Here is a 47,359-nt window from a genome sequence, read left to right on the forward strand (position 1 = left end):
ATGCGTATATGAGAAAGTTGCGTCAACCCCTTTTTTATCGGAAAAGGGCATCTGAGGCACGTTTGCGCGGGGATTATACAGCTCGGTGAGAAAATCAACAAAATTCAGGCTTATTAATAGGGTAAAACGGCGTTATCGATAAAAAAACGGCGAACATTAAAAGTTCGCCGTTTAGTGGATAGATGAATTTTTAAATCATTACTTTTGATAAGCCGATTGATGCACGCCTACAGCACGGCCTGACGGGTCATCCATTTTTTTGAAAGATTCATCCCATTCAATCGCTTTTGCCGAAGAACAGGCGACGGAAGGGCCGCCCGGAACACACTCTGCGGCGCTAGGCACAGGGAATAACTCTTCAAAAATTTCACGATACAAATAGCCTTCTTTTGAGTTTGGCGTGTTGTATGGGAAACGGAAGTGCGCATTTGCTAACATTTGATCGCTAATCTGCTGATTCGCGGTTTCTTTTAAAGTATCGATCCAGCTATAACCCACGCCGTCGGAGAACTGTTCTTTCTGGCGCCAAGCTACGCTGGCTGGCAGATAGGATTCAAAACATTCACGTAAGATGTATTTCTCCATTTTGCCGTTGCCGCACATTTTATCTTGTGGGTTTAGGCGCATAGCGACGTCGAGGAATTTTTTATCCAAGAAAGGAACACGCGCCTCAACGCCCCACGCTGACATGGCTTTGTTCGCGCGGGCGCAATCATACATATGCAGAGCCAGAAGTTTACGTACGGTTTCTTCGTGGAATTCTTTGGCGTTCGGGGCTTTATGGAAATACAGATATCCGCCAAAGACCTCATCGGCGCCTTCGCCGGAAAGCACCATCTTGATGCCCATGGCTTTTATCTTACGTGCCATCAGATACATTGGCGTTGAAGCACGGATGGTCGTCACGTCATAGGTTTCGATGTGATAAATCACGTCGCGAATTGCGTCTAAGCCTTCTTGCACCGTGAAATGAATTTCGTGATGCACCGTGCCAAGATGGTTAGCGACTTCCTGCGCGGCTTTTAAATCCGGAGATCCTTCCAAACCCACGGCGAAAGAGTGCAGCTGTGGCCACCATGCTTCGCTGCGTTCACCGTCTTCAACACGGCGAGCGGCAAATTTTTTGGTAATGGCGGAGATCACTGAGGAGTCGAGCCCACCAGACAGCAACACGCCGTAAGGGACGTCAGACATCAGATGGCTTTTGACCGATTCTTCCAAGGCTTCTTTCAATTGAGCGGCGTCAGTGTGGTTCTCTTTGACGTTATCGAACTCAAACCAGTCGCGCTGGTAGTAGCTATGAATTTCTCCATCGTCGCTCGACATATAGCTGCCTGCTGGGAATTCTTTGATGGTGCGGCAAACCGGTACCAGAGCTTTCATCTCTGAGGCTACGTAGAAGTTGCCGTACTCGTCATAACCCATGTACAGCGGAATAATTCCGAGATGATCGCGGCCAATCAAATAGCTGTTTTTTTCTGCGTCATACAAAACAAACGCAAACATGCCCTGCAGTTCGTCTAAGAACGCAGAACCTTGCTCTTCGTATAGCGCCAAAATGACTTCACAGTCAGAGGCCGTTTGGAATTCATAACGACCTTCGAAACGTTGGCGCAGAGCCTGATGGTTATAAATTTCACCATTCACGGCAAGAATATGGGTGCGCGCGGCATTGTACAAAGGCTGGGCGCCGTTGTTGACGTCAACGATAGACAGGCGCTCATGCGCCAGAATCGCGTTGTCAGAAGCGTAAATGCCAGACCAATCTGGGCCACGATGGCGCATCAGGCGTGATAGCTCGAGCGCTTTTTTGCGCAGCTCAACAGGATCGGTTTTTAAATCAAGCACACCAAAGATAGAACACATAGATTTCTCCCATACTGCATTGTCTAGTTGTGACGTTGTGAGTCAGTTTAAGGCGGTAAAAAATTATTGATTTACGACTCAGTGAGGCGTTTACCGCTGCTATAAATAATAAATTGCGTCAAAACCTGAATAGAATGCAAGCGCTTTAGCTTAATGGTGAGAAATAGTCTGTTGGTGTACTCTAAATCTTAATGATTATTCATTTTTTAAAGTGAATTATTGAGGAATCGATAATTTTTTAGCGTTCGGTGTAGAAACGATAAAAAAGCAGCGCAGAAAAAATGAAGTAAAAGCGGAGATAAAAAAGACGGAAGTTGCGTCTGACCAAGCTGACCAGACGCAAAGGGATAACGTTAGATGATATCGATATCGGCAACGGAGGGGTAAATGTAGTTAGGGCGGAATGGCATGTTATCGACGTCGTTTAACGTTGAGACACCGGACAGCACTAATATCGTTTCTAGCCCCGCTTGGAAGCCTGCCAGAATATCGGTATTCAGATTATCACCGATGATTACGGTGCTTTCTGAATGGGCCTGCATCTTGTTAAGCGCGGCACGAATAATCCACGGGCTCGGTTTGCCAACGTAGAATGGCTTGCGGCCTGAAATGAGTTCAATCGGCGCGCACAATGCGCCACAGGCAGGATAAAAACCACGGCCATGTGTATCTGGATTCGTCGCGATAAACCGTGCGCCGTTGACCACGAAGTAAGAGGCCTTGTGGATCATTTCCCAGTTATACGAACGGGTTTCACCAACGATAACAAAATCAGGGTTGATATCGGTAATGGTAAAGCCTGCTTTATATAATTCGTGAATTAACGCACCTTCACCAATCACATAGGCTTTTTTCCCTTCCTGACGCTTGAGAAAATCGGCGGTGGCCATGGCTGAGGTGTAAAACACGCTTTCAGGAACATCAAGTCCGGCGGCTGCGAAGCGGTTTGCCAGATCCTGCGCGGTTTGAGAAGGGTAGTTGGTCAGAATGACGAGAGGAATGTCTTTTTCTTGAATGCGTGCCAGAAATTTATCTGCACCCGGAACCGGAGTGTTGTCGTGCATCAAAACGCCGTCGATGTCACAAATAATACTTTTGATTGTCATAGGTTTATTACTCGTTAAGTTGACAAGCACAAATCATATCATGCTTGTCAGCTAACGCAGCAGCTTCAAATAGGCAGAGAATTAGTGCGGATGTTGCCCTTCCAGCAGGCGCTGAAGCAATACGCCGTTGAGCATGGCGCGTTTCACTAGCGCAAATGCCCCAATGGCTGAACGATGGTCTAATTCAGAGGTGACCACCGGTAGATTGATGCGGAAATTCTTCAACGCCTGAGTATTGATGCAGCTTTGAATCGCAGGCAGCAGCGTTTTTTCTGCTTCAATAATTTCGCCTGCGATGACCACTTTCTGCGGGTTAAACATGTTTATCGCAATCGCAATGGCGCGACCCAGATAGCGGCCAACCAACTCAATCACTTCTGTTGCTAGCGCGTCGCCTTTGTTTGCCGCTTTACAGATTGCGCTGATGCTGCAATCGTCCAGCGTGAGTTTGCTTGGATAGCCTTGTTCGAGCAGATGACGAACGCGTTGCTCGATGGCGGCGTTGGCGGCCACGGTTTCCAAACAGCCGAAATTCCCGCAGTGGCAACGTTCGCCCAATGGATCGATTTGGATGTGACCAATCTCACCGACGTTGCCCTTACTGCCGAGAAATATTTTCTCATTCACGATGATGCCAGCACCGGTTCCTCGGTGTAGGCGTACCAGCATTGAATCTTCACAGTCGCGGGTGGCGCCGAAATAATGTTCAGCTAAGGCGAGGCTACGAATATCGTGACCAACAAAGCTGGTAACGTTAAATCGATCTTCCAGCGCATTAACCAATGGCCAATCATTAACGGTAATATGTGGCATATAGCGCACGATCCCATGTTGCGGATCGACTAATCCGGGCAGGATCACCGCAATGGCAATCAGCTCGCGGATTTTACGCTGGTAGGTGAGCATGAACTGCTCAATGTTATTCAGCAGTGCATTTTCCACTGTTTCCTGAGTACGTTCAGGCAACGGATAGTGCTCTTCGGCCAGTGATTTTCCGCTCATATCGTACAGCGTGATGGTGGCGTCGTGACGCCCTAAGCGAATGGCAATGGTGTTGAAGAGGCGGGTTTCCGTCACAATGGAAATGGCACGGCGGCCACCGGTAGACGCTTGCTGATCGACTTCTTTGATCAGCCCGCGCTCCAGTAGCTGACGGGTAATTTTGGTGACGCTGGCGGGGGCAAGCTGGCTTAGTTCGGCAATTTGAATGCGCGAAATAGGGCCTTGCAGATCGATTAAACGATAAACAGCGGCGCTGTTAAGTTGTTTAACCAGATCTACGTTACCAATTTGTCCTTGTCCGCCTGTGGTCATCAATTTATTACCCGCTTAGAAAAATAGAGCTCAAGTTAATAAAGAAAGCACGCAGACTGATGTACGTTCTCTCTTATTTATTTTCGTAAACCGTTTCGCCGTTCACGATGGTTTTGATCACGCGATAGTCTGAAGTGAAAGCGGTCAGGTTCGCCACTTTACCAGGCTCGATGCTTCCCAGACGGCTATCAACACCCACCGCGCGCGATGGATAGAGCGTTGCCATACGCAATGCTTCATCCAGAGCAATACCGATGTGCTCAACGCTGTTTTTGACGGCGTCGATCATGGTCAGCGCAGAACCGCTCAGCGTACCGTTTTCATCAACGACTAAACCGTTGCGGTAATATACTGTTTTTCCGGCGAAAATGAAGTGATCTATGTTAGCGCCTGCCGGAGCAGTTGCATCGGTGACCAGCACCAGATGCTCACCTTTCAAACGTTTAGCCAGACGAATACTTGGCCAAGCGACGTGGTGACCATCGGCGATGATGCCGGTGTACACTTCAGGGGTATCAAAGATAGCGCCCATCAGACCCGGAGCACGGCCAGAAATGGCTGGCATCGCGTTATAAAGGTGAGTCGCAAAGCTCATGCCTGCGGCAAAGCCTTTACGCGCTTCTTCATAGGTGGCGTTGGAGTGACCTGCGGAAACCACAATACCGGCAGCTTTCAGCTGTTGGATAGATGCCTGAGTCGCGACTTCTGGAGCCATCGTCACTTTGGTGATGGCGTCCGCGTGCTCGCACATGAAATCGATCATTTCATGATCCGGTTTACGGATATATTTCGGATTGTGCGTGCCTTTCTTTTCTAAGCTGATGTATGGGCCTTCAATATGCAGACCTAGCGCCTGATTCTGGTGCTTGGTCAGATAGCTGCGCATAACATCGATACCGTGCTTCATTAAATCGTCAGCACTGGTGATAAGCGTAGGTAAATAGCTGGTACAGCCTGATTTCTCGTTGGCGTGCTGCATGATTTCAAGCGTTTCTTCCGAAACAGCTTCGACAGAATCATTAAACTGAACGCCGCCACAGCCATTAAGTTGCAGATCGATGAAACCAGGAGCAAGGATTGCCCCGCCTAGATCGTGAGTTTCAATGCCTGACGGAAGTTCAGCGACAGGACAGATCTTTTCAATTAAGCCATTGGCGATCATTACTGCATGGTCGTCGAGAATATCGTGGCCGGTATAAATCCGACAATGGGTCAAAGCGTACATCACATACCCCTGGTTACAGGTTGAAAATTACAGATTCTTCATGTTTTCCGCTTCTAACTCGCGGAAGTACTTAACTGTTTTGACTTTCAGCTCCATCGTAGAAGGCTCATCGCATACGATGACGGACTTCGGATGAAGTTGCAGAGCGCTGATCGTCCACATGTGGTTGACGCTGCCTTCAACGGCGGCCTGCAGGGACAGCGCTTTCGCGTGGCCAGTGACCAGAATCATCACTTCTTCAGCGTCCAATAATGTGCCAACGCCTACGGTGAGCGCGTATTTTGGCACTTTTGTCATGTCGCCATCAAAGAAACGAGAGTTTGCGATGCGGGTTTCTTCAGTCAACGTTTTGATGCGAGTGCGCGACGCTAAAGATGAAGCTGGCTCGTTAAAAGCAATATGCCCATCGTTACCTACACCACCCATAAACAGATTGATTCTGCCGTAGGATTTAATTTTTTCTTCGTAGCGACGGCATTCGGTATCAACGTCAGGCGCATTGCCGTTCAGCAAGTTAATGTTTTCGCGTGGGATATCCACGTGATTGAAGAAATTATTATACATGAAGCTATGGTAGCTTTCTGGATGCTCTTCCGGCAGCCCGATGTATTCGTCCATGTTGAACGTAACAACGTTTTTAAAGCTGATTTCGCCAGCCTTGTGCAGCTCGATCAAACGTTTGTAGGTTTGCAGCGGGGTGCCGCCGGTTGGCAGACCAAGAACAAATGGGCGCTCAGCCGTTGGTTTGAAGGCATTGATACGGTTAACAATATGACGGGCAGACCATAAGCCAACGTCTGCAGCATTACTTAGAGGGATAAGTCTCATAGGGCACCTTTAGTGAATATAAATCTATATTATAAACGGGGGTCCACATTGCTCTTTGCTCAGAGTATAAGGCGTAATGCTTGCTAACGACTAATGTGTGACCTAACGCCGCTTTGATTTTTCGAATGATAAAATAAGTTTTGTATGATGGCTAGCAATTAGGCATGTTTAGAGCCTCCTTTGGTGATATTTATCACAAAACTGGAGGTTTTAATTTGCGGAGAAAAATAATTTTTTTACACTCCTGATTGTAGTCCATACTGTCAACTTAATAATTAAGTCAGTTATGACGTGACCATGAGCAGTGCCAATTCGAGCAATGACGGGTCCACAAGGGGGAAATGGTGAGTATTTTAGGTTATCTGCAAAAAGTCGGCCGTGCGCTGATGGTACCGGTGGCGACGCTACCGGCTGCCGCGATATTAATGGGTGTCGGTTACTGGATCGACCCGGTAGGTTGGGGTGGCGCTAATGCGTTAGCGGCCTTCTTCATCAAGTCGGGCTCTGCCATTATCGACAACATGTCTGTACTGTTTGCGATCGGTGTCGCTTACGGTATGTCAAAAGATAAAGACGGCGCTGCCGCATTAACTGGCTTTGTTGGCTTCTTGGTATTGACTACGCTGTGCTCTCCGGCCGCGGTAGCCATGATCCAGAAAATCCCTGCGGATCAGGTTCCAGCTGCATTCGGTAAGATTAACAACCAGTTCGTGGGTATCTTGGTTGGTATTATCTCTGCCGAACTGTACAACCGCTTCAGCGGCGTTGAGCTGCCGAAGGCGCTGTCCTTCTTCAGCGGCCGTCGTCTGGTGCCAATCCTGACCTCCTTCGTTATGATTCTGGTCGCGTTCATCCTGATGTACATCTGGCCGTTAATCTTTGACGGACTGGTTAACTTCGGTGAACACATTCAGAAAATGGGCTCTGTCGGCGCAGGTATCTACGCGTTCTTCAACCGCTTGCTGATCCCAGTGGGTCTGCATCATGCTTTGAACTCCGTATTCTGGTTTGACGTTGCAGGTATCAACGACATTCCTAACTTCCTGGGTGGCGCACAGTCTATCGAAGCGGGTAAAGCCGTTGTTGGTATCACGGGTCGTTATCAGGCTGGTTTCTTCCCAATCATGATGTTTGGTTTACCAGGTGCTGCGCTGGCGATTTACCACTGCGCACGTCCAGAAAACAAAGCCAAAGTGGCTGGTATCATGATGGCCGCTGCGTTTGCAGCCTTCTTCACCGGCATCACCGAACCGTTGGAATTCTCCTTCATGTTCGTGGCGCCAGTACTGTATGTTCTGCATGCATTCCTGACCGGTATTTCCGTATTCATCGCTGCTTCTATGCACTGGATCGCGGGCTTCGGCTTCAGCGCCGGTCTGGTGGATATGGTGCTGTCTTCACGTAACCCGCTGGCAACTCACTGGTACATGCTGATCCCTCAGGGTCTGGTGTTCTTCGTGATTTACTACGTGGTGTTCCGTTTCACTATCACCAAATTCAACCTGCTGACTCCTGGCCGTGAACTGGCTACCGACGCTGACGAAAGCGCTGATGGCTACGATCTGGATCTGGACAATGCGAAAGGTGGTAACGAAACGGCAAATCTGGCACGCAATTACATTGCCGCTGTCGGTGGCTCTGCCAATATCACTGGTATCGATGCATGTATCACGCGTCTGCGTCTGAGCGTTAAAGATTCTGCTATCGTCAACGATAGCTTGGCTAAACGTCTGGGTGCGTCTGGTGTGATTCGCCTGAACAAACAAAGCGTGCAGGTCATCGTGGGTACTCGTGCCGAAGCAATCGCAACCGCAATGCGTGGCGTGATGGCATCGGGCCCAATTGAAGCTGCCACTGCCCATGCTGCTCCAGCAGCCGCTGCAGCAAAAGCGCAGGCAACGCCAAACGCCGCTACGGTAGTTAAAGCGACGCTGGTTTCTCCAATCACCGGTGAAGTGGTTGCATTGGATCAGGTTCCTGATGAAGCGTTTGCCAGCAAAGCAGTGGGTGACGGTGTGGCGGTTCGCCCAACGGATAAAACCGTGGTTTCCCCAGCTCGTGGCACTATTGTTAAGATCTTCAACACCAACCATGCGTTCTGTTTAGAAACGGATGAAGGTGCGGAAGTCGTTGTTCATATGGGCATCGACACCGTGGCGTTGAATGGTCAAGGCTTCAAACGCCTCGTTGAAGAGGGTGCAGAAGTGAAAGCGGGTCAGCCAATCCTAGAAATGGATTTGGAATATCTGAACGCCAATGCACGCTCAATGATTAGCCCAGTTGTTGTCAGCAACATCGATGATTTCGGTGGTCTGAAAGCGCTGGCTGCGGGTCATGTTGTGGCGGGTGAAACCAAGCTGTATGACATCACTGCAAAATAAGAGCTTTGCAAAATAACTTGTCTGCGAACGGTTAGCTGATTTATCAGAAACTGTTTTAAGCAAGCAGAACGGAGAAGGGGTGACCTTTCTCCGTTTTTTTGTTTTTAGCGCCCGCTGATATACAGTGTCACTTAGCAGATCTTTCATCTTTTGACATAACCACAGAAAAAACGCCGTGATAATGGCAACAAACGGTTGTTTCCCGCCACAGGTTGTAAGATCATTACTGGTTATGAGTCGCGTTTTTAGGCATAGAGGAATAGAAAATGAGTGAGGCTGAAGCCCGCCCAAGTAACTTTATCCGTCAGATCATCGATGAAGATCTGGCATCCGGTAAACATAATTCAGTTCATACCCGTTTTCCGCCGGAGCCAAATGGCTACCTGCACATTGGCCACGCCAAATCCATTTGCCTGAACTTTGGCATTGCCAAAGATTATCAAGGCCAGTGCAATCTGCGCTTTGATGACACCAACCCGGTGAAAGAAGACATTGAATACGTTGAGTCCATTAAACGCGACGTACAGTGGCTAGGTTTTGAGTGGAGCGGCGCGGTGCGTTACTCTTCTGATTACTTCGATCAGCTGCACCAGTACGCCGTAGAGCTGATTAGCAAGGGCCTTGCTTACGTTGATGAGCTCACTCCAGAACAGATCCGTGAATATCGCGGCACCCTGACGTCTCCGGGCAAAAATAGCCCGTATCGCGACCGTAGCGTCGAAGAGAATCTGGCACTGTTCGAGAAAATGCGTAACGGCGAATTTGCCGAAGGCACTGCGTGCCTGCGCGCCAAAATTGATATGGCTTCTCCGTTCATCGTGATGCGCGATCCGGTTCTGTATCGTATTAAGTTTGCTGAACATCACCAGACCGGCAACAAATGGTGCATCTACCCGATGTACGATTTCACCCACTGCATTTCCGATGCGCTGGAAGGGATCACTCATTCACTGTGTACGCTGGAATTCCAAGACAACCGCCGTCTATACGACTGGGTTTTGGATAACATCACCATTTCTACGCATCCGCGTCAGTACGAGTTCTCTCGTCTGAATCTCGAATACGCCATCATGTCTAAGCGCAAGCTGAACCAGCTGGTGACCGAGAAAATTGTGGAAGGTTGGGATGACCCACGTATGCCAACGATTTCTGGCCTGCGTCGTCGCGGCTACACGGCAGCTTCTATTCGTGAATTCTGCCTGCGTATTGGCGTGACCAAGCAAGATAACAACGTTGAAATGGCGGCGTTAGAGTCTTGCGTGCGTGATGACCTGAATGAAATCGCACCGCGTGCGATGGCGGTTCTGGATCCGGTTAAAGTGGTTATTGAAAACATGTCTGCGGATAGCGTAGAAATGCTGGCGATGCCAAACCATCCAAACAAGCCTGAAATGGGCAAACGCGAAGTGCCGTTTAGCAACGAGATCTATATCGATCGTGCTGATTTCCGCGAAGAAGCCAACAAACAATACAAGCGTTTGGTATTGGGTAAAGAAGTTCGCCTGCGTAATGCCTATGTGATTAAAGCCGAGCGCGTTGAGAAAGACGCTGATGGTGAAATCACTACCATTTACTGCACCTATGATGCGGATACTTTGAGCAAAGATCCTGCTGATGGTCGCAAAGTGAAAGGCGTTATTCACTGGGTATCTGCAAACCACGCAGTGCCTGCTGAATTCCATCTGTACGATCGCTTGTTCAGCGTTGCCAACCCAGGCGCGGCGGAAGACTTCCTGTCTACCATCAACCCTGAGTCGTTGGTTATCCGTAAAGGTTTTGTTGAGCCAAGCCTTGCTGTAGCGACTTCAGAAGTCACCTATCAGTTCGAACGTGAAGGCTATTTCTGCGCTGATTGCCGCTATTCCGCGCCAGACCATTTAGTGTTTAACCGCACTGTGGGTCTGCGTGATACGTGGGCAAAAGTGGGTGCATAACCCAAGATAGTCCTCGCTAGATTGCAATCATAAAAAGCCGCTTACCTATGCTGTAAGTGGCTTTTTTTATGCCTGTCTTCAACATACCCCATCATTTTTTAAATCCTAATTGTAAATAGTTTAGTAATTCGATGTTATTTCTCGAAGTGCATAAACGCCCTCTGAATATTCGTTTCACGAATTAATTAATTGCCACCGATTTACCTCGATATAAAAATAGTTATCCCACCAGCGTTTGTTTTCTAAGCATTTTTCTCTGAAATTACAATGCAATTATAAATATAATACTGTTTTTAAAGAGTATTTTAAGTCGCTCTCAGTGAAAGTGTGTCACATGTAACAAAACATTAAAATATGTGCACTCGGTCAAGAATTGACACAATTGTTTTACTTTTCATTTGATAATTCGCGTCGCGAAAAATAGTCTAAGACGGTAGATGAGCAATTGAGTTATTCACTCTACTACGAATTAACTTTTCCCCATTTTAGGGGTTTTGCGTCCTAGACCGGTGAACGTCGAGGGTCGCGTTTTTCAAAGTCAAAGAGGATCGATTTTATGGTTACGCATCGTTTGAAGCGCAACGCGCTAACGCTCGCCATAACTGGGGTGTTGTTGGGTAGTGGTTTTTATGCAATGCCAGAAGCTAAGGCTGAAGGCTTTGTTGATGATTCAACGCTGACGGGTGGTGTTTACTACTGGCAACGTGAGCGTGACCGTAAAGATGTCACCACTGGAAACTACGAAACCAACCTTAATCATTCCACGTGGAACGCCAACCTAGATTTCTCATCCGGCTATGCAGCCGACATGTTTGGTATTGATGTTGCCGCATTTACCGCAATCGAAATGGCAGAGAACCATGATAGCGGGCATCCAAACGAAATTGCCTTCTCCTCGAAAAATAAAGGCTACGACGAAGACTACTCGGGCGATAAGAGTGGCATAAGCCTTTACAAAGCTGCTGCGAAATTTAAGTACGGCCCAGTCTGGGCGCGTGCGGGCTACATTCAGCCAACAGGCCAAACTTTACTGGCGCCACACTGGAGCTTTATGCCTGGTACCTATCAAGGTGCTGAGGCGGGTGCAAACTTTGACTACGGTGATGCAGGAGCGCTGAGCTTCTCCTACATGTGGACCGACAAATATAAAGCGCCATGGCATACCGAAGTTGATGGCTTCTATCAAAATGACAAAAAAACCGGCGTTTCTTATCTGCACTCATTGGGTGCCAAGTATGACTTTAAAAACGATTTCATACTGGAAGCGGCCTTTGGTCAGGCTGAAGGTTATGTCGATCAATACTTTGCTAAAGGTTCCTACAAGTTTAATGTCGCGGGTAATCCGATGACAACCAGCTACCAATTCTATGGCACGCGTGACCGCGTACATGACGGCGGCGTGAACGATCTTTACGACGGTACCGCATGGTTACAAGCGCTGACTCTGGGCTACAAAGTTGGGCAGTTCGACTTCCGCTTGGAAGGTACTTACGTCAAAGCTGAAGGTAATCAGGGTTACTTCTTACAGCGTATGACTCCAACCTACGCATCTTCAAACGGACGTTTGGATATTTGGTGGGATAACCGTTCCGACTTTAACGCCAACGGCGAAAAAGCTATTTTCGGCGGCGTGATGTATGACCTGAGCAAGTGGGATATGCCGGGCTTCGCCATCGGCGGCTCTTATGTTTACGCATGGGATGCTAAACCAAGCACCGATCCTCAGTACGATCAAAGCCTGCGCGTGAAAGAAAGCGCCTACAGTCTGGATGCGATGTACACCATTCAGGACGGTCGTGCGAAAGGCACGCTGTTCAAACTGCACTTCACTCAGTACGACAACCATTCAGACAACCCAAGCTGGGGCGGCGGTTACGGCAACATGTTCCAAGACGAACGTGATGTTAAGTTCATCGTTATCGCACCGTTCACCATTTTCTAAGCCAAAGACTCGGCATGTTGAGCTAAACATGCCGAGTCACTTTGACGAGATAAAAACATGAAAAAAATTCTATTGGTTGTCGCCGCTGTTGTTGGGTTAAGTGCCTGTGTACAGCAATCTACCGCACCTCAAGAAGATGCAAAGTTAAAACAAGCCTACAGCAACTGCATTAATACCGCTGAAGGTAACCCAGATAAAATTTCGGCCTGTCAGTCGGTGTTGGACGTGTTGAAGCAAAGTAAGACGCATCAGGCCTTTGCCGAAAAGGAAAGCGTGCGCGTATTTGATTACCAAAATTGTATTCAGGCGGCTAAAACCGGTGCTGGAGATAACTACCAGCAGGCCTGTGGCAAAGTTTGGCAGGAAATTCGCAGCAACAATAACTGATTAAGGACGAGGCTTTAGGATGAGCAAATTTAAATTGAATACGTTGGCCGTTGCCGTTTCTGCACTGGGCATGCTTGGATTTTCCGCAGCAAGTCAGGCAGATCAGCAAATCGTTGACCAACTGAGTCAGTTAAAAGTTAACGTGAAAGTTACTGACAACCGCGCGGCAGAGAACGGCGTAGATTGTGCCGCGCTGGGCGCTGATTGGGCGTCGTGTAATCAATCCGTTATTACGTTAACCAGCGATAGCGATATTAAAGGCAACGACTGGGCGATCTATTTCCATAACCCACGTCAGGTTCTGGACGTGAAAAGCGATCAGTTCAAAATTACGTTTGTGACGGGTGACCTGCACAAAATTGAACCCACCGATAAATTTAAAGGGTTTACCGCCGGTCAGTCGGTGGAAATTCCTCTGATTGGTGAATACTGGCAGTTGTTTGAAAGTGACATTATGCCGCGTTGGTACGTCACTTCTCAGGATGCTAAACCTAAGGTGATTGCTAGCACCGATACGGAAGATCTACGTCAGTTTGTGACGCCGTTTGCGGGCGATCTGTGGAAGCGTACCAAAGACGATAAAAACGTTCTGATGGTGCCTGAAACTCGCTTCGACAAAAACGCTGATGTGAAAGAGCTGCCAGCGCAGAGCCTGCGTGGCCAAATTATGCCAACGCCGATGGAAGTGAAAATCCATCAGCAGGACGTTGACCTCAGCAAAGGCGTAGCGCTGGATCTTACCGTTCTGAACAGCGCCACGGCAGAAGCCGCGCAGCAACGTTTCGCGCTGTTAGGTGTGAAAAGCGATGCCAAAGGTTATCCAATCAAAACGGCGATTGCGGTTAATAACTTCAAAGGCGACTTAGCGGTTCCGGGTGCTTACGAGTTGAAGATTGGGCCGAAGGGTGCAGAAGTTATTGGTTACGATCAGGCTGGCGTGTTCTACGGCTTACAGTCCATTCTTTCCCTGGTGCCAAGCGATGGCAGCATGAAGATTGCAACTTTGGATGCGAAAGATGCACCGCGTTTCCAATACCGTGGCATCTTCTTGGACATCGGGCGTAACTTCCATTCCAAAGAAGCAGTACACCGTCTTCTAGACCAGATGGCGGCGTACAAGATGAACAAATTCCACTTCCATCTGACCGATGATGAAGGCTGGCGCATTGAGATCCCAGGTCTGCCAGAGCTTATCGATGTGGGCTCAAAACGCTGCCACGATCTGAGCGAAAAAGAGTGCCTGCTGCCACAGCTAGGTTCAGGGCCTGATGCCAACAACAATGGCACTGGCCATCTGACTCGCGCTGAATATATCGATATCGTGAAATATGCTCAGGCGCGTCAGATCGAAGTGATCCCTGAAATCGATATGCCTGCACATGCCCGTGCGGCGGTGGTTTCGATGGAAGCGCGTTATGACAAACTGAAAGCCGCCGGTGACGAGAAGGGCGCTAACGAATTCCGTTTGGTTGATCCAACGGATACGTCAAACACTACGTCTGTGCAGTTCTACGATCGTAAGAGCTATTTGAACCCATGCTTAGATTCCTCTAAGCGCTTTGTCGATAAAGTGATTGGCGAAGTGGCGCAGATGCACAAAGAAGCGGGGCAGCCGTTAACCACGTGGCACTTCGGCGGTGATGAAGCTAAAAATATTCGCTTAGGGCCGGGTTATCAGGATAAGAATGGCAAGATTGAGCCGGGTAAAGGCATTATCGATCAAAGCAAAGAAGATAAACCATGGGCGCAGTCTAAGGTTTGTCAGACCCTAATCAAGAGCGGCAAAGTGGAAGATATGGAACATCTCCCAAGCCACTTTGCGATTGAAGTCAGCCAGATCGTCAATAAGCACGGCATTGAAAAAATGCAGGCGTGGCAGGATGGTCTGAAAGATGCCAAAGACGCGAAGGCATTTGCTACCAAGCGCGTGGGCGTCAACTTCTGGGATACGCTCTATTGGGGCGGTTTTGATACCGTCAACGACTGGGCGAACAAAGGCTACGAAGTGACGGTTTCTAACCCAGACTACGTCTACATGGATTTCCCGTATGAGGTGAATCCACAGGAAAATGGTTACTACTGGGGAACTCGCTTTAACGATGAGCGTAAAATCTTCAGCTTCGCGCCAGACAATATGCCACAGAATGCGGAAACTTCCGTAGACCGTGACGGCAATTTCTTTACCGCGAAAAGCGATAAGCCATGGCCGGGCGTTTATGGACTTTCAGCTCAGCTATGGAGTGAAACCACGCGCACTGACGAAATGATGGAGTATAAAATCTATCCTCGCGTTATGACGGTGGCGGAGCGCGGATGGCATCGTGCGGGCTGGGAGCAGGACTACAAAGCGGGTCGCGAATATAAAGGCGGAGAAACCAATCTGGTAGACAAAAAATCTCTGCTGAGTGATTGGCAGCGCTTTGCAAACCTGATGGGGCAGCGTGAGCTGGCGAAAATGGATAAAGCCGGTGTGGAATATCGCCTACCGGTACCTGGGGCAAAAGTCGTTGGCGGGAAACTGGAAGCCAACATTGCGCTGCCAGGGCTGGGCATTGAATACTCCGTAGACGGCGGCAAGCAGTGGCAGCGTTATGATGCTAAAGCGCAACCGACCGTTTCTGGCGACGTTCAAATTCGTTCAGTGAGCCCAGATGGTAAACGCTATAGCCGTGTAGAACCGGTGCAGGCGTGATATCGAGATAGGGATGCAAGGTATTCTCTGCTCCGGTGGGGTAGGGAATACCGCAATAAAGTATTAACGCAGTGATTTTTAATACCGTTTCATCATCATTATTGTTGCTATGGTATCTGCCGAAGCCATATGAGTGATTTAGTTGTGAGTTGCTTAGCCCCCTGCCTGAGGGGCTTTTTTTTGTCTGTTTTTCGACGAGAAAACGAAGATGGTGGGTTTCAGGCAATAAAAAAGCGACCCTCAGGTCGCCTCATGACACTTTCGTGTTTTTTACTCTCTGCCATCGTGCAGACTTTCGTCTTCGCGGCAATCACCTTCAGCACAGTGACCGTACAGGTACAGGCTGTGGTTGGTCAGTTGGATACCATATTTTTTAGCAATTTCGTGCTGACGCTTTTCGATAGAGTCGTCGCTAAATTCGATCACTTTGCCGCAGTCTAAGCAGATCAGATGATCATGGTGATGCTGTTGAGTCAGTTCAAATACGGATTTTCCGCCTTCAAAATTGTGACGCGTCACAATTCCAGCGTCGTCGAACTGGTTCAGTACACGGTAAACGGTGGCTAAGCCGATTTCTTCACCCATATCGATCAGCTTCTTATACAGATCTTCTGCGCTGACGTGGTGGCAAGTTGGATCTTGCAGAACTTCCAGAATCTTAAGACGCGGAAGCGTGACTTTAAGTCCAGCCTTCTTTAAAGCAGTGTTGTTATCTGTCATTCGGATTCTGTCCCGTTACTTAGCTCGAAGACGTTTAGGATAGCCTGCATTTGCTGCCAGCGTTGCCCTAATTGTCACCGAACTGAAAATATAATTGAGATTCATTATAAAGCTGATGGCGGTAAATGGAAACCGCAGTGTGTTAACAACTTGGACGGAACTACAGGGTGGAAATAAAACGTAACACACTGACAAATATGTAACTCTGCTGGTGGCGGGCGCTAGAGCGAGAAAAATGAGTTACATAGATGTTGCAAATTGCTTTCGCCAATCGCTGAAATACCCGCTGGCTTATGCAGTCAGCGGGTTCAATTTCATGTTAGCCAGCCAGTTCAGCCAAGCTCATCTCTTCGGAGATTTGTTTCACCCACGCATCAACACGCGTTGCGGTGAGTTCAGGCTGGCGATCTTCGTCAATAGCTAAACCGACGAAGGTTTTGTCATCAACCAGCGCTTTAGACGCTTCAAAATGGTAACCCGCCGTTGGCCAGTGGCCGACGATGGTCGCGCCGCGTGGCTCGATCAAATCACGGATGGTGCCCATTGCGTCGCAGAAGTACTCTGCATAGTCTTCTTGGTCGCCGCAGCCAAACAGAGCAACCAGTTTACCGTTGAAGTCGATCTCTTCCAGAGAAGGGAAGAAATCATCCCAGTCACACTGAGCTTCGCCGTAATACCACGTTGGGATGCCAAGCAGAAGAATATCGAATGCTTCGATGTCTTCTTTGCTGCTTTTGGCAATGTCATGAACTTCAGCAACGTCTTTTCCGAGTTGCTTTTGGATCATCTTAGCGATGTTTTCCGTGTTGCCCGTGTCGCTGCCAAAGAAAATGCCTACGATTGCCATGTCGCGTTTATACCTTTTATATCAAATAATTAAACTAGAATCTTGAGAAAGACCAGTACGTACTTTACGCACTATAGCACTTTAAACCGTATCGATTTGTCGTCATTGTGTGCTGGTGGCGTTAAGATTTTAAAATCTGATTGAGTAAAATTTGTTCAATCAATTCACTGCGGCTAATGTTTTGTTCCTGAGCCAAACGATTCAGCATTTCAACCGCTTCTTCGTTAATCTTTAGCTCGACGCGACGCAGTCCTTTCACTTTATCGCGGCGCAGTTGGTTGCGTTTGTTAATTCTTAGCTGTTCATCCCGAGATAACGGGTTAGTTTTCGGGCGACCCGGACGACGTTCATCTGCGAACAGATCCAGAGTCGTGCGGTCCGTTTGTTCTTTGGCCATATCAGGTAGCGGTACTACAAGGAGAATTTTGAATCTGCGTAACGAATCAGATCATGATTAACATACTAGGGCCATTCACCCTTTACCGGCACTATCCTTGAACAGCAAAACTGCCTGCCAGAATAATAGCGCGCCATAATACCCTAGCGCCCCCAGCCGCGACAATCCTTAATCTTACTTACCTCACTGATGAATGGTGATTTTTTCTACAGTGAGGCTGTCGTTAAGATGAAGTTAGGTCGTGAAAGCGACAAAATTAAGCCGTTTGGCTTATTCATCGCTGTCGAGAAAGCGGCGCAGCGTGCGTAGCACCAGCTCGGGTTTTTCCGCATGCAGCCAGTGGCCAGTACCGGCTACCACGTGAGCTTTAGCATGAGGAAACTGGCGAGCAATGGCGGCGCGATGAATATCTTGGATGTAGGGCGATGACCCACCTTTGATAAACATCGCAGGGCCTTGGTAAGGCGTGACTTCTTGCCAGCCCACGATATTTTCGTATTGATCCCACAGAACGGGCACATTAAATAGCCACTCACCATCCTGAAAAGACTTCAGCAAAAACTGTATTACGCCTTCTTCTTGGATGTAGCCGCGCATGATTTCAGCGGCCTCTTGGCGACGCGTCAGCCGTGCATCCGTCACCGCGTTGATAGCTGCAAAAATAGTATCGTGACGACGAACCTGATAATCAACGGGCGCAATGTCCAGCAAGGCAAGGCGGCGAATACGCTCGGGTGCAAGTGCTGCTAACGTCATCGCGGCTTTTCCGCCCATTGAGTGCCCAATGACATCTAACTGCGGCAAAGAAAGATCGTCAATCAGCGCCAGTAAATCTACGGCCATCGCGGCATAATCCATGCGCTCGGAGCGCGGCGAGTGTCCGTGATTGCGCATATCAACCTGAATCACCCGGCGATCGTTGCGCAAGTCTCGGCCTAATACGCCAAGATTATCCAGGCTGCCGAATAAACCGTGGATCAGTAATGCTGGTGGAAACAGGGCTGGCTGGGTTGGAATATGTTCGCGGTAGTTGAGTTTCATATCGTTAGGTCTATTCGTGGTGTCTATTCGCGGGCTCCATGCGCTAAACATGCGGCAATGGAGTGCGACAAATCTTATGTTGTAACAAATAGGTTACCACGACTAAGCATGATTGTTAGCCATCGAGTGTTATCCGGCAAAATTTAAGGGTATTCTTTCCATAAGTTTGGGAAAAAACTCACTGAATTGATCAGAGCATCGGGTTTACGCTATCCGCATGAGGCGTTTGACTTTATAATCCTGCTGATTAAGTCGTAAACCTGTATTGGATAATGATGAAAACTATTGAAGTCGACGAGGAGCTGTACCGCTACATTGCAAGCCACACGCAAAGTATCGGTGAGAGTGCTTCTGACATATTGCGCCGCCTGCTGAAAGTCTCTGAACATAAAGCAACTGCTGCTCCGGCTGTGACGCCTGCCGTCATCGCTGCGCCAGTGGCTGCTGCGGTATCTGCCCGTCCGGTAGACCGCGTTCGTACCATGCGTGAACTATTGCTGTCTGATGAATATGCAGAGCAGAACAAAGCGGTAAACCGCTTCATGCTGGTACTTTCAACCCTTTACTCCATTGATAACCAAGGGTTCGCTGCTGCAACGGAATCCTTGCATGGCCGTACGCGCGTCTATTTCGCCGGCGATCAGCAAACGCTGCTGCAAAACGGCACGCATACCAAGCCTAAACATGTCGCGGGCACGCCTTACTGGGTGATCACTAACACCAACACCGATCGCAAGCGCAGCATGATTGAACACATCATGCAGGCGATGCAGTTCCCAGCCGAACTGATTGAAAAAGTTTGCGGGACCATCTAATTCAAGAACTGCCTAATCGCAAGCATTGGCAACGCGATTAGGCACTCAACCATATAAGCGTAATAGCGTAGGGAGTAGTGACCATGGCAAATCACCCCCGTGCCGGGCAGCCTGCCCAGCAGAGCGATTTGATTAACGTGGCACAACTGGTTTCTCAATACTATGTATTGACGCCGGAAGTGGGTAACACGTCGCATGCGGTAAAATTCGGGACTTCAGGTCACCGTGGCAGCGCTCAGCGCCATAGCTTTAACGAAGCGCACATTTTAGCTATTGCGCAGGCAATTGTTGAAGTGCGTAAAGCGAATGGCATCGAAGGCCCCTGTATCGTGGGTAAAGATACACATGGTCTGTCTGAACCTGCGTTTATCAGCGTGCTGGAAGTTCTGACGGCAAACGGTGTAGACGTCGTGGTACAGCAGGATAATGGTTTCACACCAACGCCTGCGGTTTCTCACGCTATTCTGACCCACAACAGCAATAAGAATGCGGCATTGGCCGACGGTATCGTCATCACGCCTTCGCACAACCCACCTGAAGACGGTGGTATCAAATACAATCCGCCAAATGGTGGACCTGCAGATACTGACCTCACCAAAGTGATTGAGCAGCGCGCCAATGAACTGTTAAGCCTTAACTTGCAGGGCGTGAAGCGTCAAACGCTGGATGCGGCTTGGAAAAGCGGCTTGGTGCATGCCAAAGATCTGGTGCAGCCTTACATTGAAGGTTTGGTCGATATCGTTGATATGCCAGCCATTCAGCGCTCAGGCCTGCATTTGGGCGTCGATCCATTAGGCGGCTCCGGCATCGAATACTGGCAGCGTATTGGTGAGCATTACAAACTTGATCTGACCTTGGTGAACGATCACGTTGATCCGTCATTCCGCTTTATGCATTTAGATCACGATGGCGTGATCCGTATGGATTGCTCATCGGAAAGCGCGATGGCGGGCTTGCTGGCGCTGCGCGATCAGTTTGATTTAGCATTCGCTAACGACCCAGACTACGATCGCCACGGTATCGTCACGCCTTCAGGCCTGATGAATCCGAATCACTACTTAGCAGTAGCGATCAATTATCTGTTCCAGCATCGCCCACAGTGGGGCGCTGATGTTGCCGTAGGTAAAACGCTGGTATCCAGCGCCATGATTGACCGCGTTGTGAATGATTTAGGCCGTAAGCTGGTGGAAGTTCCTGTCGGCTTTAAATGGTTTGTTGATGGACTGTTTGACGGTAGCTTTGGTTTTGGTGGCGAAGAGAGCGCGGGTGCTTCCTTCCTACGCTTTAATGGTACACCGTGGTCAACGGACAAAGACGGCATCATTATGTGTCTTCTTGCCGCTGAGATCACTGCCGTTACCGGCGAAAACCCACAGCAGCATTACAATAAGCTGGCTGAACGTTTTGGTGCGCCAAGCTATAACCGCATTCAGGCACCGGCGACACATGCGCAGAAAGATGCGCTGTCGAAGCTCTCTCCTGAGATGGTTAAAGCTGACAAACTGGCAGGCGATCCGATTACCGCGCGTTTGACTAAAGCGCCGGGCAACAACGCCTCTATTGGCGGGCTGAAAGTGATGACCGACAACGGCTGGTTTGCCGCGCGTCCGTCTGGCACCGAAGAAGCCTACAAGATTTACTGCGAAAGTTTCTTGGGCGCTGAACATCGCCAGCGAATCGAGAAAGAAGCCGTGGATATTGTGAGCGCCGTGCTCGCCAGCGCCAAATAAGCGAGTTCTTCAGAAATTCTAAAAGCGCCTTTAACGGCGCTTTTTTTATGTCTTCGATTTGCCGGTAAATAGCGGTGACGTTTTCAATATAAAAAAACGCCCGATGAGACTCATCGGGCGTTTTATCAGGCTGAAAAGTATCAGCCTATTGAGGACGACTCAGGGAAATAAACTATTTCACCTGATGGTCAACAGGGTGGCTATGTTCAATGTCTTCACCGCCTTTATTAAAGCGACGACGAACAACCACAAAGAACATCGGTACGAAGAAGATGGCCAGAATAGTTGCAGTAACCATACCGCCCATTACGCCTGTACCTACCGCATTCTGTGCGCCAGAACCTGCACCGGAACTGATAGCCAATGGCAGAACACCCAGCATAAATGCCAGAGACGTCATCAGAATTGGACGTAGACGCATGCGTACCGCTTCTAACGTCGCTTCAATCAGCCCTTTACCTTCTTTATCCATCAAGTCTTTAGCGAACTCGACGATAAGTATGGCGTTCTTGGCTGAAAGCCCGATGGTCGTCAACAAGCCTACCTGGAAGTAAACGTCGTTGTTCATACCACGCATTGTTGCTGCCAACAGCGCACCGATAACGCCCAATGGAACCACGAGCATAACGGAGAACGGAATTGACCAGCTTTCATACAATGCTGCCAGACACAGGAAGACCACGATGAGCGAGATGGCATACAGCGCCGGAGCCTGGTTACCTGATAGACGTTCCTGATAGGACATTCCCGTCCAGTCAAAACCGATACCGGTAGGCAGCTTGGTGACCAAATCTTCCATCAGAGCCATCGCTTCACCGGTACTTTTACCCGGTGCCGCTTCCCCAAGGATTTCCATGGATGGCAGGCCGTTATAACGTTCCAGACGCGGAGAACCATATTCCCATTTTGATGATGAGAACGCTGAGAACGGTACCATTTGTCCTGCATCACCACGGACATAGTAGTTATTGATATCGTTCGGCAGCATACGATATGGCGCATCAGCCTGTACGTAAACCTTCTTCACACGACCGCGGTCGATGAAGTCGTTCACATAAGTACCACCCAGCGCGGTAGACAGCGTTTGGTTGATGTCTGAAATCGAAACGCCTAACGCCTGTGCTTTTTCCTGATCGACAATGATCTTGAACTGCGGCGTATCTTCCAAACCGTTTGGACGTACACGAACCACGGTGTCTGGATGCTGTGCGGCCATGCCTAACAGCTGATTACGCGCTTCAGTCAGTTTTTCGTGGCCAAGGCCTGCCTGATCGATAAGTTCAAAGTCAAAGCCGGTTGCCGTACCCAGTTCGATAATCGCTGGCAGGTTGAATGGGAACACCAAGCCATCTTTAATCTTACTGAATGCGCCAGTTGCACGGGCGATAATGGCCGGAACCTTATTATCGGCGCCGGTACGTTCATCCCAAGGTTTCAAGCTGACGAAGGCCAAGCCATTGTTCTGGCCTTGACCGCTGAAGCCGAAGCCACTTACGGTAAAGACGGATTGAACGTTAGCTTTTTCTTTATCCAAGAAGTAATCAGTGACTTCTGCCAGAACCTTGTTGGTACGTTCTTGCGTTGCACCAGCCGGTAACTGAACCATGGTCAGAGCAATACCCTGATCTTCATCCGGTAAGAATGACGTTGGCATACGGACAAACAACAGACCCATACCGACAACGATAATCAGGTAAATCAGCAGATAACGACCGGTACCACGCAGAATGCCCGCAACGGAATTCGTATAGTGCTCGGTGCTCTTATCGAACATGTTGTTAAACCAACCAAAGAAGCCGGTGGTTTTACCGTGGCCGCCTTTTTCGATCGGTTTGAGCATGGTGGCACACAGAGCCGGTGTCAGGATCATCGCCACCAGTACTGACAGCACCATCGCGGAAACGATAGTGATGGAGAACTGACGGTAAATCGCACCGGTTGAGCCACCGAAGAATGCCATCGGGATAAATACTGCGGACAGTACCATCGCAATCCCCACCAAGGCGCCCTGAATCTGCTCCATGGATTTACGGGTTGCTTCTTTTGGTGGTAGGCCCTCTTCGGCCATAACACGCTCAACGTTTTCCACCACAACGATGGCGTCATCCACCAAGAGGCCTATCGCAAGCACCATACCAAACATGGTTAGGGTGTTTATCGAATAGCCAAAGGCCGATAGCACAGCAAAGGTCCCTAACAGAACCACCGGAACCGCGATGGTTGGGATCAGGGTTGCACGAATGTTCTGCAAGAACAGATACATAACCAAGAACACCAGCACGATTGCTTCCAGCAACGTTTTCACAACTTCGTTGATGGAAATCTTAACGAACGGCGTGGTGTCGTATGGATAAACAACCTTCATGCTGGCAGGGAAGAAGGGCTGCAACTTAGCCAGCTCTTTTTTAACCCCTTCAGCGGCATCCAATGCGTTAGCGCCGGTTGCCAGTTTAATCCCCAGACCTGCGGCAGGTTTGCCGTTAAAGCGTGCGATAACGTTATAGTTTTCGCCGCCTAGCTCAATCTTGGCAACGTCACGCAGCAGTACGCGAGAACCATCGGTTTGAACCTTCATCAGGATCTTGCCGAATTCTTCCGGTGTCTGTAAGCGCGTTTGCGCAATGATTGAGGCGTTCAACTGCTGGCCAGGAACCGGAGGAGCACCACCTAATTGGCCGGCTGCAATCTGGTTGTTCTGGATTTTGATCTGGTTGATCACGTCCAGAGGAGTCATCTGGTAGTTGTTCAGCTTATTTGGGTCTAACCAGATACGCATCGCGTACTGTGCACCAAACAGCTGTACGTCACCAATCCCTTCGGAACGGCTGATCGGATCTTTAATGTTGGAAGCCACGTAGTCGGCGATATCATCCTGAGACATACTTCCGTCTTCAGAAATAAAGCCAGCAACCATCAGGAAGCTACTACTGGATTTCTCAACGCTGATCCCTTGCTGCTGAACTTCTTGCGGCAGCAACGGCGTTGCTAGCTGCAATTTGTTCTGCACCTGAACCTGTGCGATATCCGGGTCAGTACCAGACTGGAAGGTAAGCGTGATCGACACGCTACCCGATGAGTCGCTGGTTGAGGACATGTACATCAGATTATCGATACCGTTCATGTTCTGTTCGATAATCTGTGTCACCGTGTCCTGCACCGTCTGCGCATCAGCACCAGGGTAGACTGCGGAGATCGACACCGCCGGCGGGGCAATCGTTGGATATTGCGCCACCGGTAGTTTCATAATCGCTAGCGTACCGGCCAGCATGATTATGATGGCGATAACCCAGGCGAATATAGGTCGATCTATAAAAAACTTAGCCATGAATTACTGGCTCCTTTTTATCAATGTATCAGCAACGAGCATCACTTAAGACTTCTTCGGTTCGCTAGCCGCTGCATCTTTTGTTGAAGCGTTCCCTGCAGAAGCTTCTTCTACTTTCACTTGCACACCTGGACGAACTTTCTGCAAGCCAGTCACAATCACTTTGTCACCGGACTTCAGACCACCAGTCACCAACCATTTGTCACCGATGGCTTGCGCTGCGGTTACGGTACGGTTTTCAACTTTGTTGTCGGCACCGACTAACATGACGGTTGCTTCACCGCGAGGATTACGGGTGACGCCTTGCTGCGGTACGAGCAACGCATTGTTTTTGATACCTTCATCCAGACGAGCGCGCACAAACATGCCAGGCAACAAATCGCCTTTAGGATTCGGGAACACGGCGCGAATAGTGATTGAGCCAGTGCTTTCATCAACGGTGACGTCAGAAAACTCCAGAGAGCCTTTCTGTGCGTAGACCTGACCATTTTCCAATACCAGCTCAGCCTTAGCTTTACCGCCTTCCTGTTCTAAAGTGCCGTTAGCCAGCTCTTCTTTTAAACGTAGGAAGTCGTTGCTTGACTGAGTCACGTCGACATAAATCGGGTCAAGTTGCTGAACGGTTGCCAGCGCATTAGCCTGATTTGAAGTGACTAAAGCACCCTCGGTCACGCTGGATTTACCAATACGACCGCTGATTGGTGAAGTGACTTTGGTATAAGCCAGATTGATACGTGCAGTTTCTACTGCGGCTTTTGCCGCGGTAACGGCTGCATCAGCCTGACGCGCATCGGCAACAGCAGTATCGTATTCTTGCTGACTGATGTACTTAGTACCGACTAATGTCTTATAGCGATTTACTGTCAGGTGAGCGATGTTTGCAGCGGCTTCAGCTTTAGCCAAATCGCCACGCGCGCTGTCATAAGCGGCCTGATAAGTTGCTGGATCGATTTGATACAGGGAAGAACCGGCCTGAATGTCGCTGCCTTCCACGAAGTTACGCTTAAGGATGATACCGCCAACCTGAGGGCGAACTTCTGCGATGCGATATGCAGATGTACGTCCAGGAAGCTCAGTGGTGACGTTCAACGGCTCAGCTTTCAGCGTGACAACACCCACCTCAGGTGCGCTTTGCTGACCTTTTTGCTCGTTTTCGTCGTTACATCCTGTAAGAAGTAAACTACCAGAAAACATTAGCACGGCCGCCAGAGGCGTTAACCCTCTGTTTTTATTCATAGATAACCTCAAGAGTTCGATTGTTAAATGGGTATTGATTCATTTGTGAAAACCCATTGCTGCGCTAATTAAAACTGCATGTTATGGTACATACATTCATGAATGTATGTAAATCAAAGCACATTAAAAATATAACGCCATGGCACGAAAAACCAAAGAGCAAGCTCAAGCAACCCGACTGCAAATACTTGAAGCGGCAGTATGTGAGTTTTCCGCACGCGGTGTGTCCGCTACCTCTCTAACGGATATTGCCAACGCAGCTGGTGTAACGCGTGGCGCGATTTATTGGCACTTTAAAAATAAAGTAGACCTTTTTAATGAAGTCTGGAACCTGACCGAATCAAAAGTCAGTGACTTAGAGATAGAGTATCAAGCAAAGTATCCAGATAATCCACTTAGGATTTTACGTGAAATCCTAATTTATATCTTGGTCGCAACCGTGGACGACCCACGCCGTAAAGCGTTGATGGAAATTATATTTCATAAATGCGAATTTGTCGGCGAGATGCGTTCTTTAGCTGATATTCGCAAGATTTTGTACCTCGAAAATTTTGAGCGCATCGAAAATGTGCTACGTAACTGTATTGAGTGTCAACAGTTGCCTGCTGAACTTAATACTCGGCGCACAGCGGTAATGATGCGCTCGTATATAACGGGTATAATGGAAAGCTGGTTGTTTTTACCAGAAAGCTTTGATTTAAAAGAAGAAGCTTCATTTATGGTCGACAGCTTTATCGACATGATCAAGTACAGCGAACATCTCCTGCATGGCGCTGTTAGCATGCCGTTTGAAGCGCCGGCATGTGCGGTGGCGATGACGCCGCTTAACAGAGGGAAATCCTAATGCAGAAAATTGTTTTGATCGCCAATGGTGCCGGTTACGGCCAAGAATCATTGTTTAACGCACTGCGCTTGGCTATTGCGATGAAAGAGCAGCAGGGCGAGATTGAGCTGAAAATCTTTCTGATGTCTGATGCTGTCACATCGGGTTTGGCTGGGCAGAAGCCTCATGAAGGCTATAACCTTCAGCAAATGATTGAAATTCTGACCGCTCAGCAGGTGCCTTTTAAACTGTGTAAAACCTGCGCCGATGGCCGTGGAATCAGCACATTACCGTTGATTGACGGGGTTGAGATTGGAACGTTGGTTGAGCTAGCTCAGTGGACGCTAGCCGCAGATAAGGTGCTTACGTTCTAATTTTGCATTGAATCGTAATTAGGGCGATAGGGATTAATTCCCACACAAATATCGTCCTTATTTATTGGATAAAAAATAGATTTCATTTTCGGCTTTTGCCTATTCATTGTCTTAATATCTTCGTGCTACGCTAATCTACTCTTCCCGTTAAACGATCTCTTCCCATGATGGCTGGCTGCATTACGTTACGCTCTGTTCAATTAACTCGGCGCGCACAGTTTTATTTAATTTCATTAATTATTAGTGTGCTTATTTTATTGATGCCTGATTATGCTTTAGCGCTGAGCGGCGATATATCGACGCGGACTGAAGTACAGAATCAGTTAGATTCTTTAGGTAAGCAGAAATCGCTGTCGCCGGGAGAAAAGCTTTCGCAGCAGGATTTGATGAAAACGCTCGAATACCTCGACGGTATCGACCGCATCAAGCAAGAAAGCCAGCAGCTTAAACAGCAGATTCAACAAGCTCCGCTCAAGCTAAATCAGGCGCTCAGCGGATTAGAATCTATTCAACAGGCCGATAGCGAAGCCATCACGCGTTCGTCGCTGTCGACGCTTTCTTTGCGCCAGCTAGAAAACAGAATGGGCAGCACGCTGGATGATCTGCAAAGCGCGCAGGAAGACTTAGCGAATTTTAATAGTCAGCTTATTTCTCTTCAGACCCAGCCAGAGCGTGCGCAAAGCAGCATGATGGCGACGTCACAGCAGATTCAGCAAATTCGAAACGCGTTATCCGATCCCAGCAATATGCGTCCAACACAGCAAAACATGCTGAATACGCAAATGGCGATGCTGAATATGTCCCTCGACTACCAGCGCCAAAGCTTGTCGGCTAACACCGCATTACAAGATTCCCTGCAAAAGCAGCGCGACTACGCCAATGCCAGAATCAATCAGTTAGAGCACATGGTTCAGCTGGTTCGTGAAGTAGAAAACGGCAAGCGGTTAACGCAGTCTGAAAAGACGGCGCAGGAAGCACAAAACCCAGATGATGCCACGCAAGATATTCAGCAAGATCCTGTTATTGGGCGTGAGCTCGATATTAACCGCCAATTGAGCAAGCGGTTAATTGAAGCGACCGAAGGCGTGAACACGCTGGTTCAGGAAAATATCCGCATCAAAAACTGGCTAGACCGCTCTCTACAGGCAGAGCGCAATTTGAAAGAGCAGATAACGGTACTGAAAGGCAGTTTGCTGCTGTCGCGCATTCTCTATCAGCAACAACAAAATCTGCCGACGGAAAAATTGACTAACGATGTTGCTACGCAGATTGCTGATTTACGTTTGGAACAGTTCGACATCAATGAAAAGCGTGATGCGCTGTTCCAAGGAACGGATTACGTCACGCAGTTGCTTAGCCAAAATAAGGATAAGCCGTCTGACGATGTGGTTAGCGCGCTCGAAGATATTGTTGATGCTCGCCGTGAGCTGTTGGATCAGCTCAATAAGCAGCTCGGTAGCCAGTTAACCTTAGCGATTAGCCTACAGATTAATCAGCAACAGTTGTTGAGCGTAAATGAATACCTGCAACATACGTTGACCCAACAAATTTTCTGGGTGAGCAGTAATAAGCCAATGAACCTCAATTGGTTTATGGATCTTCCAAATGCGTTAAAAGTTCAGGCCAATTCGCTGCACTTTGACCTCAAGCCGGGAGCGTTGGCTGAAGGTGCGCTGAGCTCCATGTTCGTTTTCATTCCTTTACTGATCCTCTTCGGCCTGTTCCGCTGGCGCTATCGTAGAATTAATGAGCTTCTGGAAAAGCTTGGCAACGAAGTCGGCCAATTAAAACGTGACACACAGCTGCATACGCCAAAAGCCATTGGGCTGCTGATGGTGAAAGGATTACCCGGCACGCTATTGATATTGGCACTGGGCTTTTGGTGCTATCGCTCGGATATCAGCATTAATAACTTTATGTGGTCGCTGTCGCTGCAGTTTGCCATGTTCTGGATGGTTATCAGCACCACATATCGCCTGTTAGCGCCGGAAGGCGTGTCGGAGAAACATTTTAATCTCTCTCCGCTGCTGTGCGCGCACTATCGCCGCGTGACCCGACGAGTTGGGGTCACGTTAATCCCGCTGATTTTCTGGTGTGTATTGGGTGAAAAAGCGCCGTTGCGTCTGAGTGAAGATGTGATTGGTCAGGTTGCGGTGCTTATCACCTTAGCGCTGATAACCGCTTTTGTTTTCCCCATTTGCCGTGACGCATGGCGGGAGAAAAACTCTCATACCGTACGACTCATCATGGTGACGCTATTAGCCATGACGCCGTTGGTGCTGATGGTTCTTACCGCGTTCGGCTACCTCTATACCACGCTAAGCCTAGGACTGCGCTGGCTTGATAGCCTCTATTTAATGATCCTATGGACCATTATTTATGCCACGGCTATCCGTGGACTGAGCGTTGCCGCACGGCGTTTAGCTTACCGACGTGCTTTGGCTCGCCGCCAGCAAAATACCGCGCGTGAAGGGGCGGAGGGTTCAGAGCCGATTGAAGAACCGCCATTGGCGATTGATCAGATTAATAGCCAGTCATTGCGCCTGACAACGATGGTTTTATTCCTCATCTTTGGCTGTGTTTTGTATTGGATTTGGTCCGATTTGGTTACGGTGATCTCCTACCTTGATAGCATCACCCTGTGGCATTACAGCAGCGGTTCAGGTGCAAATCAGACCTTACAGGCCGTAACGCTAGGCAGCGTGCTCTTTGCTTTAGTGTCGGTGGTTATTGCCTATATCCTAACGCGCAACTTACCGGGTCTGCTCGAAGTGCTGGTGCTCTCGCGTATTCAAATGCGCCAAGGTTCTTCCTATGCCATCACCACGGTTCTTACCTATTTGATCATCGTGGTGGGGACGATAATCTTCTTCGGTTCGCTGGGGGTATCATGGGACAAGCTACAGTTCCTTGCCGCTGGGTTATCGGTTGGTCTAGGTTTTGGTTTGCAGGAGATTTTCGGGAACTTCATCTCTGGTCTCATTATCCTCTTTGAGCGCCCAATTCGCATTGGCGATACCATTACTATCGGGACGTTCTCAGGCACGGTAAGTCGAATTCGTATTCGCGCCACCACGATTACGGATTTTGACCGTAAAGAGGTAATTATCCCGAATAAGGCGTTTGTGACAGAACGGCTGATTAACTGGTCATTATCCGATACTACGACCCGATTACTCATAAAGGTGGGGGTCGCCTATGGTTCGGATCTGGACAAAGTGAAGCAGGTTCTCCTGCAAGCGGCCAAAGAAAACCCACGCGTGATGACCGATCCCGAACCGCAGGTGTTTTTCTTAGCGTTTGGAGCGAGCACATTAGATCATGAACTGCGTTTATACGTACGCGAACTTCGCGACCGCAGCTATACGGTTGATGAGCTGAACCGTCGAATCGATCAGCTGTGTCGTGAAAACGACATTAATATCGCGTTTAACCAGTTAGAAGTGTATTTGCATAACCAAGAAGGCAAGGAAGTTCAGGTGATCAAAAAAGATCTGGACGGCAAAGCCGGTGATGAGTCATTGGCATAATCGCGCTGTGGCTATGAGTTGATTTTCGCTTCTGCCAGTTTTAACGGAAGCTTACGGCGTTTGTTTAAGCATTAAATATCCTGCTTAATGAACGCTATAAGCTTCCTATTATTAACTGATGTTGTTAACTGACGTCGTTAACTGAAGCTGTTAACTGAATTCGCAGCTTCAAAATTAAGCCTTAGTGACGATATTGTTCTTCCCGTTATGCTTCGCGGTATATAAATAGTCGTCAGCGATTTTTAATATTTCTTCTGCGCTTTCACCCTGCCATTGGGTGAGTCCACCGCTGAAGGTGACATGCAAGCCTGCCTCGTGCCACTGTTTCTGGTCAACGGCGATACGCCATTTATCGAGCAGATGTACCACGCTGCTGGTATCGCTGTTCAAAATCAGCATCACTAATTCTTCGCCGCCATAGCGGCATAACAGTCCTTGAGGCCCTGCAATTTCCTGACCGACTTTGCCGATATATTTTAAAACTTCATCGCCCACGGGATGGCCAAAACGATCGTTGATTTGTTTAAAATTATCAATATCAATCATGGCCAAAAAGAAAGGAACTCTGTTTTCAATTAGGCTGGGCAAACGCTCATCAAAATAGCGACGATTAAATAATCCCGTCAGGCTATCTTCAATCGCGGCTTTATTCGCTTCTGCTCTGGCTCGGTGCTGCTTTTTAATTTCAGAATAGACGCTGGCGAGATCGGATGTTTTTTCATCCATGCTGCCACTGCGTATTGTTGACAGCAACTCGCTTAGCATGCGTTGCAGGCTGGTGTTCCAAAGCACAGCCACGGTGATATAGAGCATTACCGTGACAATCGCCAAAATCAACATCGGTTGCGTTGACTCAGCAATTAAAGCTTCGATTTTGTTCTCCTCGACGGTGAGAATAAGATGCCAGTCAGGGTTGGTGAACGAATGGTAATAAACATGAATGCCTGAGTTTTCATCATAAAAATAGCCTTCGGCATCCGTCATTTGTTTCAACCATTCTGGATGCGCGATCGGCAAGGTAATTTCTTGAGGATTGGCGTGCATGACAATCTGACCAGAATGATGGACTACGGCTAATTTCCCGTTTAATGGTAAGGCTATCTCTTTTAACGGCAGACTCATTGCCGCCAGATCTAAATCCATAGATAATGCGCCATAGCGAACACCCTGATCGTCATTCAGGTTTTTCGATATAGTCAAAACGTTATGATGAGTAAACTCGTCACTATAGGGCATAGAGAAGCGTACCCAATTATTCTTTAGGGTATCGCGCGGAAACCAAGGACGCTCTTTCGGATCGTATGAGGGGGATTCTATCTTTGGAATACTGTTAAAACCTGCGCCATCGACCCACACCAGAATATTGGTGAAATGGCGGTTAGCATTAATGGCATAAGACACAATTTTCTTTAGATTACTCTCGTCCGAATCAATGAACATAAGTGATTCGTTGGGTGATGCTTGGGTCGCAAGTGCGATGGCACTATTTTTGATATCTTTAATTTGGCGGTCGACTGACTGCATAGCCGTATTGTGTGCGATGAACGCAAGCGTCTCATCGATATTATGATACGTCTCTTGCTTTACGTGCTGATAGAACCAGACATAGAGAACGATCAGTGGAAGTGCTAGCGTGAGAATCGCTAGGTGAACCTGCTTTTTAACTGACCATGGTTTTTGCAAAGTAGAAATCATAAATTAAGAGGCTTATGTTGCATTGAGTAACCAGAATAGCTATCTGGAGGTAAGTCCTTTACCAAAATATCCCCTTTATACTTGAAGTTGCATCTGTGTTGGCTACGCTCACTCACCCGAATCACTTACTTGAGTAAGCTCATCGTGATTCGTTCTCTTGCCGTCGTGATGCAACTCCAATTATTTCGGGCATAAATAATATATTATTTATAATAAAACTTTATAGGAGTAATGAGTATATCAATATGAATAATAATATTTCATCGATCATAAAATGATCTTGAGGGAAATCAAGTTAACGTATTAAGGAAATAAATCTTCCGCCATTAATTAACGCAATGGAATGTTTTTTTCCCAGAGAATAAGCCTTCTTGGGAAGTTTCATTTCCAATATATAAAATTAAATTTAATAAGATATTTCTAACTATGGTTAGCATGATAAATATAATATAACCAATAAGTGTTAGTTGTATAAATAAATAGGATTTTTATAAAAACAAACCAAGACATATATTTATTATAATAAGAAAATTCAATGCGAATTATTCTTAAATAAAAAAGGAGCCATGTGGCTCCTTAAGATATGACTCGAGAGGCTATACGTTGCTGAGTGGCGAAGTTGTCTGGTGTTTTTTGCGCGACAGTTTAGTTTCATAGTCGTTTTTGACTATTTCTAAGGCGGCTAACACGACTTCAGGGCCGAGATCGTTGCTTTCCAGTAGATAGATCAAATCGACGGCAAGTTGCACTTCAGGCGCTGCTTTCTCGAGTGACATAACCTTTCCTTAGTTTTTCAATTTGCGATAGATGAACAGCAACAGCATAGCACCCAGAATTGAAATAATCAGGCTCACGAAATTAAAACCAGTGACGCTTCCCATTCCAAAGAATGAGCTGATGTAGCCACCGACTAATGCACCAGCAATACCCAAAATAACGGTCATAAAGAAACCGCCGCCATCTTTGCCTGGCATGAACCATTTAGCCAAAATGCCGATAATAAGACCAAGAATGACCCAAGAAATAATGCCCATGATACGTCTCCCTTAAACAAATATTTAGCGCTAGCTCTGATGACACCGAATGCGATATCAGAGAAGAAAGCTTTGATAATTATAGATAGAAATAAGCCCTCACCGTGAAGGCCACATCATTTTATTTGTTTGTAGGATGAATAGAACGACTTTCTGCACAAATGGGTTATTTTCAGAATTTTAGGAAAAGCCAAGCTCCATTTGTTCTATCTGTTTTTCAATTTTTTTCAGCGCTTGGCGACAGCGACTTAAACGTCCCTCTAAGGCGACGAGTTCTTGCTGAATCCCTTGCTGCTGCTGTAACGTTTGACACTGCCCAAGCTGGCTTTCACGTTCATAGAGCATGTCATTTAAGCGTCGCTCATAGCCCTGATTTTCTGCCAATTTCTGTTGCATAATGGCAAGCGGCGAACGCCGACTTTTAGCATCTTGGCGGCGCAACTGCTGGGTGGCGAACTCTCGCTGTAGCGCTTCGATCTGAGCAACTAAACGTTCAGCTAAAAAACTGACCTGCTGTGGATGGTTACGCTTTACGGCATCAGTGAGTTTTGCAAAATTACCGCGCAGTTCTTGCAAATAATCCTTCAGGCCTGTTTCGGCGCTGGCAAAAAGGGCACGATCAAAACGTGGCTGTCGGGTTGGTATATAACCGCTATTTTTCAGCGAGAGTTCCAGCTGGATGATGCGCTGTTCTAACACTTGTAAAAGCTGTTGGCTTGACATCAGAGATACCTTAGCGGTGATTATCGGGCTTAAAGAAGGAGGGCGGGATAGTTATCACCCATGACTTTCGGTGCAATGCTCATGTAACATCAGATGGTAATGGAGTCGTGGGGAGTAGGGCAAGAGACATCATGCAACGCATATTACTCATTGTTTTGGGCTGGATCGCATTTGGTCTGGCTTGCCTAGGCGCCATTTTGCCTTTATTACCAACCACGCCCTTCCTGCTGGTGGCGGCTTGGTGTTTTTCTCGTTCGTCACCGCGTTTTCACCACTGGCTATTGTATAATTCTTGGTTTGGCGGCTATTTACGCCACTGGCAAAAACATCGTGGTTTGCCATCAGGAGCTAAGCCAAAGGCCATTATTTTTATTATTCTGACCTTCGCGCTTTCGTTGTGGTTGGTGAACATGTGGTGGGTACGTATATTGCTGCTGGTGATTTTGGCCTGCCTGCTGATCTTTATGTGGCGCCTGCCGGTAATTGATGCAGAGCAAGAAAAAACACCGTGAAATGAACTCTACAGTTGCATTTGTTCGCCAGTTTCAATAGATTTGAGCGTTTTCGTGCGCGGGTTACCTCCCTGTCCCTTGTTTCTATATCCGAATTTCGTTGACCTGAAAAGACAGGTTACGCATCGGGGGAAGTTCAGGTGGCTTGCGTTAGCCCGGACCCGCTGTTTTATCAGGCAACAATTTTATGACCGCTACAGCACAACAAATCGAATTCCTTAGAGAAAGCATTAAGACTATCCCGGACTACCCAAAACCAGGGATTTTGTTCCGCGACGTCACCAGCATGCTGGAAGACCCAAAAGCCTATGCACTGAGCATCGAGCTGCTTGTTGAACGCTACCGTAACACCGGCGTAACCAAAGTCGTGGGCACCGAAGCCCGTGGTTTTCTGTTCGGAGCACCTGTGGCACTGGCGCTGGGCGTAGGCTTTGTTCCTGTGCGTAAGCCAGGCAAGCTGCCGCGTGCTACGTTGAGCGAAAGCTATGAACTGGAATACGGTACCGACACGCTGGAAATCCATCAGGATGCTATCCAGCCTGGCGATAACGTTTTAGTCATTGACGATCTGCTGGCAACCGGTGGCACCATCGAAGCCACGGTGAAACTGATCCGCCGTTTAGGCGGCGTAGTGACCGATGCAGCGTTTATTATTGATTTGCCAGAACTGGGCGGCGAAGCTCGTTTGACCGCGCAAGGCATCAATTGCTATAGCCTCGTTGACTTTGCTGGTCATTAATTACCGGTGACATGCATCAACAATCGCTGAGATAAAGCCCCGTTAATACGGGGCTTTTGTATTTTTCAGACAGTGAGATAGGCCGAACGCGTAAGGTCACAAAAACGTCTCGTTTACTGCGCCGAAAGTAATTAGGAATCAACATAAAGCTGCTGTTACAATACAAAGATAGCTCGTCATAATGCGGCTGAGCGTAATCATAAGTTGAGATCTTTCTGTTTAACGCCATATATAACGAGTTCGTTGAACAGAATGAACCCCCGGTCGGTATATGATAACCCCGATCAGCATCGCGGTTTTTGCAGTCATACTGAAATTACCCCTTACAAATCAATGATGAGTATCAATGAGCTATCAGGTACTTGCCCGTAAGTGGCGTCCACAAACGTTTTCTGACGTCGTGGGTCAGGAACATGTTCTGACCGCGCTAGCAAACGGCCTTTCTTTAGGGCGTATTCATCACGCCTATCTGTTTTCCGGCACCCGCGGCGTGGGTAAAACCAGCATCGCACGCCTTTTGGCGAAAGGGCTTAACTGCGAAACCGGCATCACCTCAACGCCATGCGGCGTGTGTGATAATTGCCGTGAGATTGAGCAGGGCCGTTTTGTTGATTTGCTGGAGATCGACGCCGCCTCGCGAACCAAGGTTGAAGATACCCGCGATCTGCTGGATAACGTTCAGTACGCGCCTGCGCGTGGTCGTTTCAAAGTCTATTTGATCGACGAAGTGCACATGCTTTCCCGCCACAGCTTTAATGCGCTGTTGAAAACGCTGGAAGAGCCGCCTCCGCATGTCAAATTCCTGCTGGCGACGACGGATCCTCAAAAACTACCGGTAACGATTTTGTCTCGTTGCCTACAGTTTCATCTCAAAGCATTGGACGTTGAGCAGATCCGTACCCAGTTGGAAAAAATTTCCACCGCGGAAGGATTTACCGCCGAGCCGCGCGCGTTGCAGCTATTGGCGCGTGCCGCTGAAGGCAGTATGCGTGATGCGCTAAGCCTCACCGATCAGGCGATTGCGATGGGGCTGGGCCAAATTACCGCAGAAACCGTTGGCCAAATGCTCGGCACCTTGGATGACGAGCAGCCACTTGCGATTATTGAGGCGCTGGTGGATGCCGATGGCGAGAAAGTCATGGCGCTGGTTGAGCAGGCGGCTTCACGCGGAGTGGATTGGGAAAATCTGCTGATTGAAACCCTGACTCTGCTGCACCGCATCGCGATGTTGCAACTGCTGCCGAATGCGTTAGATAGCCATTATATTTCCGTAGAGCAGCGCCTGCGTGAATTGGCGCGAACGCTGCCGCCGTCAGATTTACAGCTGTTCTATCAGGTGTTACTGACAGGCCGCAAAGAATTAACCTATGCGCCAGATCGTCGCATGGGCGTGGAAATGACGCTGCTGCGCGCGCTGGCGTTTCATCCCAAAGCCGTGATTGCTGAACCTGTTGCCGCACCGCAAACGGCGTTGCCAACTATGCCTGCGCAAGGTGGAGCTCATTCGGGGTCTGGCTACATGCCAGCACAGAATACAGCGCCACAGCAGAATACCATGCCGCCAGCGGGGCAGTTCCAACCGCAGAACGTGCCTCCGGCTCAGCCAGCGGCAAAACCGGCTGGTCTTTCGGATGCCACCGCCCAGCTATTGCAGGCTCGAAGTCAGCTACGGCAAAAGGCGGGTGGGGGAACTGACCCAAAAAAGAATGAGCCGGCAGCGCCTGTAATCGCGCGGCCGGCAAGCTCAGCACTGGAGCGTTTGGCATCAGTGACGGAGCGCAGCCAGCAGCGTCAAGCTGCCGCGGCAGAAGCGAAACCGTCGAAGAAAGAAGCCTACCGCTGGAAAGCACAAACCAAAGCGGTAGAAGCCAAGCGCGAGGAAATTGCTACGCCGAAAGCGTTGCGCACCGCGCTAGAGTATGAAAAAACGCCTGAGCTGGCCGCTAAACTGGCTGAGGAATCGTTGACCCGTGATGAATGGGCTGCCGAGCTGAATCAGCTACGCCTGCCAAAACTGGTTCAGCAACTGGCATTGAATGCGTTTCGTGAACCGGCAGAAGAAGGCAAAGTGCTTCTGCATTTACGTTCTTCGCAACGTCATTTAAACTCCGCTTCTGCGCAGCAGACTTTGTCTCAGGCGCTGAGTGAACATTATGGTCGCCCGGTTGAGCTGACGATTATCGAAGACGATAATCCAGAGCGACTCACGCCGCTGGAATGGCGGCAGGCGATTTACGAAGAAAAACTGGCGCAGGCTCGCCAGTCCATTGCTGCGGATAGCAACATCCAGACTTTGCGACGTTTCTTTGACGCCGAACTGGATGAAGAGAGCATCCGCCCTGTTTAACCGCTGTGTCAGCACGAGGCCGACACAGCCCCACGCAAAGAGAGAACACTATGTTTGGTAAAGGCGGATTGGGCAACCTGATGAAGCAAGCCCAGCAAATGCAAGACAAAATGGCGAAAGTGCAGGAAGAGATCGCTCAGCTGGAAGTGACCGGTGAATCTGGCGCGGGTCTGGTAAAAGTGACCATCAACGGCGCACATAACTGCCGTCGTATCGAAATCGATCCAAGCCTGATGGAAGACGATAAAGAGATGCTGGAAGATCTGATCGCTGCCGCGTTCAACGATGCGGCACGCCGTATTGAAGAAACTCAGAAAGAAAAAATGGCTTCAGTTTCCAGCGGTATGCAATTGCCGCCGGGCTTCAAGATGCCATTCTGATGCAAACCAGCCCGCTTCTTGAATCATTAATGGAAGCACTGCGCTGCCTGCCGGGCGTTGGCCCGAAGTCGGCGCAGCGCATGGCATTCCACATGCTGCAGCGCGATCGCAGCGGTGGAATGCGTCTGGCGCAGGCGCTCACCCGAGCGATGTCGGAAATCGGCCATTGTGAAGACTGTCGTACATTTACCGAACAGGATATATGTACGATTTGTTCTAACTCGCGTCGTAAAGAAAATGGACAAATCTGCGTGGTCGAAAGCCCTGCAGACATCCATGCGATAGAGCAAACAGGGCAATTCTCAGGCCGCTACTTTGTTCTGATGGGGCATTTGTCCCCGCTGGACGGCATCGGCCCGCAGGATATCGGTTTAGATCGCTTGGAAGAGCGTTTGGGGCAGGAGTCACTCACCGAGGTGATTTTGGCCACTAACCCAACGGTTGAAGGCGAAGCGACCGCGAACTACATTGCTGAAATGTGCAATGCTCACGGCGTATTGGCTTCCCGCATTGCCCACGGTGTTCCCGTTGGCGGTGAGCTTGAGATGGTTGATGGCACCACGCTGTCGCACTCTCTGGCCGGACGTAACCCCGTTCGTTTTTAACCTCTGCCTGACCGGCGTGTAATTTATCCACTCATAAAGTGATCTGAGTTACACGCCGCATTTCTTTTTTCCTCGATTGTATTTTTTACCCTTGAAATTCAACATCCCATCCCCATTTTTTAACCACTCTACCCAAAATAGTTCAAGTTGTAGGAAGGCAGCAAGTTTATGAGTCCCTAGGAGCATAGATAACTATGTGACTTGGATGAATAAACGCAGCTAACGCACATACGGCTTGAACAATGAAGGGTAAAACATTTTTGTCTGAGTGCTATCCATTGAGGTAAAAGCAAAATTATGAAAGGCCAAGAAACCCGTGGCTTCCAGTCAGAAGTCAAACAGCTTCTGCATTTGATGATCCACTCACTCTATTCAAACAAAGAAATTTTCCTGCGTGAGCTGATTTCCAACGCATCCGACGCGGCCGATAAACTGCGTTTCCGCGCGTTATCAAGCCCTGAGCTGTATGAAGGCGACGGTAATCTGCACGTCCGCATTTCAGCAGACAAAGAAAACCGCACCCTGACTCTGAGCGATAACGGTATCGGGATGACCCGTGACGAAGTTATCGACAACTTGGGGACAATCGCTAAATCGGGCACCAAGGCATTCTTGGAGTCTATCGGTTCCGATCAAGCCAAAGACAGCCAGCTGATTGGTCAGTTTGGTGTTGGTTTCTATTCTGCTTTCATCGTGGCAGACAAAGTTACCGTTCGCACGCGTTCAGCCGGTGCTAACGCCGATCAAGCGGTATTCTGGGAATCAGAAGGCGAGGGTGATTACACCATCGCCGATATCGAAAAAGTCGAGCGCGGTACTGAGATCACGCTGCATCTGCGCGAAGGCGAAGATGAGTTCCTGGATGATTGGCGTCTGCGCAATATCATCAGCAAATACTCTGACCATATCGCCCTGCCGGTTGAGATCCTGACCACTGAAGGTGAAGACGGCGAGCAGAAGTGGGAAAAAATCAACAAAGCGCAGGCTTTGTGGACGCGTACTAAGTCTGAAGTTACCGACGAAGAGTACAAAGAGTTCTACAAGCACATTGCCCATGACTTTACCGATCCGGTCACTTGGAGCCATAACCGCGTTGAAGGTAAGCAGGAATACACCAGCCTGCTGTACATTCCTGCGCAGGCACCGTGGGATCTGTTTAACCGCGACCATAAACACGGGCTGAAACTGTATGTGCAGCGCGTATTCATTATGGATGACGCCGAACAGTTCATGCCGAACTATCTGCGCTTTGTGCGTGGTCTGATAGATTCTAACGATCTGCCATTGAACGTTTCGCGTGAAATTCTGCAAGATAGCCGCGTGACGCAAAGCCTGCGCGCTGCGCTGACCAAACGCGTGTTGCAGATGCTGGATAAACTGGCCAAAGACGATGCTGAGAAATACCAGAAATTCTGGCAGCAGTTTGGTCTGGTGTTGAAAGAAGGCCCAGCCGAAGACGGTAGCAATGCTGAAGCCATTGCTAAGCTGCTGCGCTTTGCATCAACTCACAATGACAGCGCCGTACAGAACGTCTCTCTGACCGACTACATCAGCCGCATGGTGGAAGGCCAAGAGAAGATTTATTACATCACGGCTGACAGCTATGCCGCGGCGAAGAGCAGCCCACATCTGGAACTGCTGCGTAAGAAAGGCATCGAAGTGCTGCTGCTTTCCGATCGCATCGACGAATGGATGATGAGCTACCTGACTGAGTTCGATGGTAAGCCATTCCAATCCGTGAGCAAAAAAGATGAGTCTCTGGATAAGCTGGCTGATGAAGAAACCAGCGAACAGAAAGAAGCTGAGAAGGCGTTGGAACCGTTCGTTGAGCGCGTGAAAACCCTGCTGGGCGATCGCGTGAAAGACGTACGTCTAACGCATCGTTTGACCGAAACCCCAGCGGTAGTCACTACCGACGCGGATGAAATGACCACTCAGATGGCAAAACTGTTTGCTGCTGCCGGTCAGGACGCGCCTGAAATTAAATACATCTTTGAGCTGAATCCCGATCATGCGCTGGTGAAACGTGCCGCTGATGAGCAAGATGAAGCTCGCTTTGGTGAATGGATTGAACTGCTGCTGGATCAGTCACTGCTGGCTGAACGCGGTAGCTTGGAAGATCCAAACCAGTTCATTAAACGTGTGAACGATTTACTGCTGGCTTAATCGTTGTTAATCAAGTCATAACCTATGCCGCTCCGTGATACGGGGCGGCATTTTTTTATCCTGCTATTGCCGCTTTTCTCTTCTATTATCCGCTATTTTTGCGCCGCGCATTGCATTTTTGAATATCCGCTTTGATAAAAACAAAACGCTGTTTTATAAAAATGGAGAGGTTGATCGGTAATCTCTTTATATTTTTGCCATTTACCGTCATCAGGTGGCAAAAGCACAAAGGTTTTCAGTCGGTCATAAACCTACTTTAGACCCATAGGAAGAGTTCCCTCCGCTATTTCGTGAGTGACCGAAATATCGATAGGGTGCTCAGATAAGACACTACGGGGAACGAAAGTGATGACGATGCCATTGCAAAAGACACGCAAAATAGGGCTGATAAACTATTTGGCCTACGGCTCCGGAGATTTTCTCGGTGCAGGCACCACGGCCCTAACGGCGGCTTGGCTTCTCTATTTTTACACCACGTTTTGTGGACTAAGCCCAATTGAAGCCACGTTTATTTTTGCTATGGCGAGAGTGCTTGATGCGGTAGTCAGTCCTTTAATGGGCTTTTTAACCGACAACTTTGGCTCAACGCGCTTGGGTAAGCGCTTTGGCCGCCGTAAGTTCTTTATTCTGCTCGGTATTCCTTTGGTGTTCAGCTACAGCCTGATGTGGGTCGGCGAGATGCATTATTGGTACTACTTGTTGACCTACCTATTCTTTGACGTTGTTTACTCGATGATTTTGGTGCCATACGAAACGCTGGTACCCGAAATGACCGACGACTTTAAACAGAAAACCAAATTTTCCGGCGCTCGAATTGCCTTGGCGCAGCTCTCGGCCATATTGGCGGCGTTTCTACCGGGAATTCTGCTGGCTTATTTTGGCAAAGATAACGCCATCTCCTTTTTCTACGCCAGCTTAGTGTTCTCCGTTATCTGCGCGGGCGTGTTAACGCTGGTCTACTTCTTTACGTGGGAACGACCACGTGAAGAGATGTCTGAAGCTCAACTCAGAGCCGAGCAGGAGAAGCAAAAACTCACCTTGCTGAAAAGCCTAAAGCGTTTGAACGTGGAGCTGACCTCAACGCTGCGTATTCGTATCTTCCGCCAGCATTTGGGGATGTACCTTGGTGGGTACATTGCACAGGACGTTTTTAACGCGGTGTTCACTTACTACGTGGTGTTTGTGTTGATGCAAAGCGCTACCGTCGCGTCTAGTTTGATGGGAACTATGGCAATCATGCAGTTTATTGCAGTCATCGGCATGATCCCGCTGTGTATTCGTTTTGGCCCCGCGCCTTCATATCGCTTGGTGGTGGTGTTGTTCGGTCTTAGCGCCTTGTCTTACGGCGTGCTGTATTACGCGGGCATGAATGATGCGATGTCGTTGTTGTTGCTGATTTCCGCGGTGGCAGGGTTGGGGCGCGGTGGGATCAACTATGTGCCGTGGAACACCTACACCTATATTGCTGACGTTGATGAAGTGATTACTGGACAACGTCGTGAAGGCATTTTTGCCGGCATTATGACGCTCACCCGTAAAGCCTCTCAGGCCTGTGCGGTGATGTTAGTCGGAATTGTTATGCAGCTCTCCGGTTTTGTTTCTGGCCAAGCACAGCAGGCTTCCGCAGTCAGCCACACCATTCTGATGATCCTCAGCGTAGGCACTGTCTGTGTGCTATGCGTCGGTTTTTATATCTCCTTACGCTTCAAGCTTAACCTGCAAACGCACAGCGTGCTGCGCGAAGAAACCATCAAAATGCGTGAGGCTGGGCATATCGTGCCAGAGCAAATCACGCCAGAGGCAAAAGCGACCGTCGAACTGCTGGCCGGTATGCCATACGAATCGTTGTGGGGTAACAACAATATTGGCTATCTCAATCGGGATAAACCTGCGCCTAAGGCATTGCATATATTAAAAAATGCCTAATCCATACGGCGCAGCGAAATGACATCGTGAAATGAATTTGAATTATTTTCTGAATTAATTAAGGGAGTTCCCATGCTCGTATATCCGGTAAAACATAGCCCATTACTGCGTCAGCCTGAGCGCTTTATCGCTCGCGATGAGCTTAAGGGATTAATCTGTAAGATGACCGATAATCTGATTAATATCAGCGACGAAACCGGAGAGTTCCTGCTGCGCTTGGATGATGGGCGAGTGATTGATACTAAAGGCTGGGCGGGCTGGGAGTGGACGCACGGGATCGGCCTCTACGGCATTTATCAGTATTACCAGCAGACCGGCGATCAGGCGATGCGCGCCATTATTGATGACTGGTTTACCGAACGCTTTGCTGAGGGAACACCCACCAAAAACGTGAATACGGTGTGTCCGTTTCTGACACTGGCTTATCGCTATGAAGAGACTCAAGATCCACGCTGGCTGCCTTACTTAGAGCGCTGGGCCGAATGGGTGATGTATGAAATGCCGCGCACCGAACGTGGTGGCATGCAGCACGTCACGCTGGCAGAAGAGAATCATCAACAGCTCTGGGATGACACCCTGATGATGAGCGTGTTGCCGTTGGCAAAAATTGGCAAGCTGCTGAACAAGCCTGAATATATTGAAGAAGCAAAATATCAGTTTTTAGTGCATACCCAGCATCTGATGGAGCGTGAAACCGGTCTGTGGTTCCACGGTTGGACGTTTGAAGGCCACCACAACTTTGCCAAAGCGCGTTGGGCGAGAGGGAACAGTTGGTTGACGATGGTGATCCCTGAATTTATCGATCTGCTGGATCTCCCTGAATATGACGCCACGCGACGCTTCTTGATTCAGGTACTGGAAAGCCAGGTTTCAGCATTGGCGAAATGTCAGGATGACAGCGGTTTATGGCATACCTTACTCGACGATCCTGATTCCTACGTTGAGTCGTCTGCCACCGCCGGATTTGCCTACGGCATTCTCAAAGCGGTGCGCAAACGCTATATCAGCGCAGACTATGCGCACACGGCGGAAAAAGCGGTGAAAGGTGTGATCAAGCATATTAATGCCGAGGGTGAATTAACTAATGTGTCGTTTGGTACGGCGATGGGACGAGACTACGATTATTATCGTCAGATCCCGCTGACCTCAATGCCATATGGTCAGGCGATGGCTATTTTATGTCTGTCGGAATATATGCGCGTTTATCTGTAACGTTCATTGCTGAGAATCAGACCAAAAACGGGCGCAGGTGAGAGAAAAATCACCCGCGCCCGTTTTATTATGCGAGTTTCACGTTTCAGCAGCGGCCCGATTCCTTGAGGTAGCGGTCACAAAAATGGTAAGGTTTAGTGTTTTTGAATTTTATAAAAAATAATTTAAGAGGATTTACGCGATGCGTATCATTCTGCTTGGCGCTCCTGGCGCGGGTAAAGGCACTCAGGCACAGTTCATCATGGAGAAATACGGCATTCCGCAAATCTCTACGGGTGACATGCTGCGTGCAGCAGTGAAAGCCGGTACCGAACTGGGCAAAAAAGCAAAAGAAATCATGGATGCCGGCATGCTGGTAACCGATGAACTGGTTATCGCTTTGGTTAAAGAGCGCATCACTCAGGAAGATTGCCGCAACGGTTTCCTGCTAGATGGCTTCCCACGCACCATTCCTCAAGCTGATGCTATGAAAGAAGCGGGCATCAACGTTGATTTCGTACTGGAATTTGATGTTCCTGACGAACTGATCGTTGAACGTATTATTGGCCGTCGTGTTCATCAGGGTTCTGGCCGTGTTTACCACATTAAATTCAACCCACCTAAGGTTGAAGGTAAAGACGACGTGACTGGCGAAGAACTGGTTACCCGTAAGGACGATCAGGAAGAAACCGTGCGTAAGCGCTTGGTTGAATATCATCAGCAGACTGCTCCGCTGATCGGTTACTACAGCGCAGAAGCTGCGAACGGCAAGACTAAGTACGTCAAGTTAGACGGTACCCAGTCTGTTGCAGCGGTTCGTGCTGAGCTGGAAACTATCCTAGGCTAAGAAATAAGAACGATTTTAGGCGAGTTTGGCCTAGAGCGATAAAAGGCGGCTAATAAATAGCCGCCTTTTCTATATCTCCGAGTGATGGGGTTGACCAATCAGAGTAATGGGTTGGGATTTGCAGCATTTTGGTTACAATATCAAAACTTTCAATCTATCAAGATAATGCAAAACCGAGGGCAGCATGAGGCAAGAAAAATTCGGCGTACTGTTAGTCAACCTGGGCACGCCAGAGGCCCCAACCTCGTCAGCGGTTAAACGTTACCTAGCCGAGTTCCTGAGTGATAAACGCGTGGTCGATGTTTCGCGCCTGATCTGGTGGCCGGTTTTAAACGGCATCATTTTACCGATCCGCTCTCCTCGAGTGGCTAAACTGTATCAATCCGTCTGGATGGATGAAGGCTCGCCGCTGATGGTGTATAGCCGCCGCCAGCAGGCCGCTTTGCAGGCGCGTTTGCCTAATATTCCGGTTGAATTGGGTATGAGCTATGGTCAGCCTGCGCTGAAAAGCGCAATTGATAAGCTGCACGACGCCGGTGTCGATCGCATTATTCTGCTGCCGCTTTATCCTCAATACTCCTGTTCGACTAACGCCGCGGTGTTTGATGCGGTTGCCCGACATTTTGCTCAGATGCGCCGTATTCCGTCGTTGAGCTTTATCCGTGATTATGCAGAACATCCTGCTTATATTGCGGCGCTGGCTCAGACGATTAAAACCAGCTTTGCCCAGCATGGCGAACCTGACATGTTGCTGTTTTCATTCCACGGTATTCCGCAGCGTTATGCCGATCAGGGCGATGATTATCCGCAGCGTTGCCGAGCGACCACCCGCGCAGTGGCCGATGCCTTAGGGCTTAGCGCTGAGCGTTACATGATGACCTATCAGTCGCGATTTGGCCGTGAACAATGGCTAACCCCGTTCACGGACAAAACGATTGAGCAGCTTCCCGCTAAAGGCGTGAAGCATCTTCAGGTTATCTGCCCAGGATTTTCCGCCGATTGTCTGGAAACGCTTGAAGAGATCAAAGTGCAAAACAAAGAGTTCTTTATCGAAGCGGGGGGAACGCAGTTTGAATATATTCCTGCGCTCAACGATGACGCTTTGCATATCGAACTGTTTTATCAACTGGTGATGGAACAGATGACGCGCCCTGCGTGATCGTCGTTGGCTAAAGTTAATCGTCAGAGTCTTGGGCTCTGACGATTAAGCAAGTGATGTGTTAGAATTCTCGGCTTCCCGTTAATAACAACGCTTCATAACTGCTGACGACACTGATGAAATTCCCTGGCCAACGCAAATCTAAACACTACTTTCCTGTAAACGCGCGCGATCCGTTGTTGCATGCAACGCAAAAAAGCGAGATTGATACCTCCTATGTGGTCGGCATCGACCAAACGCTGGTGGATATTGAGGCGAAAGTCAGCGACGAATTTATTACCCGTTACCGTCTGAGTCAGGGACATTCTCTGGTGATTGAAGACGATGTTGCGGAGGCGCTGTATCAAGAGTTGAAAGATAATCAACTGATCACCCATGAGTTTGCCGGTGGCACTATCGGCAACACCATGCACAACTACTCCGTTTTGGCTGACGATCGCTCCATTTTACTGGGCGTGATGTGCAGCAACGTGAAAATTGGCAGCTACGCCTATCGCTACCTATGTAACACTTCCAGCCGTACCGATCTTAACTATCTGCAAGGCGTTGATGGCGCGATTGGTCGCTGTTTCACCCTCATTAGCGATAACGGCGAGCGTACGTTTGCCATCAGTCCGGGGATGATGAATCAGCTACGTCCTGAAAGCATTCCTGAAGAAGTGATCGCTGGTGCTTCTGCACTGGTGTTGACGGCTTATTTGGTGCGCTGCAAACCGGGCGAACCGATGCGCGATGCCACCATGAAAGCCATTGAATACGCGAAAAAACACCATGTGCCAGTGGTGCTGACGCTGGGTACTAAATTTGTGATTGCTGACGATCCGCAGTGGTGGCGTGATTTCCTGCGCGATAACGTTACAGTTGTGGCGATGAATGAAGAAGAAGCAGAAGCTTTAACCGGATTAAGCGATCCGCTTGCTGCATCAGATAAAGCGTTGGAGTGGGTCGATCTGGTTCTGTGTACCGCGGGGCCGATAGGCTTATATATGGCGGGTTACACTGAAGAAGAGGGCAAACGTAAAACTCAGCATCCATTGCTGCCGGGCGTTATCCCTGAATTTAACCTGTATGAATTCAGCCGTCCGATGCGCAAAAGCGCCTGTGAAAACCCGTTCAAAATCTATTCGCATATTGCGCCATACATGGGCGGCCCAGAGAAGATCATGAACACCAACGGGGCTGGCGACGGCGCTCTTGCCGCTTTGCTGCATGACGTTGCTGCGAACGGCTTCCACCGTACCAACGTGCCAAACTCCAGCAAACATCAGCGCACTTACCTGACGTATTCTTCGCTGGCACAGGTCTGTAAATACGCGAACCGCGTGAGTTATCAGGTGCTTAACCAGCATTCACCACGCCTAACGCGCGGCTTGCCGGAACGAGAAGATAGTTTGGAAGAGTCGTACTGGGAGAGGTAAGTGGGTCAAAGCCCCCATAAAGCCTCCACAAAGACCCCACCCTAACCCTCCCCTTTGTTCAGACCGGAGACATGGTGAACACTTGTTCGGAGACATGGTAGACA

At 48.8% G+C, this 47,359-nt stretch carries 36 protein-coding genes and 1 other annotated feature; of the genes, 21 read left to right on the forward strand and 15 right to left on the reverse strand.

The features are described 5' to 3' along the window. Positions 1-198: 198 nt before the first annotated feature. The 5 genes from asnB to nagB form a co-directional block, all read right to left on the reverse strand. On the reverse strand, positions 199-1,866 hold the full coding sequence (gene asnB, locus RSC70_RS17925; RefSeq protein ID WP_332543116.1) for an asparagine synthase B: 1,668 nt from the start codon (positions 1,864-1,866) through the stop codon (positions 199-201). A 353-nt stretch (positions 1,867-2,219) separates the two neighbouring features. Next, entirely contained in the window at positions 2,220-2,972 is a 753-nt protein-coding gene (locus RSC70_RS17930; RefSeq protein ID WP_025800669.1) for an HAD-IIA family hydrolase, read from the reverse strand. A gap of 81 nt (positions 2,973-3,053) precedes the next feature. Further along, on the reverse strand, positions 3,054-4,286 hold the full coding sequence (gene nagC / locus RSC70_RS17935) for a DNA-binding transcriptional regulator NagC (protein WP_025800670.1): 1,233 nt from the start codon (positions 4,284-4,286) through the stop codon (positions 3,054-3,056). A 73-nt stretch (positions 4,287-4,359) separates the two neighbouring features. Continuing rightward, positions 4,360-5,511, reverse strand: coding sequence for an N-acetylglucosamine-6-phosphate deacetylase (gene nagA / locus RSC70_RS17940; protein ID WP_063585658.1), 1,152 nt, complete (start codon positions 5,509-5,511; stop codon positions 4,360-4,362). A gap of 27 nt (positions 5,512-5,538) precedes the next feature. Next, a complete protein-coding gene (gene nagB / locus RSC70_RS17945; protein WP_040045683.1) occupies positions 5,539-6,339 on the reverse strand; it encodes a glucosamine-6-phosphate deaminase in 801 nt (266 codons plus the stop codon). A 344-nt stretch (positions 6,340-6,683) separates the two neighbouring features. Between nagB and nagE the strand changes: the two genes are divergently transcribed. The 5 genes from nagE (at position 6,684) to RSC70_RS17970 (ending at position 15,675) form a co-directional block, all read left to right on the forward strand. After that, the gene (nagE, locus tag RSC70_RS17950; RefSeq protein ID WP_187989581.1) at positions 6,684-8,720 is read left to right on the forward strand and encodes an N-acetylglucosamine-specific PTS transporter subunit IIBC; all 2,037 of its coding nucleotides are present in this window, start codon (positions 6,684-6,686) and stop codon (positions 8,718-8,720) included. Between the two features lie 266 nt (positions 8,721-8,986). Further along, positions 8,987-10,654 carry a glutamine--tRNA ligase gene (gene glnS / locus RSC70_RS17955; RefSeq protein WP_304185865.1) on the forward strand — a complete coding sequence of 556 codons (1,668 nt, stop codon included), beginning with the start codon at positions 8,987-8,989 and terminating at the stop codon, positions 10,652-10,654. Between the two features lie 556 nt (positions 10,655-11,210). Next, a complete protein-coding gene (gene chiP, locus RSC70_RS17960; protein WP_332543117.1) occupies positions 11,211-12,596 on the forward strand; it encodes a chitoporin ChiP in 1,386 nt (461 codons plus the stop codon). Between the two features lie 57 nt (positions 12,597-12,653). Beyond that, positions 12,654-12,983: a ChiQ/YbfN family lipoprotein gene (chiQ, locus tag RSC70_RS17965; protein ID WP_040045686.1), complete on the forward strand. Its 330-nt coding sequence runs from the start codon at positions 12,654-12,656 to the stop codon at positions 12,981-12,983. Between the two features lie 19 nt (positions 12,984-13,002). Continuing rightward, positions 13,003-15,675: a beta-N-acetylhexosaminidase gene (locus RSC70_RS17970; RefSeq protein WP_332543118.1), complete on the forward strand. Its 2,673-nt coding sequence runs from the start codon at positions 13,003-13,005 to the stop codon at positions 15,673-15,675. Between the two features lie 270 nt (positions 15,676-15,945). Here RSC70_RS17970 and fur read toward each other — a convergent pair whose 3' ends face one another. The 4 genes from fur to ybfF all read right to left on the reverse strand — a co-directional run bounded on the left by fur (position 15,946) and on the right by ybfF (position 18,680). Continuing rightward, entirely contained in the window at positions 15,946-16,395 is a 450-nt protein-coding gene (fur, locus tag RSC70_RS17975; protein WP_025800678.1) for a ferric iron uptake transcriptional regulator, read from the reverse strand. A gap of 319 nt (positions 16,396-16,714) precedes the next feature. After that, positions 16,715-17,242, reverse strand: coding sequence for a flavodoxin FldA (gene fldA / locus RSC70_RS17980; protein WP_025800679.1), 528 nt, complete (start codon positions 17,240-17,242; stop codon positions 16,715-16,717). A gap of 121 nt (positions 17,243-17,363) precedes the next feature. After that, positions 17,364-17,639, reverse strand: a complete 276-nt coding sequence (ybfE, locus tag RSC70_RS17985; RefSeq protein ID WP_025800680.1) for a LexA regulated protein — start codon at positions 17,637-17,639, stop codon at positions 17,364-17,366. A 270-nt stretch (positions 17,640-17,909) separates the two neighbouring features. Further along, on the reverse strand, positions 17,910-18,680 hold the full coding sequence (ybfF, locus tag RSC70_RS17990; protein ID WP_332543119.1) for an esterase: 771 nt from the start codon (positions 18,678-18,680) through the stop codon (positions 17,910-17,912). Between the two features lie 275 nt (positions 18,681-18,955). Between ybfF and seqA the strand changes: the two genes are divergently transcribed. Continuing rightward, positions 18,956-19,495, forward strand: coding sequence for a replication initiation negative regulator SeqA (seqA, locus tag RSC70_RS17995; protein ID WP_025800682.1), 540 nt, complete (start codon positions 18,956-18,958; stop codon positions 19,493-19,495). Between the two features lie 83 nt (positions 19,496-19,578). Continuing rightward, positions 19,579-21,225 (forward strand): phosphoglucomutase (alpha-D-glucose-1,6-bisphosphate-dependent), encoded by a 1,647-nt coding sequence (gene pgm / locus RSC70_RS18000; RefSeq protein ID WP_040045689.1) that lies wholly within the window; start codon positions 19,579-19,581, stop codon positions 21,223-21,225. A 172-nt stretch (positions 21,226-21,397) separates the two neighbouring features. On the opposite strand, the gene RSC70_RS18005 is transcribed toward pgm, so the two are convergent. Further along, positions 21,398-24,550 carry a multidrug efflux RND transporter permease subunit AcrB gene (locus tag RSC70_RS18005; protein ID WP_040045690.1) on the reverse strand — a complete coding sequence of 1,051 codons (3,153 nt, stop codon included), beginning with the start codon at positions 24,548-24,550 and terminating at the stop codon, positions 21,398-21,400. Between the two features lie 45 nt (positions 24,551-24,595). Further along, a complete protein-coding gene (locus RSC70_RS18010) occupies positions 24,596-25,786 on the reverse strand; it encodes an efflux RND transporter periplasmic adaptor subunit (RefSeq protein WP_040045691.1) in 1,191 nt (396 codons plus the stop codon). Between the two features lie 139 nt (positions 25,787-25,925). On the opposite strand from RSC70_RS18010, the gene acrR reads away from it, so the two are divergent. From acrR to mscK, 3 genes are all read left to right on the forward strand, one after another. Continuing rightward, complete coding sequence (gene acrR / locus RSC70_RS18015) at positions 25,926-26,630, forward strand: multidrug efflux transporter transcriptional repressor AcrR (protein ID WP_040045692.1); 705 nt, start codon at positions 25,926-25,928, stop codon at positions 26,628-26,630. Beyond that, entirely contained in the window at positions 26,630-26,983 is a 354-nt protein-coding gene (locus RSC70_RS18020) for a DsrE/DsrF/TusD sulfur relay family protein (protein WP_025799943.1), read from the forward strand. The genes acrR and RSC70_RS18020 overlap by 1 nt, the downstream gene beginning before the upstream one ends. Before the next feature lie 164 nt (positions 26,984-27,147). Further along, positions 27,148-30,513 (forward strand): mechanosensitive channel MscK, encoded by a 3,366-nt coding sequence (gene mscK / locus RSC70_RS18025; protein ID WP_267964521.1) that lies wholly within the window; start codon positions 27,148-27,150, stop codon positions 30,511-30,513. Positions 30,514-30,687: 174 nt separating this feature from the next. On the opposite strand, the gene RSC70_RS18030 is transcribed toward mscK, so the two are convergent. The 4 genes from RSC70_RS18030 to priC all read right to left on the reverse strand — a co-directional run bounded on the left by RSC70_RS18030 (position 30,688) and on the right by priC (position 33,965). Further along, positions 30,688-32,196, reverse strand: coding sequence for a sensor domain-containing diguanylate cyclase (locus RSC70_RS18030; RefSeq protein WP_332543120.1), 1,509 nt, complete (start codon positions 32,194-32,196; stop codon positions 30,688-30,690). A 608-nt stretch (positions 32,197-32,804) separates the two neighbouring features. Beyond that, positions 32,805-32,984, reverse strand: a complete 180-nt coding sequence (gene rsmS / locus RSC70_RS18035) for a pleiotropic regulatory protein RsmS (protein ID WP_040045695.1) — start codon at positions 32,982-32,984, stop codon at positions 32,805-32,807. A 9-nt stretch (positions 32,985-32,993) separates the two neighbouring features. Continuing rightward, positions 32,994-33,242 carry a GlsB/YeaQ/YmgE family stress response membrane protein gene (locus tag RSC70_RS18040; protein WP_332543121.1) on the reverse strand — a complete coding sequence of 83 codons (249 nt, stop codon included), beginning with the start codon at positions 33,240-33,242 and terminating at the stop codon, positions 32,994-32,996. 180 nt (positions 33,243-33,422) lie between these two features. After that, positions 33,423-33,965: a primosomal replication protein PriC gene (priC, locus tag RSC70_RS18045; RefSeq protein WP_130998778.1), complete on the reverse strand. Its 543-nt coding sequence runs from the start codon at positions 33,963-33,965 to the stop codon at positions 33,423-33,425. A gap of 131 nt (positions 33,966-34,096) precedes the next feature. On the opposite strand from priC, the gene RSC70_RS18050 reads away from it, so the two are divergent. The 11 genes from RSC70_RS18050 to RSC70_RS18100 all read left to right on the forward strand — a co-directional run bounded on the left by RSC70_RS18050 (position 34,097) and on the right by RSC70_RS18100 (position 47,255). After that, positions 34,097-34,477 carry a DUF454 family protein gene (locus RSC70_RS18050; protein ID WP_025799931.1) on the forward strand — a complete coding sequence of 127 codons (381 nt, stop codon included), beginning with the start codon at positions 34,097-34,099 and terminating at the stop codon, positions 34,475-34,477. A 187-nt stretch (positions 34,478-34,664) separates the two neighbouring features. Then, positions 34,665-35,216 (forward strand): adenine phosphoribosyltransferase, encoded by a 552-nt coding sequence (gene apt, locus RSC70_RS18055; protein ID WP_025799929.1) that lies wholly within the window; start codon positions 34,665-34,667, stop codon positions 35,214-35,216. Positions 35,217-35,562: 346 nt separating this feature from the next. Then, entirely contained in the window at positions 35,563-37,563 is a 2,001-nt protein-coding gene (gene dnaX / locus RSC70_RS18060) for a DNA polymerase III subunit gamma/tau (protein WP_304185844.1), read from the forward strand. Continuing rightward, positions 36,896-36,960 (forward strand) — a sequence feature (DnaX frameshifting element). It overlaps the preceding gene by 65 nt. 50 nt (positions 37,564-37,613) lie before the next feature. Beyond that, a complete protein-coding gene (locus tag RSC70_RS18065) occupies positions 37,614-37,943 on the forward strand; it encodes a YbaB/EbfC family nucleoid-associated protein (RefSeq protein WP_004091772.1) in 330 nt (109 codons plus the stop codon). Next, on the forward strand, positions 37,943-38,548 hold the full coding sequence (gene recR, locus RSC70_RS18070) for a recombination mediator RecR (protein WP_040045699.1): 606 nt from the start codon (positions 37,943-37,945) through the stop codon (positions 38,546-38,548). The genes RSC70_RS18065 and recR overlap by 1 nt, the downstream gene beginning before the upstream one ends. 297 nt (positions 38,549-38,845) lie before the next feature. Continuing rightward, on the forward strand, positions 38,846-40,714 hold the full coding sequence (htpG, locus tag RSC70_RS18075; RefSeq protein WP_046358910.1) for a molecular chaperone HtpG: 1,869 nt from the start codon (positions 38,846-38,848) through the stop codon (positions 40,712-40,714). Positions 40,715-41,062: 348 nt separating this feature from the next. Then, positions 41,063-42,640: an MFS transporter gene (locus RSC70_RS18080; protein WP_332543122.1), complete on the forward strand. Its 1,578-nt coding sequence runs from the start codon at positions 41,063-41,065 to the stop codon at positions 42,638-42,640. A gap of 72 nt (positions 42,641-42,712) precedes the next feature. Next, positions 42,713-43,852 (forward strand): beta-galactosidase BglB, encoded by a 1,140-nt coding sequence (gene bglB, locus RSC70_RS18085; protein ID WP_025799919.1) that lies wholly within the window; start codon positions 42,713-42,715, stop codon positions 43,850-43,852. Between the two features lie 181 nt (positions 43,853-44,033). Further along, positions 44,034-44,678, forward strand: coding sequence for an adenylate kinase (gene adk / locus RSC70_RS18090; protein ID WP_025799917.1), 645 nt, complete (start codon positions 44,034-44,036; stop codon positions 44,676-44,678). A gap of 184 nt (positions 44,679-44,862) precedes the next feature. Next, positions 44,863-45,837: a ferrochelatase gene (gene hemH / locus RSC70_RS18095; RefSeq protein ID WP_040045702.1), complete on the forward strand. Its 975-nt coding sequence runs from the start codon at positions 44,863-44,865 to the stop codon at positions 45,835-45,837. A gap of 116 nt (positions 45,838-45,953) precedes the next feature. Then, entirely contained in the window at positions 45,954-47,255 is a 1,302-nt protein-coding gene (locus RSC70_RS18100; protein ID WP_040045703.1) for an inosine/guanosine kinase, read from the forward strand. Positions 47,256-47,359 lie beyond the last annotated feature (104 nt).

The sequence above is a fragment of the Hafnia sp. genome (genome assembly GCF_036648275.1).
GTDB classification, from domain to species: Bacteria; Pseudomonadota; Gammaproteobacteria; order Enterobacterales; family Enterobacteriaceae; genus Hafnia; species Hafnia alvei.

Excerpts from the sequence above, each read along its gene's own strand:
- nagA (WP_063585658.1), bottom strand. The coding sequence starts at position 5,511 with ATGTACGCTTTGACCCATTGTCGGATTTATACCGGCCACGATATTCTC.
- adk (WP_025799917.1), top strand. The coding sequence starts at position 44,034 with ATGCGTATCATTCTGCTTGGCGCTCCTGGCGCGGGTAAAGGCACTCAG.
- RSC70_RS18020 (WP_025799943.1), top strand. The coding sequence starts at position 26,630 with ATGCAGAAAATTGTTTTGATCGCCAATGGTGCCGGTTACGGCCAAGAA.
- htpG (WP_046358910.1), top strand. The coding sequence starts at position 38,846 with ATGAAAGGCCAAGAAACCCGTGGCTTCCAGTCAGAAGTCAAACAGCTT.
- dnaX (WP_304185844.1), top strand. The coding sequence starts at position 35,563 with ATGAGCTATCAGGTACTTGCCCGTAAGTGGCGTCCACAAACGTTTTCT.
- rsmS (WP_040045695.1), bottom strand. The coding sequence starts at position 32,984 with ATGTCACTCGAGAAAGCAGCGCCTGAAGTGCAACTTGCCGTCGATTTG.
- nagC (WP_025800670.1), bottom strand. The coding sequence starts at position 4,286 with ATGACCACAGGCGGACAAGGACAAATTGGTAACGTAGATCTGGTTAAA.
- RSC70_RS18005 (WP_040045690.1), bottom strand. The coding sequence starts at position 24,550 with ATGGCTAAGTTTTTTATAGATCGACCTATATTCGCCTGGGTTATCGCC.
- ybfF (WP_332543119.1), bottom strand. The coding sequence starts at position 18,680 with ATGAAACTCAACTACCGCGAACATATTCCAACCCAGCCAGCCCTGTTT.
- fur (WP_025800678.1), bottom strand. The coding sequence starts at position 16,395 with ATGACAGATAACAACACTGCTTTAAAGAAGGCTGGACTTAAAGTCACG.
- RSC70_RS18100 (WP_040045703.1), top strand. The coding sequence starts at position 45,954 with ATGAAATTCCCTGGCCAACGCAAATCTAAACACTACTTTCCTGTAAAC.
- chiQ (WP_040045686.1), top strand. The coding sequence starts at position 12,654 with ATGAAAAAAATTCTATTGGTTGTCGCCGCTGTTGTTGGGTTAAGTGCC.
- RSC70_RS18010 (WP_040045691.1), bottom strand. The coding sequence starts at position 25,786 with ATGAATAAAAACAGAGGGTTAACGCCTCTGGCGGCCGTGCTAATGTTT.
- glnS (WP_304185865.1), top strand. The coding sequence starts at position 8,987 with ATGAGTGAGGCTGAAGCCCGCCCAAGTAACTTTATCCGTCAGATCATC.
- asnB (WP_332543116.1), bottom strand. The coding sequence starts at position 1,866 with ATGTGTTCTATCTTTGGTGTGCTTGATTTAAAAACCGATCCTGTTGAG.
- mscK (WP_267964521.1), top strand. The coding sequence starts at position 27,148 with ATGATGGCTGGCTGCATTACGTTACGCTCTGTTCAATTAACTCGGCGC.
- recR (WP_040045699.1), top strand. The coding sequence starts at position 37,943 with ATGCAAACCAGCCCGCTTCTTGAATCATTAATGGAAGCACTGCGCTGC.
- pgm (WP_040045689.1), top strand. The coding sequence starts at position 19,579 with ATGGCAAATCACCCCCGTGCCGGGCAGCCTGCCCAGCAGAGCGATTTG.
- RSC70_RS18040 (WP_332543121.1), bottom strand. The coding sequence starts at position 33,242 with ATGGGCATTATTTCTTGGGTCATTCTTGGTCTTATTATCGGCATTTTG.
- chiP (WP_332543117.1), top strand. The coding sequence starts at position 11,211 with ATGGTTACGCATCGTTTGAAGCGCAACGCGCTAACGCTCGCCATAACT.
- RSC70_RS17970 (WP_332543118.1), top strand. The coding sequence starts at position 13,003 with ATGAGCAAATTTAAATTGAATACGTTGGCCGTTGCCGTTTCTGCACTG.
- apt (WP_025799929.1), top strand. The coding sequence starts at position 34,665 with ATGACCGCTACAGCACAACAAATCGAATTCCTTAGAGAAAGCATTAAG.
- hemH (WP_040045702.1), top strand. The coding sequence starts at position 44,863 with ATGAGGCAAGAAAAATTCGGCGTACTGTTAGTCAACCTGGGCACGCCA.
- priC (WP_130998778.1), bottom strand. The coding sequence starts at position 33,965 with ATGTCAAGCCAACAGCTTTTACAAGTGTTAGAACAGCGCATCATCCAG.
- fldA (WP_025800679.1), bottom strand. The coding sequence starts at position 17,242 with ATGGCAATCGTAGGCATTTTCTTTGGCAGCGACACGGGCAACACGGAA.
- ybfE (WP_025800680.1), bottom strand. The coding sequence starts at position 17,639 with ATGGCCAAAGAACAAACGGACCGCACGACTCTGGATCTGTTCGCAGAT.
- nagB (WP_040045683.1), bottom strand. The coding sequence starts at position 6,339 with ATGAGACTTATCCCTCTAAGTAATGCTGCAGACGTTGGCTTATGGTCT.
- acrR (WP_040045692.1), top strand. The coding sequence starts at position 25,926 with ATGGCACGAAAAACCAAAGAGCAAGCTCAAGCAACCCGACTGCAAATA.
- RSC70_RS17930 (WP_025800669.1), bottom strand. The coding sequence starts at position 2,972 with ATGACAATCAAAAGTATTATTTGTGACATCGACGGCGTTTTGATGCAC.
- RSC70_RS18080 (WP_332543122.1), top strand. The coding sequence starts at position 41,063 with ATGACGATGCCATTGCAAAAGACACGCAAAATAGGGCTGATAAACTAT.
- seqA (WP_025800682.1), top strand. The coding sequence starts at position 18,956 with ATGAAAACTATTGAAGTCGACGAGGAGCTGTACCGCTACATTGCAAGC.
- bglB (WP_025799919.1), top strand. The coding sequence starts at position 42,713 with ATGCTCGTATATCCGGTAAAACATAGCCCATTACTGCGTCAGCCTGAG.
- RSC70_RS18065 (WP_004091772.1), top strand. The coding sequence starts at position 37,614 with ATGTTTGGTAAAGGCGGATTGGGCAACCTGATGAAGCAAGCCCAGCAA.
- RSC70_RS18050 (WP_025799931.1), top strand. The coding sequence starts at position 34,097 with ATGCAACGCATATTACTCATTGTTTTGGGCTGGATCGCATTTGGTCTG.